Origin of the sequence: Rhodococcus sp. PML026, from assembly GCF_000963615.1 — a bacterium.
Classification (GTDB): Bacteria; Actinomycetota; Actinomycetes; order Mycobacteriales; family Mycobacteriaceae; genus Rhodococcoides; species Rhodococcoides fascians.
Genome location: NZ_KQ031376.1, coordinates 884,389 through 939,911, shown reverse-complemented (window position 1 = coordinate 939,911; position 55,523 = coordinate 884,389). Strand labels below are relative to the sequence as shown.

Below are 55,523 nucleotides of genomic sequence, written 5' to 3'. Positions count from 1 at the left end.
TGTTCGGATACGCGATTCCGCAAGAGTTCGGTGGTCTCGGCCTGGACTTGGTTCAGGATGTCGAGATTGCCATGGAGCTCGGCTACACCACACTGTCGTTGCGGTCGATGTTCGGCACCAACAACGGAATCGCGGGCCAGGTGCTCGTCGGGTTCGGCACCGACGAGCAGAAGGCAACGTGGTTGCCCGGCATGGCGGCCGGCGACGTCGTCGCGTCGTTCGCGTTGACCGAGGACGGTGCCGGCTCGAACCCGGCAGGGCTGAGAACGACGGCAGTAGTGGACGGTACTGGCTGGATCATCAGCGGAAGCAAGCGCTACATCACCAATGCGCCCATCGCGGACCTGTTCGTCGTGTTCGCGCGAGTGGACCCGAAGCCGAACAGCGGCAACGGGATCGCGGTGTTTCTGGTCCCCGCCGACGCTCCGGGTGTCGAGGTCGGTGACAAGGACGCGAAGATGGGTCAGCAGGGAGCAGGAACCGCGGATGTGACGTTCACCGACGTCGAGGTCGACGCCGACGCTCTGGTGGGCGGCAACGGTGACATCGGATACCGGGCGGCGATGACGTCGTTGGCGCGTGGCCGCGTCCACATCGCAGCGCTCGCCGTCGGTCAAGCGCAGCGTGCCCTGGACGAATCCGTCTCCTACGCTGCGTCTTCCACGCAGGGTGGCGAGCCCATCGGCAATCATCAACTCGTCCAGGCGATGATCGCCGACCAGCAGACGGGAGTCATGGCAGGCCGGGCCATGGTGCGTGAGGCTGCCCGAGCCTGGGTGGAGGACACCGATCGACGGATCGCGCCATCGGCGGTGAAGCTGTTCTGCACCGAGATGGTCGGCACAGTTGCCGACCTCGCGGTCCAAATCCACGGCGGCGCAGGGTACATGCGCGGCGTTCCCGTCGAGCGAATCTATCGAGATGTCCGTCTTCTCCGCCTGTACGAGGGCACGAGCGAAATTCAGCGGCTGATCGTCGGCGGCGGTTTGATCCGTGCCGAGCAGAAGCGGAATCGCTGACCACCCTCGTCCCGCGTGGCGGTGGCAGGTCAGGTGAGCGCGCGCTGCGCGGCGACCCGGTCTGCGACCGTGCTACCGATAGCGGAGATCTCGGTAGCGAGTTCCGCGCGACTCCTGGTGTCCGACCCGTATACGAAGTTCGTGGGTCCCACTGTGGCACCGCAGTATTCGATGATGCCGCGCTCGATCTGCGTTCGAATGGCCTCATGGACGCCATGGCGCTCGAAGCTGTCTGCATCGTCTCCCGCGACGACGACCAGATGGATGGTGAGTCGGTCCAGCTTCTTCACGAATACTCTGTCCCCGTATTCGTAGGCCCAGCCCTCGACGAACACGCGGTCGATCCAGCCTTTCAGTAGTGCGGGCATCGACCACCAGTACATCGGGAAGACGAGAATCAGGTGTTCGGCGCGGTCGATCCGTGTCTGCTCCTCGGCTACATCGGACGGTGTGCTCCCGTTTCCACGAAACAGGCTCAGATCTGCAGCCGAAAATCGTGGATCGAAGCTCTCTGCGGCGAGATCTGCGGTCTCCACGGTGGTGCCGGTGGATCGGATGGCCTCGACTACGGAGTGAGCGACCTGATGGGTCAGAGAGTGCGGGTCGGGATGGGAGACTACGACGAGCGTGTTCATGGCTGTTCCTTCGGCTGGGGAAGATCGGCTATGTACGAACAGTAGGTTACTATTAGTACATAAGCAAGGAGGTGGCGGAATGGCACGGACGAGGCTGTCGCGCTCCGATCGAAACGCCCAGTTGATCGAGGTGTCCTGGGCTCTCGTACGCGCCGAAGGAGCCGACGCGTTGACTCTCGGACGGCTCGCAGAGCATGCCGGTGTCGCGAAACCGGTGGTGTACAGCCACTTCGCTTCCCGCGCCGAACTTCTTGCCGCTCTGTTCACCGAATTCGATGCCAGGCAGGCGGCGATGCTGGAGGAATCTCTCGACTCGGCACCCATGACGGTCCGCGGTCGGGCGAAGGCCATCGCCGACTCCTACGTGGGGTGCGCATTGGCCCAGGGGAGGGAATTGACGGGTGTGCTTGCGGCACTCGAAGGTTCGCCCGAACTCGAACAGGTCAAGCGCACCGCCGAGCGCGCCTACTTCGAGCGGTGTCGGGAGATTCTGCGTCCGTTCACCGATGCCGACGGCATGTCCACGCCATCTCTGACCGCCGTCTTCGGTGCCGCAGACGCGTTGTCCCACGGTGCCGTATCCGGGTCACTCACACCGGCCGAAGCGATCGGGGAGTTGACCGATCTGATCGTCGCCGCGGTCGACAGGTCCTGAACTCGGCCCGCCGGATCTGTCAGACGGTGGCGGCCGCCGATGCGGGGGCACGACGGTGGAATGCCGTCTCGGCCTCGAAGGCATGCGCGACCCGGAGCAGCAGGTGATCGGCGCGGTCGGCGGTGACGATCTGCAATCCAACCGGAAGACCGGAGGAGCTGAAGCCGCCGGGCATCGACAGCGACGGTAGGCCTGTCGCCGAGATCAGCGAAGCGGCCCGCATCCAGTCGAGGTAATTGTTCATCGGCGTGCCGTCGACGACGGCGGGGTACTCCTCGTCCGCGGGGAACGGAAGTACCTGAACGGCAGGCGCGATCAACACGTCGTATCGCGAGAAGAACTGCCGCACTCCGGCATCGAGATTCTTGCGAGCGGTGTTGGCGGAGATCATGTCTCGTGTCGTGAGCGCCATTCCCTTGTCGACGTTCCACTGCACGGCGCTCTTCATGCGGTGCCGATGTTCGTCCAACAGGTGCCCGTAGGCGGTGGCGAAGTCGAACGCACGCGTCGTCTGGAACACCTCGTCCGCGCCGGACAGGTCCGGGCAATCGACGTCCACACTGGCACCGAGTTGCTCGAACACGTGCAGTCGGCGGCTCAGGACGTCGATCACCTCACGGTCGACGGGTACGCCGAGACCGAAATCCGTTGTCCACGCTACTTTCAGCCCACGCAGCGAGCCGGCCTCCTCCGAGCGGTACGAGTCGTCGAGCGGGAGACCACGAGGGCTGGACGAATCCGGACCGGCGAGTGCGCGCATCAGAAAGCGCACGTCCTCGATGTCGTGCGCGAGCACGCCCTGCCGAGCGATCCAGGCCCACGGGTTCTTTGCGGGAAGCATCGGAATTCGGCCCAACGACGGCCGGTATCCGACGAGGTTGCAGAACGATCCCGGAGTGCGCAGCGACCCGCCCATGTCCGACCCGTCGCCCGCCGGTTGTATCCCGGCGGCGATGGCGGCGGCGGCACCGCCACTGCTGCCGCCGGCACTGCGAGTCGGATCGTACGGATTGGTGGTGGTACCGAACAGCGGATTGAAAGTGTGTGAGCCTGCAGCGAATTCGGGAACGTTGGATTTGCCGGTGGTGTTGACACCTGCGCGCTTGAGGCGGGCGACGATGCCCGAGTCCTCGGTGGGGATGTTGTCGGCCAGAATCGGCGAGCCGAAAGTCGTGCGCAGACCGGCGGTCAGGTGATTGTCCTTGTGCGTCATCGGGACGCCGTGCAGAACGGGCAGTGCCTCGCCGGACACCGTTGCGCGGTCTGCTGCACTCGCACGTTCGGTCGCCCCATCGATGTCGAAGGTCACGATCGCGTTGACGACAGGGTTGACGTCGTCGATGCGAGCCAGATGCGACTCGAGCGCCTCGCGGGCCGAGATCTCGCGATCACGGATGTGTGCCGCGAGCGCGCGCAGGGACAGTGACTGAATGTCGCCGGTCATGAAACTCCTCGCTTCGATCCGGATCGGCCGGAGTTGTTGTCGGAAGCCTGTTTCAAGACTGCACCACCGCGCGGAGCCCACCGGGCTATCGTCGTCCATTGAGCGTTTTCGCCGTTGGATTGGCGGTTTCGCTCAGACGGCTGGAAATTTCACACATGCAACATATCGGCAACGTGAACCGACTTGAGTGAGCAGGACATCCGAGCCCGGGGCTCGGTCGCAATCCGACGGTATGCGAAAGAGAGTCAATCATGTCCAGTCAGATCGACGGTCCACCGGCAACTGCGGATGCGCCCGAAACACGAATGCCCTGGGGACTGAAGACACTGTTCCGTCTCGTGTCCAGCATCGAACGCGTCGGCAACAAACTGCCGCACCCCTTCCTGCTGTTCTGGCTTCTGGCCGCAGTGCTGGCAGTGGTCAGCGCGATCCTGGCCGCACTGGGCACCGGGGTGGTGCTACCCAGCACCGGTGAGGTGTCGATGGTCCGCAGCCTGCTCAGCAGTGACGGCGTAGCCATGATCTTCGGAACTGCACTGGACAACTTCGCGGGGTTCGCGCCGCTCCCCATCATCGTGACCGTCATCCTCGGTGTGTCCGTCGCCGAGCATTCCGGTGTGCTCACCACGCTGCTGCGCGCCACCATCGTGAAGCTGCCCGCCAAATGGGTGACGTTCTCGGTTGCCTTCGCTGGGACCATGTCTCACGTCATGTTCGACGCGGCATTCATCGTTGTCCTTCCGCTGGCGGCAATGGCGTTCAAAGCGGCGGGCCGAAGTCCTGTACTGGGCATGATGGTGGCGTTCGTCGCCATCGCCGGTGGCTACAACGCGTCACCGTTGATCACACCCAGCGATGCCATCATGTCGTCGTTGACGACCTCCGCCGCTCAGATCGTCGACGCCGACTACAGCGTGACCCCCGTGGACAACTACTTCTTCAGTCTCGCGTCGTCACTGGTGATTTCGATCTTCATCACCCTGGTGGTGGAGTTGGTGATGGCCAAGCACATGAATCTCGATGCCGACGAGGGCGTCGAGGACGGAGCGGAGAAGCTGGCACTCGATCTCGAGCCGATCGAGAAGAAGGGAATGCGCCGCGCCGGAGCAGCTTTCGCGGTGTACGTGGCCGTCGTCGTCGCGGCACTGCTTCCTCCCTCGTCGCCGCTGCGTGGTGAGGACGGCGGGTTCGTACAGTCGATCGTGCTGCAGAACATCGCGTTCTTCATCGCGATCGCCTTCGTCCTGGTCGGATGGGTGTACGGACGCACCACCGGCAGTCTTCGGCAGCTCCGTGAGATTCCGGAGTCGATGGCCGTCGGCATCAAGACCCTTGCTCCGATCCTGGTGCTGTTCTTCGCGATTTCGCAGTTCCTCGCCTACTTCAAGTGGACCGGCATCGGCAACGTCGTCGCAGTCGAGGGTGCGGAACTGTTGAAAGCCGGGGGATTACACCCCCTCGTGGTGTTCGCCATGATGCTGGTGCTGATCTCGGTGATGAACCTGCTCGTCACCAGTGGTTCGGCCATGTGGTCGATGTTGGCCCCGGTTCTCGTGCCGATGCTCATGTACATCGACGTCAACCCCGAAACCACCCAGGCCGTCTACCGAATCGCCGATTCCTGCACCAACGCGATGACCCCGATGTCGGCCTACTTCGTGCTCACCCTCGGACTCATCCAGCGCTACAAGAAGAACGCGGGCATCGGTACCCTCGCCTCGTTCACCATCCCCGTCGCGCTGGGCATGCTGATCGTGTGGGCGGCGTTGTTCGCAGTCTGGTACATGCTCGGCATCCCGCTCGGCCCCGGCGCACCGATCCGATGACCGCAGTGACTGCCGCGTCGTACCGGATCAATACAGGTACGACGCGGAGTCCGCGGCCAGCAGACGGTTGCCGCTGCGCTTGGTGGCCCGCAGAATCGACACCACCGAGATCGCGTCGGCCAGGGTGGCCCAGTCCGAGGCAGTTGTCATTCGATGCAACGCCATTCGGTCCGGGCACGCAAGATTGACGAGCAGACTGTCCGAGCCCGCGAGGGCCACCGCGTATCGAACCTCCGAATGTGCGAGCAATAGCTCGACCAGTGCTTCGTGGTGTCGAGGCGGAACCTTGACCCAGGCAAGGGCTTCCGCCGAATACCCCATCAACGCCGGTTCGACGACCACCCGCAGTCGGGATTTGTTGGTCTGTTCCAGAGTGTCCATGTGGCGTCGGACAGTGTTCTCGGTAGCGCCGACGACGCGCGCAATGTCCGAGGTGGGCGTCCGGGCATCCTCGGCCAGGACGCGCAGAAAGCTGCGGTGCAGGGTCGAGATCTCCGGTCCCACACGGCCGTCCGGTTGGTAGCCCTCGTGTACGGGAGGCGTCAGGGCCGCGATCTGGTGCGAATCGAGAATCGCCGGCCGCCACTCGCGGACCGAGCGATAGACCCGCGTGATGGGATCTACCCGAATGCGTCTGATCCCGGTGATGCCGGGTAGGTCGTCGAGCATCAGATCCGCCAGATGGGCATCGTCGACCAGGACTTCGGCGACGCATTCCTCGTGCCCCGACGTGGCGTACACGAACATCGTGTCGTCGCGGCGCGCCAACCCGACTGCCACGGCACGTGCCATACCGACGTGACATCGAGCTCGCAGAACGACCGCGCCAGTCGCGCCGATGACTCCGACGACGCGCACGTCGCCGGAATCGAGTAGTTCCTTGCCGCGTCGGGTGACGGTGCGTTCGGGTTCGCCGAGCGCATCGGCGATGCTGACCCAGGACGCCCGGGGATTGACCTGCAGCGCCGCCGTGATTCGGCAACTCAGCGAATCCAACTCGTCGGAGCGCTGCCTCATGCGCACACCTTCGCTCGTCGTGCCGAAGTGCTTCGGCCGGTGCAGAAACAGGTTCGGTGCCCGAGGACCACCTGTCGATCCTCGGGCACCGGTACCGCGAAGTCCAGCTCAGAAGATTCCGCTGTATGCGTTGAGGGCGGGCTGGCCACCCAGGTGTGCGTAGAGAACGTTGGAGTCCTTGCCGATATCGCCCTGCTGAACCAGGTCGATGAGTCCGGCCATGGATTTGCCCTCGTACACCGGGTCGATGATCACGCCTTCGAGACGGCCGGTGAGCTTGATCGCCTCGATCGTGGATTCGACGGGAATTCCGTAGTAGTCGCCGGCCCAGCCTTCGAGGACGGTGATCTCGTCGTCGCGAAGCTCGCGTCCCAGTTCGATGAGTTCTGCGGTGTTACGGGCGATTCGGGCCACCTGATCGCGGGTCTGGGCGATCTTGGCGGACGCATCGATGCCGATCACTCGACGTGGCCGTTCCTGTCCGGCGAACCCGGCGATCATGCCGGCATGCGTCGACCCGGTCACGCTGCACACGACGATCGTGTCGAAGAAGACGCCGAGCTCCTCTTCCTGCTTCTGTACTTCGTACGCCCAGTTGGCGAAGCCGAGTCCGCCGAGCTTGTGGTCGGAGCCGCCCGCGGGAATGGCGTAGGGCTTGCCGCCCGCTCGCTCGACGTCCTCGATGGCCTTCTGCCAGCTGTCCTTGAATTCGATTCCGAAGCCCGACGGATCGAGGCGGACATCTGCACCCATGATGCGGGAGAGCAGGATGTTGCCCACCTTGTCGTTGACCGAATCCGGCCAATCGACCCACTTCTCCTGCACGAGAACTGCTTTGAGTCCGAGCTTTGCCGCGACCGCCGCTACCTGCCGCGTGTGGTTGGACTGCACGCCACCGATCGAGACCAATGTGTCGGCACCCTGCGCGAGAGCGTCCGGGACGATGTACTCGAGCTTGCGAGTCTTGTTGCCGCCGTAGGCCAATCCTGCGTTGACGTCCTCCCGCTTGGCCCAGATCTTGGCCCCGCCGAGATGTGCGCTCAGGCGTTCCATCGGGTGAACCGGGCTCGGGCCGAAGGTGAGGGGGTAACGCTCGAAGTCCGCGATCGCCACGTGCTGCTCCTTTGATCGGTGTGTCGTGCAGGATGCAATATATCGCATACTGTACGTCGGGAGGTCCGACAGCGAAAGCGGTGGGCTACGATATTTTGCATGCCGGTCCCCGTCGAGCTCGGAAAACACAAGCGTTCGCTGCTACGTGACAACGCCTACGTCTCGATTCGCGACGCCATCGTCGACGGCACCTTCGCCCCCGGCGAGCGGCTGCGGGATGCCGAACTCGAGCAGTGGCTCGGGGTGTCGCGTACTCCTATCCGCGACGCCATGGCCAGGCTGGAACTTGCGGGCCTCGTGCACACCCAGCCCGGGCGTTCGACCATCGTCTCGACCATCGAGCGCAAGGCGGTGCTGGACGCGCAAGCGGTCGCGGCATCCATGCATGCCCTCGCCGTCCGGACCGCTGTACCGCTGATGAACAAGCGCGACATCACCGCTATGCGTCGCGCCAACAAGGATTTCGCCGCTGCATTCACCCGAGGCGATGTGGACCTCGCGTTGGCCGGCGACGACGCGTTCCACGCTGTTGCCGTCGAAGCGAGCCAGAATCAGGTCGTTGTCACGGTTCTCGAACAGGTGACACCGAGCCTGCGTCGACTCGAACGCCTACGATTCGCCTCGCTGGTGGGACGCGATTCGATTGCCCAACACGAACGGATCATCACCCTGTGCAGTGAGGGTGACGCGGACGGCGCGGCCGCTGCCGTGCAGGAGAATTGGGAGTCGTTGTCTTTGCTCGTCGATCACGAGGACGGCGTACCGGGAAACTGACACCGTCCAGCGCCGGCGAAAAGCGGAGTGGACGCGCCGCGTCGGCGGCATAATCTGCACATGGCCGACTTCAACGACATCATCATCGACGAGTTCCGCAGCAACAGTGGCCATGTGTCCACGGCCGGCTTCGGTGATTCGCTCGTCGTTCTGCACACGATCGGGGCCAAGAGCGGCGCGGTGCGGCTCAATCCGCTCATGGCGATTCCGGAGGGAAGCAGCTGGTTGGTGGTCGGCTCGGCTGCCGGGTCACCGAAAGATCCAGCGTGGGTGCACAATCTGCGCGCACATCCGGCCATCGACATCGAGGCACCCGGGGACGAAGGTATTCGAACGGTTGCCGTGAACGCCAACGAGATTTCGGAATCCGAATGGGACCGGCAATGGCAGAAGTTCCTCGATGCCTCGGACGGATTCGCGAAATACACGGAAACGGCCGAGGGCAGGCGGTTTCCGATCTTCCGCTTGACCCCGACCGCCGAGTGAATCAGTTCTGCGTGTCTTCTTCGGGCGGGTGTGGGACATTCTCCTCGTCGACGTGAGCGCCGACAGCGGCCTCGTCCGGAGATTCTTCGCGCGGTCCGTCGTTGCTGCCCTCGGATGGAATCTCTGCACCTGCGTCGGTCGGCATGGTCATCGAGCACTCCTGATCGTCGGTCGGTTGTTTGCTGCGCTCTGCATGCCCCGCTTCCGACGGACTCAACCGTCGAGCGGTCGATTCCTGTTGACTAGCATCGTCAGGTATGGGACCCGATCGATCGATGACAGCTCGCGACCTCACACAGGCGATTGCCGAAGCGACGAGGTCATTTTTCGCACCGTCCAGTCTCGACGAGACTCTGCGCGGCGTGACGGAGAGCGCCCGATCTCTGATACCCGCGGTCGATTGCGCCGACATTCTCGTGGTGGCGGGGCCGAAGAAGTACCAGTCGCACGCCGCGACCAGTGAGCTGCCGGTGCGCCTGGACGCAATGCAGGAACGCCTCGACGAGGGGCCGTGCATCGATGCCGCACGAAGCGAGCTGTTCGTGCGGTGCAACGACTTCCGCTCCGATTCCCGCTGGCCACGTTTCGGTCCGGAGGCGGTGGGAGCAGGGGTTCTCAGCAGCCTGTCCTTCCGCCTTTACACCAACGAGGACACCATCGGGGCGCTCAATCTGTTCGCACTGACCAGTGATGCGTTCAGCGACGAGGACGAGGAACTCGGTCGCGTGCTCGCAACCCACGCTGCGGTGGCGTTGTATGCAGCGAACAAGACCGAGCAATTCAAGTCCGGCTTGGCTTCACGGGACATCATCGGCCAAGCCAAGGGCATGTTGATGGAGCGGTACGGAATCGATGCGGTACAGGCGTTCGACTTGATTTCACGGCTGTCGCAAACCCAGAACGTCCCGGTGGCCACCTTGGCCGCAGAACTCGTCGACCTCGGTTCCGAATCGAACAAGGAACGCTCGTCCAGATAGGCTCGCCGGCTGTTCACACCGTGTGCCGACGAGAGGGTGCAGTCGGCGGCACCGGATGGTCGTGAGTCGAGCCGGCTTGCTGGGTCGACCCGGCGTTCACTGTCGACCCGGTCTGTGCGGTTGCCTCGTAGACGCGTGAAGTGTCCTCGGCGATGCGGTCCCACGAGAAGCGAGATTGCGCACGGTCGGAGCCGGACACTCCCAGCTCGAAACGCCTGGACTCGTTGCGTAGCAGCAGGGCCAGCTCTCGTGCCAAGCGACGACGGTCGCCCGGCCTGATCGAGCGGCCGGTGACCCCGTCGATCACCAACTCTCCGGCGTAGCCCACTCCGTATGCGACGACGGGAAGTCCGCACGCCATGGCTTCGAGGGTGGCGATCCCTGCCGATTCGGTCGGGGACAGGCAGACGAACACGTCGGCCGACCTCAACAGCGACGACATGTGGCGATGGCGGACCGGGCCGGTGAACACCGTGCGCCCGGCCATGCCGTGTGCTGCGGCGACGGTGCGTAGCTGCGCCACGCCGCTGGAGTCGCGTGGCTCGCCGCCGACAACGACCAATTCGGTGTCGTCGAGTTTTCCGAGCAGTTCGATGATCGTCGATACGTCGGCGTCCGACCCGACGGTCGCCACCCGGCACGCGGCACCGCTGCGTGGTGCGGTCGGTCCGGATGGATCGAAGTCACTCAGATCCACCCCGGTCGGGACGATGGACACCTTGGCTCTGGCGACGCCCATCCGCGTCAACATGTCGGCCTCGTCGGGGCACGACGCGATGATGCGGCTCGCCGATCGAGCGATCTTCTTCTCCATGGCCGCCCGGGGAACCACCGAATCGGTGCCTGCCGTCGGGGGCCCGGATCGGTCGGTCGCGGCGAGACCGTGGAACGACATCACCGTGGGGACGCCCGTCGCGCCGGCGGCCAGTACGGTTGCCAGCCCCGATACCCATGAATGTGCATGTGCTACATCGGGTTTCGTTCGGAGCAAGTGATCGCGGAGCGAGGAGGCGAACGCACTCGTGTGAGGTATCGATTCCTCTTCGGTCATCGGGACAGCAGGCCCCGCAGACAGGTTGACCACCCGGTAACCGTCGGGGGTGAGCAGCTCGTCCTCGTGATCCGGGTTCTGCTTCCTGGTGTACACATCGACTCGGGTGCCGGCGCGGGCAAGCGACGAGGCCAGCCGATCGAGCTGGGCAGCCGATTGTTCTGCCTCGATGCCGGCCGCATCATTTATCGGACTCACGTGTTCGGAGACAAGCGCAACGTGCATATCGATTCGATCCCTGATGGGTTCGCACGGCCCCTTTCGGGCGCATAGCCCGGCACCGGTGAAGGGTGTGGGATATGCCGACCCGATTTTGGAGTCAGCGTGCTCGAGACGCGGCCAGAACGGTCATCGCAACTGGGCGTCGAACAACACCCTATTACGTGCAGCCGCGTTGCGAAACCTCACACGAGGGAGTTGCCATCGCTGGAACGCTCACAACGGGCCGAACCGACGTGCCTTGCGGCCGAAGCGGGGAGCGTGTTCGGTACGGCTACCGGGCACTGGATTGCGGTCGGTTCAACCGTCAACCGCCGACAATCGCAGCAGCGTAGCGTGTTTCGCCAGGCGCATTTGTGTATACACTGTTTCCACGCGGTTGAGGAGAAGCCCCGTAGTCAGGAAGTAGCGACTGCGAGATGTGCCCGACCGCGCTCTTCGACACCTGATGGTCCGAGACTCGTATTCTCGAGAACTGGTGTCAGAGGCAGCCGACAGTCTCCGGTCGCGAGCCGGTGGAGGTGGGCAATGGTGTTTCTACGGTCGGTGCACAGTGATCCGGAATCGATTCGATTGTCGTTCTGTGGGCCGGACAATCCCGAGGACGGCGCATTCGCGCTGTCCGTGGACGAACTCGTCGGCGGACCGGTCGTCATCCGCATCGTCGGGTCGATCGACAGATCGGCAATTCCGGTCATAGGCGAATGCGTGTCGGAGGCCATCGTGTGCGGGCGGTCGCTGGTCGTGGATCTGCTCGATGTCGAATTCGTCGACCCCGCAGTGGTTCCCGTCCTCTCGGCAGCTGCCTCGCGGCTCGCTGCACACCGGTGTCGCGCGATCGTCGCCTGTACACCCGAGCTGCAGCGACAACTCGATCCGAGTGGCGCTCACCTCGGTACGGAGTGCGTCCGCAGCGTCGCGGACGCCGTTCGAAGTGCGGTGAAACCGGCGAGATCCGAACAGGTTTCGAATTCCTGCACAGGCGAGACGCCTGCGCGGTCGGCGTGACCGGCAGTTCCGCACCGTGCACGATCGTCGCCGCGGTGTATCTCGCGGTGGTCGTCGGCGATCACTCGGGCGACAGCGCCCGATGAGTGCATGGGCAGTTCCCACGGTTGGAGTGGAGGAGGAGTTCTTTCTCGCCGACATCGACATGCTGCGTCCGGTGGCGGTCGGCCCCGGTGTCGTCGCGCATGCCCGAGCTGCGGGAATCGATGCCGTCTCGGAGCTGACCGAGGTACAGGTGGAGGCCAATTCGCCTCCGCTGCAGTGTCTTCGCGAATTTCGGGAGAACGTGATCTCCACCCGCGCCACGCTGTCGGCGGTGGCCCTGGCGCAGGGTGCCCACTTACTGGCGGCAGGCGTGTCGCCGGTTGCGCCTGCTGATCGTGGCCGCCTGCCCATCTCGGACGGCTCCCGCTATCGGCGTCTGGCCGAGACCTACGGGGCACTGGCAGAGAGCGTTGCCACGTGTGGGGGTCACATTCATGTCGAGGTGCCGGACAAGGAGACGGCGATCGGGGTATGCAATGTCGTGCGACCCTGGCTCCCGACACTTCTGGCCTTGACGTGCAACAGCGCTATACACGACGGCGTCGACACTCGGCACTCGAGTTGGCGTTCGACGGTGTGGGGCAGGTGGCCGACGGCTGGTCCGCCCCCTCACCTGAGTTCGACGGCGGAGTACGACGACCTGGTCGGCTCGATGATCGAGACCGGGATGATTCTCGACGAAGCATCGCTCTACTGGGATGTACGGCCCAGCTCCCACCAGCCGACGGTCGAGGTGCGGGTCGGCGACGTACCTGCCGTCGCCGAGGAGGTGGTGTTGTCCGCTGCACTGGTCCGCGGTCTCGTCGTCACGGCCCTTCGGTCCATCGACCGCGGCGAGCCGGCACTCGTCGTGGCCGGCAATCACCTCGCAGCGGCATACCACCGTGCCCGTATGGATGGATTGACCGGCGTCGCAGTGGATCCGAGCACCGGGAGACCGGTGTCGGCATCGAGTCTGCTCCGATCGCTCGTCCGCTACGTGGAACCGGCGCTGACCAGCACAGGCGACCTCCGCTGCGTGCAGACTTCTCTCGAACGTTTGACGCACCTCGGGAACGGCGCGCAACGCCAACGCCGGATCTTCTCGCGCAATGCAGACGCTACCGCCGTCGCTGCTCACGCAGCCCGTTTCACTACTGCCGAGTGGAACTCGCCGGTGGCACAGGACGCGGGTTGATCGCGGTGGCCGGCCTCGTCTGCAGGCGGCCCTGCCCGCGCCGCGACAATCGACCGATTCCGGGAAACGATCGACGATGCGACCGAAGGTGGTTATCGTGAAAGCCATGGCAAGCACTTCCGCCAGCATGCTTCGTGACGCCGGACTGAGGGTGACGCGTCCCCGAGAGTTGGTTCTCGATATCGTTGATGCACAACCGCATTCCGATACCGACACCATCTTGCGACTGGCGCGCGCCACCCTGCCCACGGTGTCGAAGCAGGCCGTGTACGACGTGCTCGATGCGTTGACTGCATCGGGTTTGGTTCGTCGTATCCGCCTCGCGGGTCACTCGGCACGTTACGAAACCAGAGTGGCAGACAATCATCACCACATCGTCTGCCGTTCCTGTGGTTTCATCGTCGACGCCGACTGCGCCACCGGTGAGCCACCGTGTGCACGACCCGCCCGAGATCACGGTTTCGTCCTCGACGAGGCCGAGGTGACCTACTGGGGAACGTGCCCCAGTTGTGCATCCGACCGATCGATCGCAGCCCGCGATCGTCCATCCACAATGCCCATCGGAAAGGACAATTCGTGACCTCCGACGCACGCCCACCCCACTCCGCCACCGAGACCGCCAGCACCAGCGAGAGCGAGAATCCGGTCATCGAGTCGCCGAAGCCCAAGGCGCACGCACCGCTGACGAACAAGGACTGGTGGCCGGAGCAGATGGACCTGTCCATCCTGCATGCGCATACCTCCAAATCGAACCCGTTCGGCGAAAAGCTCGACTACAAAGCGGAATTCGAGAAGCTCGACGTGGACGAGCTCAAAGCCGACGTCATCTCGGTGATGACCACTTCGAAAGATTGGTGGCCGGCCGACTACGGCCACTACGGCGGACTCTTCATTCGTATGAGCTGGCACGCCGCCGGCACCTACCGCACGTTCGACGGACGAGGCGGTGGGGGTCAGGGCGCGCAACGCTTTGCGCCACTGAACAGTTGGCCGGACAACGCCAACCTGGACAAGGCGCGTCGGTTGCTGTGGCCGGTCAAGCAGAAGTACGGCAACAAGATTTCGTGGGCCGATCTGCTGGTGTTCGCCGGTAACGCGGCGCTCGAGTCCATGGGGTTCGAAACGTTCGGATTCGGCTTCGGTCGGGAGGACATCTGGGAACCGGAAGAGGTCTTCTGGGGCCCCGAGGATCAGTGGCTGGGCACCGACAAGCGATACTCCGGCGAACGGGAGCTCTCCAAGCCCCTCGGTGCCACCACCATGGGCTTGATCTACGTCAATCCCGAAGGCCCCGAGGGAGAGCCGGATCCGGTGGCCGCGGCCCACGACATCCGGGAAACCTTCGCGCGGATGGCGATGAACGACGAGGAGACGGCGGCACTCATCGTCGGTGGACACAGCTTCGGTAAGACACACGGAGCCGGACCGGCCGACAAGATCGGGCCGGAACCCGAGGGTGCCCCCATCGAACAGCAGGGCCTCGGCTGGAAGAACGGTTACGGCAAGGGCAAGGCCGAGGACCAGATCACCAGCGGGCTCGAGGTGGTCTGGACGGAGACTCCGACGCAGTGGGGTAACGGCTACCTGAAGAATCTCTACGGATACGAGTGGGAGCTCACGAAGAGCCCTGCCGGCGCGTGGCAGTTCACTGCCAAGGACGGTGCCGGTGCGGGCACGATTCCCGATCCGTTCGGCGGTCCGGGCCGTGCCCCCACGATGCTCGTCACCGACATCTCCATGCGGGCAGATCCGGCGTACGAGAGGATCACTCGGAGGTGGTTGGATCACCCCGAGGAGCTCTCGCTCGCGTTCGCCAAGGCGTGGTACAAGTTGCTGCACCGCGATATGGGACCGGTGTCCCGGTACCTCGGGCCGTGGGTTCCCGAACCTCAGCTGTGGCAGGACCCGGTTCCATCGCTGGACGGTGACCTGATCGACGAGGCGGACGCATCTGCGCTGAAGTCGGCGATCCTCGACTCGGGCTTGACGATCGCTCAGCTCATCGGTGTCGCGTGGTCGTCGGTCAGCAGCTTCCGAGTCACCGATTACCGCGGCGGTGCCAACGGCGCTCGGGTTCGGCTCGAGCCACAGAAGAGTTGGGAGGCAAACGAACCCGAGGTCCTCCGCGAGGTGCTCGCAATCTTGGACGGTATACGCGAAAAGTTCGAGGGCTTGGCGGCCGGTGACAAGAAGGTCTCGCTCGCCGACGTCATCGTGCTGGCCGGCAACGCGGCCGTCGAGAAGGCCGCACGCGACGCCGGTTACGAGGTGACCGTCCCGTTCCGGCCGGGTCGCACCGACGCGACGCAGGAGCAGACCGACGTCGAATCGTTCTCGGTACTCGAGCCACGAGCCGACGGGTTCCGCAACTACATGGCTGCAGGGGAGAGCACTCCCGAGCAGGTGTTGTTCCTCGATCGCGCCTACATGCTGAATCTGACTGCGCCCGAGATGACGGTTCTTCTCGGCGGTCTTCGAGCCTTGGGGGCCAACCACGGTGGTTCGAGCCATGGAGTGTTCACCGATCGCCCCGGAGTTCTGAGCAACGATTTCTTCGTCAATCTGCTCGACTCCGACACCGAGTGGACGACGAGTGAGGACGGCACCTACGTCGGCACGGATCGTGGCTCCGGTAGCCAGAAGTGGACAGCGACATCCATCGACCTGGTGTTCGGGTCCCATTCACAACTGCGAGCGCTGTCGGAGGTGTACGCCCAGGTCGACAACGGTGGCAAGTTCGTCGACGACTTCGTGGCCGCGTGGGCGAAGCTGGCAGGCAACGATCGATTCGACATCCGGTAGCGCGGAGCCGATCACCGGGTGAGCCAGATGCGCCTTCTGGCAATGGCTTTGATTCGCGTCACCATGACAGGGCTGAGGCCGAACTCGCCGAACACGCTGCCGGGATCGCGGTCGAGGATCTCCAGCACGGCGCGGTAGTAGTCCTGAGTCGACATCGCGAAGGCGGACCGGATTTCGTCGTCCGGTCCGCCTCCGTGATTGACCCATCTCAGGGCGAAGTCGATCATGGCGCGGTCTGTGTCGGAGTAGAACGCTACCGGTCGCTCTGCCCCCGCAGAAGTACGTCGATTCGGCATAACACACCTCCTGGAACTGACTGTCGATCCGAAATTAGCACTGCTCGCGAACACGTGCCAAGGGTCCGGTATCTGCGATAAGGACCCGAATATCGGTCGTAAGCCCCGTGTTTGGACTGCCGTCGTGCGTGGAAGTCGATACACAGCTCGGCGTACGCGCCCGGGCCGTGCGGTCGAGCCAGGGGCCGGAGGTTCAACCCCTGCAGCCTCCGGCCCCGCGCCCACAGAACCAGTCGCTGAAACAATCCGGCGAACACCTTCGACGAATCAGGTACGGAGAGTGTGTGATGGACACCGATGCAGAACAGCGTCTAGCGACCGAGGCCGACGCCTCCTCGGTATGTAGGAAGATTGCCGACCTGGCACAGACGTACGACATCGCGATCGGCACCGCCGAATCGCTGACCGCCGGAAATCTCGCGGCCATGCTCGGCAAGGCACCGTCCTCGGGGCAGTGGTACCGCGGCGGAATCGTCGCGTACCACGAGAGCGTGAAGCACACGCTGCTCGAGGTCCCCGACGGCCCGGTCGTCAGCGAACAGGCCGCGACGGCGATGGCTCGATCGACGGCGTCGCTGGTCGGCGCACATCTGACGATCGCCGTCACCGGCGAAGCCGGGCCGCAGAGCCAGGAAGACCAGCCACCGGGGACGGTGTGGGCAGCGGTGTACGACCGCGGCGACGTGAGCACCGAATGCAAGCACTTCGAGGGTGAACCGGAAGAAGTTCTGGCCCGGACCATGGCGTTTTCCCTCGATACCCTGCTGCGCCACGCGCGGAAACGGGCCCACGGGTAGCTGACGCCGGGGGAGTGCAAACAACTGTTCGTCAACGAGATCGGAGCGCAGTATGAGTACCGATTCCAGTGTCCGAAGCCGTATTCAGCACGAGCTGGGTGTTCGGCCGTCGATCGACCCCGACGCGGAAATCCGCCGCCGGGTCGGTTTCCTCGCCGATTATCTGAGGGTCAGTGGCACAGCGGGTTTCGTGCTCGGCATCAGCGGGGGACAGGACAGCACCCTGGCCGGAAAGCTCGCTCGGCTGGCCGTTCGCGAGGCCGCGGAACTCGGTAACCAGGCCACATTCGTCGCGGTGCGTCTGCCGTACGGAACTCAGGCGGACGAAGCCGACGCCGTCGTCGCACTCGACTTCATCGAGCCGGACCGGACGGTCACTGTCGATATCCGCGACGCCGTCGACGCCTCGGCGCGCTCGGCCGCCTCGGCGCTGGATACTCCGCGTATCGCGGACTTCGTACGGGGCAACATCAAGGCGCGCGAACGCATGATCGCGCAGTACACGATCGCCGGCCAGGAGAATCTTCTGGTGGTGGGTACCGATCACGCGGCCGAGGCGGTGACGGGCTTCTTCACCAAATACGGTGACGGAGGCGCGGACGTCACTCCGCTGAGCGGTCTCACCAAAAGCCAAGGTGCGCAGCTCTTGCGGCACCTGAACGCACCGGAATCGACGTGGCGCAAAGTGCCGACAGCCGACCTCGAGGACGACCGTCCCGCGCTCCCGGACGAACAAGCACTCGGCGTCACCTACGCACAGATCGACGCATACCTGCAGGGCGGACCCGTCGACGACGATGCGGTGGACACCATCGAGCGCTGGTTCGACAAGACCCGGCACAAGCGCGCCATGCCGGTGGGGCCGGACGATCGGTGGTGGCGCACGGCCGTCGACTGCCGGCCCTGAGGCACCGTCGACGAGACGTTATCGACGGCGGTGGATCCGGGGCAGTAGGAACCAGAACGCGACGGCCGTCGACGCCACGACAGCGGCCGCGGAGGCTGCGGCGCGCACACCGAGCACTATCTCGAACGTCAGGGCGGCAGCACCCACCAGTGTCACTCCCAACATGGCGAGACCGCTGATGGCGAGTATGTTGCCGACGCGCACTATGACCCCTATTGCACGCTGCCGGAACAGGAGTCGGTGCATGCTGACGGGAGCCACCAACAGGATCGTCGCAAGCATCGACGCCGACACCGTCATCAGATAGACTACGTGGCCGGCCGTGGACAGCCCGTCGAAGCGGGCCTGGAACGGCAGGGTCAACAAGAACCCGGTCAGAAGTTGTACACCGGTCTGTACGACACGGAGTTCCTGTAGCAACGACGACCAATTGCGATCCAACTGCTGAGTGGGAGTTTCGTTGCGCGCTTTGTCGTTCCACGCACGGTGGTCCTCGTCCTCGTCCTCGTCCTCGTCACCCGTCGTCATCGACCAAGACTAGTGCGATCTCGACGGGTAGGCGGTGGAAATCGGACCGGTTCACGCAGTGTGTACATCCGCGGTCGACGTGCCGGTCGCACACTCTGGACACCCGGCACCGGACTCGGACGAGCCCGATGCCCCGGTTACGGACTTCCTCAGCGACGAACCGACGGACTCGAGGGCCGAATCGATATCGGTGAAAATCGGAATCGCAGCATCGAGTCCAACCAGATGCATCGGCCGCCCCGTGGTCGGCCCGGATGCAACCACCACCAACGAGGTTGAGCAGCATGCCTTTCGGCGAGCTGCGATGAGCACGCTCATGCCGACGGAGGCCAGGAAGGACACCCCCGACAGATCGACGATCACGGCTGCCGGCGCTGCCGTGACCGCTTGTTCGATGTGGTGGGCGAGATCGGAGGCGGTCGCGAGATCCACTTCTCCGTTGACCCGCAGAACAATTGCGTTGTCATGGTGTTCGCTGGTAATGCCGAGCCCGAGCAATTCGTTGTGTTTCATGGGGGGTCACCGTCCTTACCCTGTTCAGTGGCATGTTCGTCGAACAGCGCACTGCGGCGTAACCGAGACCGGCAAGGATTGCAGAACCGAGGCGAACCCGGTGCGAGCGGCGCTGTCGACTGCGGGCAGGGGCTACACCACGCTGTCCGAATCATACCCACTGTTCGTTTCTTCGTGCAGGCCGGTTCGAGAGTTCGAATGTTCGGCAACCGACTCGATCATCGCCGACGCAATCTCGCTGACCTTGATGTTTCTGTTCTGCGACTGCTCGGACAGCAGGGCGAACGCGTCGTCGGCGGAGATTCCGCGCATCGCCATGATGATTCCTTTCGCCTGGTCGATGTCAGCTCTCGTTTTCATCGCTGTCCGCAGGCCGGTGATTTCTCGTTCGGCCGACCGGGCGCGCTCGGTGATCGCGATGACGGTCTCGATCGAGGTGGCGAGCAGGGCCACCGAGACCTCGTCGAGTGGGTCGAAGCCGTCGGCACCCGTCCCGTAGATGTTCAGCGACCCGTGGCGGTGCTCGTCGGGCGTCAGCGGGGCCGACAAATAGCTGTGGACGCCCAGATCGGCCACTGCGGCAGCGAAGCGAGGCCAGCGAGCTACTGCCTCGTGCGCCTGTGCGCGAACCATACGTCCGCTGCGGATGGCGTGCAGGCAGGGGCCTTGACCAGCGCGATACTGGTCGGAATCGATGTCGTGCACAGCGGGGTCGGTGGACGCCACGGTTCGCGGTCGGCCGGTGTCGTCGAGCATGGTGATGCCGACGAGATCCGCGTCGGGAACCACGGCTGCGACCTCGGAGCACACGGCTTGAAGAACGGCATCGACGTCGGCACCGGTCAGGATCTTCCCCTTGATTCGGCGCAACGCTTGGATGTATTGCCCGATCCGGGCGAACGCCGAACCCGAGGCGTCCGGTGCGTCGTGAAGACGGTCGTCTTCGATGGAAAAGTCACTCATCTGGTGGGCTCGTTTCGGTCGGGCCCCCGCATGGACAGCAGGCAGCCACTCGTCAACTCCCGGCCCCGACTCGACCGAACGGGGTCATAATATACAGAGCCTCGCGGGTGCATTCGCACCTGTCCCGAGCGCACGCCCGCGGCCCCGCCGAACGCAGGGGTGGTCGCATCCAGGCCCGAGTCGGGGTATCCTACACAGTGATTGGGTGGAGACCACGCCCGCAGAATCGACTGCGGTACGAACCACGATCTTCCCCTGCCACAGTCTTCGATCTGTGGAGGTCAATGCCCATGATTCCCGAATCCTCGTCGTTTTCGATGTCCGTCGACCGCGGAGACGACGGCCCCATCGTCGTCTCGGTGCAGGGCGCACTCGAGATCCCCGGCAATACCCGCCTGTTGGCAGACTGCCTGGCGGGGTCCGTGCTCGCCTACCGACCGATGGTGGTCGACCTGGTCGGTGTCACCGAGATCGGTGATGCCGCAACCACGTACATCGTCGACGCGGCCCATCGGCTGTTGTGCCGTGGGTTTCGCCTCACCGTCGTCCTGGCCTCCTCCGCTGCCGACCGTAATGTGCGACGGCTCAGCGAACGTGTGCACGTCGAGCGTGCCGGCTCGCTCGGTCGGGTCGTCGGCGCGGCGACGACGCCTTCGCGACCTCGAGTCGCTGCAGTGGACGCACTGCAGGGGACTTACCTGTAGGTCGATAGCACCGCGGCCCTCGTGCGGACGGTGCTGCGGAAAGCCGTGTGTACCCGGATGTTCCGCCGGTGTCCGTCGTCGAGGCGTGAAGAAGTCGCGGTCCCGGCCTGTGTATCGAGTTCTAAACCCTTGCAGTGCAATGTGTTTGCTGCGAATTTCGGCGGGTAGCCGGATCGAGTCACCTGCTCGAACTTCGACCCGAACTGGAGTCCCTATGTTCCGACACACCGACTACCTACAATTCGATGCCAAGCCCGAGAAGCCGGATCCTGTGTACGCACACAAGCTTCAGGAGCTCATCGGTGGTGCATTCGGCGAGATGACCGTGACCATGCAGTATCTGTTCCAAGGCTGGAACTGTCGCATGGAGGGCAAGTACAAGGACCTGATCATGGACATCGCGACCGAAGAAATGGGTCACGTGGAGATGCTGGCCACCATGGTCGCTCGTCTGCTCGAAGGTGCACCGGCCACCGAGTCGACCAAAGCCGCTGCTACCGATCCCGTGGTAGCGGCAGTGATGGGCGGCATGGACCCGCAGCAGGCGATCGTGTCCGGCGGCGGTGCGCTCCCGGCGGATTCCAACGGCTATCCGTGGAACGGTCGGTACATCATCGCCAGTGGCAACCTGCTCGCAGATTTTCGTGCGAACGTTGCCGCCGAGGCGCAAGGGCGGCTGCAGACCGCGCGTCTGTACAACATGACCGACGACCCGGGCGTCAAGGCCATGCTGCAGTTCAATCTCGCTCGCGATACGCACCATCAGAACCTGTGGCTCGCTGCCATCGAAGAGCTGCAAGCCGACGGACTCGAGGACGTCGTAGCACCGAGTGCACTTCTCGACGAGGAGGCATCCGAGCACGCAACCGATCTGTGGCACCTCTCGGACGGTGAGTTCTCCTCGACCGGTGGCTGGGCGAATCGGCTTGCGCCCGACGGCAAACGGCAGATGGGGTTCCTCGCCGATCCGCAGCCTCTGGGCGGGAAGGCATCCGCGCCTGCACCCGATCCGAAGTTGTACGCGACGTACGACGGGGCCAAGGGAGATCCCGCGTCGGCCGCACTGGGTACCGAGAAGGGCGTCATGGGGAAGATCAAGGACGCCCTGGATCCCGACGAGAAGTAGGCCCGAACTCCCTGTGCCGCACAGCAGTTGCGACGCGAATATCGCGTCGCAACTGCTGCGGTCAGCTGACTACGTCCCGCAGAACGTTCGGAACCCTGCGCTGAAGTCGACGGGCGCGGGTCCGGCGTACTGCGACAGCTCGTCCCGACCGTCGAACGGATTCGTCACGACCGACAACAAGCGGTCGAAGGGCGCGAGGTCGCCCTCGGTCGCTGCTGCCAGCGCCGCGTCGACCATGTGGTTTCGAGGAATGTAGGCGGGGTTCACTCGGTCCATGGCGTCCGAGACGGACCGGAGGTCGTGGCCCCGCTCGAGCACCGCTGCGCGCCATCGTTCGAGCCACGGTGCAGCTGCCTCGTGCGGTACGAGTGACGCAAAATCTGCGTCGTTGCCCCGCAAATTTTCCGCCAACGCGCGGAAGGTCAGGGTCCAGTCGGCACGATGATCCCGCAGAAGCACGTGCAGTTCGTCGAGGAGACTGCCGTCCGGTTCGATCGCATCGAGGCCGAGCTTGGCGGCCATCAGGTTCTCGTAGTGCTGTCGGTAGCGATCACCGTAGGAGTCCAACACCGTCGTCAGCGCGCTGATGGCGCGGTCCGGAACCGAATCGACCAGCGGCAGTAGTGTTTCGCCGAATCGTGCCAGGTTCCAACCCAGGACGGCGGGTTGGTTGCCGTACGCGTAGCGGCCGCCGTGATCGATCGAGCTGAAGACCGTTGCAGGATCGTAGGCGTCGATGAACGCGCACGGCCCGTAGTCGATCGTCTCACCGGAGATCGTCGTGTTGTCGGTGTTCATGACGCCGTGCACGAAGCCGACGGACATCCACTGCGCCACCAACTGTGCTTGCCTGTCGACGACGGCCTCGAAGAATGCGAGGTATCGACTCTCCGCGCCCTCTGCCGGGAGTTCGGCAAGCTCGGAATAATGACGTGCGATGACATAGTCGGCGAGGTTCTGCGCGAGACCCTCGCGACGGGCCGCGAACTCGAAGGTACCTACGCGCAGGTGGCTCGAGGCAACCCGAGCCAGCACTGCGCCGGGCTGCGGACCTGCCTCTCGAACCACCTGCTCACCCGTCGTGACGACGGCCAACGACCGAGTGGTCGGGATGTGCAGAGCGTGCATGGCCTCACTGATCAGGTACTCGCGCAGCATCGCACTCACCACCGCGCGCCCGTCTCCGCCGCGGGAGAACGGCGTGGCACCGGAGCCCTTGAGATGCAGATCGACTCGTCGGCCGTGTTCGTCGTGCAGCTCGCCCACAAGTAGTGCTCGACCGTCGCCCAGCAACGGCACGAATCCGCCGAACTGATGACCGGCGTACGCCATCGCCGAGGGGGTCGAATCGGCCGGTGAGACAGCCCCGGACAACACGCCTGCGCCCTGCTCGGAGCGCAGCATCGACGGGTCGAGCCCCAGTGACCTGGCGAGGTTCTCGTTGAGGATCAGCACCCGCGGATTCGGTGCAGGTGCGCCCTGCCACGGCACCGTGAAGCCGGGAACGTCGTCCACCAACGTTGACTCCAGTCCCCATGACGGCGGGACCGATGAAGGCGGATTGTCGGACGCAGCTACCGGTCCCGTCGCGAATTCACTCATACTCCAGGGGTACCACGAGATCGGGTAATCACACCGATCTGCGTGGAATCACGACTCGGCACCTGCCCCGCGTCCACTCAGTCCGTCTGAGCCTGTGGCTGGTTCTGTGTGATGCAGTGAATTCCGCCCCCGCGGGCGAAGAGTGGCCGAGCGTCGACGGTGACGACGGTGCGGCCCGGGTATGCCGCCGACAGAATGGCAGCAGCCTCTTCGTCCGCGGGATCGCCGTAGCTGCAGGCGATCACACCGTCGTTGACGACGTAGTGGTTGATGTAGCTGTAATCGACGAAGCCCTCCTCGTCACGGAGAATCTCCGGTGCCGGAACTTTCACGATGGTCCATTTCTCACCGCGTGCGTCTGTGCTGTTCTCGAAGATCTCGAACACGGCCTTGCTGATGTCGTGATCGGGGTGTTCGGGATTGCGTTGGTCGTGCACCAGAACGACGCCGGGCGAGGGGATGGCAGCGACGATGTCGACGTGGCCTCGGGTTCCGAACTCGTCCGCGTCACGGGTGAGTCCACGAGGAAGCCAGATCACCGTGGTGGCGCCGATCGTGCGGGCAAGTTCGGCCTCGACATCGGCCTTCGACAGCGTGGGATTGCGACCGGGATCGAGTTGTACCGTCTCGGTGACGAGAACCGTTCCCAGTCCGTCCACCTGAATACCGCCGCCCTCGTTGACGATCGGTGAATCGATCATCTCGGCACCGGACTTCTCGACGACGAGCGCGCCGATCTTCGAGTCCTTGTCCCAGCGCGCCCAGTCCTGCGCGCCCCAGCCGTTGAACACCCAGTCGACGCCGCCGACACGGCCGTCCTCGGACAGCACGAACGTGGGCCCGATGTCGCGCATCCAGGCGTCGTTCAACGGTGCCTCGAGGATGTCGATGGGGAAAGCGCTCTCGAAAGTCAGATACGTGCGTGCGACGGCACTTTCGGCGGGGTCGACGACGACGGTGACCGGCTCGAATCGTGCGACGGCTCGCGCGACCTCGGCCCACGTGGTGCGAGCCTCGTGGTGCTCCTCGGGCGTGTCACCGAGCGAATACCCCTCGCACGGATAGGCCATCCACGTCCGTTCGTGCCGAGCGCCTTCCGCTGGCATCCGCCACTGCATCACTGCCTCCCACGCGCAGCGGCGGGCATGTCGTGGCCGATTGTCGACACGATGTCCGCGGCGGTGCGGTGACCCATGCGGATTGCGCCGTCGACGTGTTGGTAGCCCTCCGCGGCGATGTCGGAGCAGGAGAAGTGAATCGGGCCGACGGGGGTGCGGCTGTCCTTGCCGTAGCGGTGCAGACCCCCCAGATCGAAGCTGGCCGCGTACGCACCACGGGTCCATTCTTCCGAACCCCAGTCCGACTCGTAGTAGACGACCGGCTCGGTTGCCTTGGGCCCCAGGTAATGTGCGATCGATTCGAGGATCTTCGCGCGGCGCTCCTGCTCGTCGAGCTCGAACATCGCGTCTGCCTTGGCGTCGGACACGAAGCCGACCAGTGTTCCGCGGCTGTCCTGATGGTTGGTGTTGTCGTACACCTCCTGCACGATCTCGGAGGCACCGAAGCCGGTCCCCGACAGCCCGTCCTCGCGCCAGAACGGGGTGTCGTAGACGGCATGGACTTTGATCACCAGTCCGAGGGACTGATGCTGGTGCATCTGATGCTGGCGACGCGGGAGTGGCGGGTCGTAGGAGATACGCAAGTACAGGTTCGGCGGAACGGCGAGAACGACCCGCTTGGCGTGTACCTCGATGTCGCCGTCGGCGAATACTGTTGCGCCGTCGGAGTTCCACCGCACCGTTCGCACCGGCGCGGCGAGGATGACGTCGTCGCCGAGGGCGGCCGCCATGCGGATCGACACCTGCTGCATGCCACCGACGACGCGCTTGTCGAGGATGAAGTTCTCGTCTACCAAGTGCGAGAACGATCCCGCCGATGCGGCCATCAAGACTGCTTGCAGTGCCGAGAACGCGTGCGCAGGTTTGGTGAGCATGCCACCGGCGATGAACATGCCGATGTTTCCTCGTGCCTCGGCATCGTCGGACTCACGAATCAGCCACTGCTCGAACGAGATCGTGTCCAGTTCACGCGCCAGCGGGTGCGCCCACGGCTCCTCGGGGCCGACCTGGGCGGCCAAGTCGTCGAGCAGTGCGACGAGTCGGTCCATCTCTTTCTCGGTCGTCTCGTCGACGGGGAACGAGTCACCCGAGTAACGGGTGCGCTCGCCCGCGGCGGAGATGTAGACGGACTCGCCCTCGCGGTATCGGTCGAACGTCTCGAGGCCGAGCTCACCGATCAGCGCGATGAGAGATTCCTGATCGGGTGAGACCCACTGACCGCCGATTTCGAGGCTCGCACCGTCGATGGTGTTCGTCCAGGTACGTCCTCCGACGCGGTCACGCGCTTCCAGCACGGCGACGGACAATCCTGCTTTGCGGAGCTCGGTTGCTGCGGCCAGGCCGGAAGGGCCGGCCCCGACGATAGCGACGTCGCGTTCCAGAGTGGGCACTGTCGGGCTCCTTTGGTTGCATTACTGCTGATTCGGCCGTGCGATCTCGATTCTGTCCGGGATCGGCCCGAAAGCACACGCGACGAATTGGCTACTCCCGCGAGATCGCACGCTACATTTCGGCCAACAGGTCCTGTGCTCTCCGTCGTCGCGACGGCACCCCGGTGACCCGGCCTAGGACTGGGCTTTGCTGAATTCTTCGGACCCGGCTTTTTCCGCGCGTGACCGTTCTGCGCTGTGCTGGCGCCGGAGCATTTCTCGGTGGCCGTACGTAGCGTTGAGGATGTCGCTGCGATCGGACACCGACGAGCCCACTGCTCCAGCGACCGTGCCCAACGACGCCGCCAACCAGGCCAGTGACAGGTAGTCCGCCGTATTTGCTTCTCGCCCGATCTGAGCGGTGAGGAACTCGGGCGAGATCACCACGGCAGCAGAGAGCAACACGACCGCGAACAGAACGGCATACATACACAGCACGCCGGCCACGACGGTGCCGAGAGTGGCAGAGTTGTATATCCAGCGATCGGTGGTCGAGGAGCGGAACCGTCGGTGCTCCCAGAGGCCGTGCGGAAAGATCAGCCACACCGTGATGGCCACGATGGCGGCGACGCCGATCAGTGTGAGCCGGGCAGGTGTCATCGAGGCCGCCATCTGCCAGATGCTCGCGTAGAACACACCGAACGCCGACGCGGCGCTCGCGGCCGCGAGCACGCTCGACAGTGCGGGGACGAGACGCCACGGCCGATTGCAGCGAATCATGCCCATGATCATGCGTGTTCGGCCGAACATGCCGGGAGTGAGCAGGATTCGCTCGCCGCCACCGTCAGGGTCGGGGCCCGGAGCCCACTTGGACATCGACCGTCGCAGGTGTGGCCGCGAGGCAGTATCGCTGCGGAGGAGATCGTGCACGATGGCGATGGCCACCGCCACAGCGCGACGCCGTACTCCTATGGTGCCGAACGAGGGTACGTACAAAGCACCGGTCGAACCGTCACGCAATTCGGCGACGACGGGGCTGGCCCCGACGCGTCGCGGAACCTCGGAGATGCAGAGCACCAGGTCGAATGTGTTGGTGGCCTGAATGGCCTCCAGCCACTGACCCAACGGCGCAGAACCTGCCTCGGTGGGAGGCAGCGTGACTGCGGGCCGGGCCGTGTCCAGTCGGGCATCGGTTCCGTCGATCGTGATGGTGGGCGGAAGTTCCTGTTCGATGGCGGCCGCTATCGTCGACGCGAATCCCTCGTCGGCCACCAACCCGATCGTGATCGTTCGTTGTCCTTCGCTTTCGGCCCCCGAGCCGTTGTCTGTCTTGTCGAAAACCATCTTGTCGCGGTACCCCGGACCAGGCGCCCTCACACACCGAGCCGACGTCAGCACACGGGTTCGGGTTCACCATTCGAGATCTGGAAGCGGCTGTGCAGTGCGTCCAGTTGGCGGTGCAATTCGTACAGCGCCTGCTTCTGAGCGCGGGCCTCGTCGGTGTGCCACTTCGCGCTGCGGGGGTCGCCCACCCGGAAGGCCTTGTGGGCGTAGTTCTCGGAGACCTCGATTCGGCTCGATGTCGACGCAATTTCGGCCGCGAGCATGTTGGCGAACACACGGGCCTGAGCCACATCCGAACTGTCCGGCACGGCAATCCTCTCTGAACGTGGCGTGATACTCGCGATCACCATAACGGACCTGAAAAAGACCGCTGGATCGGTTTTCGCGCACAAACCATGCGACATAGACGAGACGCCAGTGCCTCTGCCGAAACGGGTAGTAGTCTGCTGTTCGTGCCCGCGACCCCGGACGGATCCGCAGCCCTGCGCGGGTCTGCCGTCGGCGCTCTGACGGCAACGATCACCGCCACCGCGCACGCATTCGGCGGAGGTATGTTCCCCTCCGACGCCGCGATCGTCCTGTTGGCACTGGTGTGCGCGGGACTCGGTTACGCCGCAGGCGCAGTGCCGATCGTCATCGCGCCTCGCCTGCAGCTGATGGCGACGCTGGCCGCTGCGCAGACGATCGGACACGTGCTGCTGACGATCGTCGACGGCGATCACCACGGTTCGGTGCTGACGCAGCAGATGCTTGCGGCCCACGCGATCGCGATCGTCGTCGGCGCGGTGATCGTGCACGGGGCCGAGCGTGGGATCTCGCACGCAGCCACCGTTGTTCGTCGAATACTCCCGATCCTGGCAATTCTCGTCGTCGACGACTCGCAGAGTGCCGCCCCGCTTCCGCTGTATCGCACACCCGGCGTCCACCGGCTCCTCGATCTCTCGGGCTCCGGGAACCGCGGACCGCCTGCCGCGTCGTACTGACCGCAGCCTCCCACCTACCGCTCCTGCACCGCGGGGGCGAGCAGAGCTGCGGCAATTTCTTCACGCGCACAGCACGATTCGCTCGACATCGAGTCGACCCGTGCCCACGGCGCGCGCCCACCCCTGCCTTCACGAAACGAGCTCTCATGTCCACACCGGAAAAGGAACGCGTCGCCGATCCTTCCCCGCCCACCCGTCCGTCCGGCCCGCGCAGCTGGCGTCCGCTGATTCTTCGTCTGCACTTCTACGCGGGCATACTCATCGCACCGTTCATCCTGATCGCCACCGTCAGCGGCGGCCTCTACGCCGTCGCCCCGACCATCGAACGACTCGTCTACCGCGACTATCTGCACGTCGACTCCACCGGACCGGCTGTCCCGGTCGCTCAACAGATCCGAGCCGCTCAGGCCGAGAGGCCGGATTTGACCGTGTCGGCCGTGCGACCCGCTGCCGAAGTCGGCGACACCACCCGAGTGCTGTTCACCGACCCGACCCTCGGCGAATCGCGACGACTGGCCGTCTTCGTCGATCCCGCCACGGCGTCACCGGTGGGTGAACTTGCCGTCTACGGCTCCTCGAGCGCCTTGCCGGTCAGAACGTGGATCTCGGAATTGCACCGACACCTGCACCTCGGTGAACCGGGCCGGATCTACAGCGAACTGGCCGCATCGTGGTTGTGGGTGATCGCGCTCGGCGGCCTGTACCTGTGGATCGATCGCTACCGACGCAACCGAGACCGGGCGACACTGCTCACCTTCGATCGTGAATCGAAGGGCCGCAACCGGTCCTTGAACTGGCATGGCGTAGCCGGTATCTGGATCGCCGTAGGTCTGATCTTCCTCTCCGCCACCGGACTCACGTGGTCCACCTACGCGGGTGCGAACGTCACCGACCTCCGTGCGGCGCTGAGCTGGACGACCCCCGCCGTCGCCACGACCATCGGTTCTTCCGACGCGGCGACCATGGGGGATCACTCGGGGGATCACTCCGGACACGGCGACAGTTCCATGGACATGTCGGCCGGTGCGTCGGCGACAGACAACAACGTCGGCCGCATCGATTCGGTGCTCGATACTGCCGCAGCGAACGGCATCGACGGTGCGGTGGAGGCATCGATCCCGGCGTCGGACGACGTGGCGTTCGTCGTCGCCGAAACCCGTCAGCCCTGGGTGATGTCGAACAACTCGATCTCGATCGACGGCAGCACCGGCGCGGTGATCGACACCCAGTACTTCGCCGACTGGCCGGTGGCAGCCAAGCTGGCGGCCTGGGGAATTCAGTTGCACATGGGCACGCTGTTAGGTGTGGCCAATCAGATTGCCCTGGTTGGGCTTTCACTCGCCTTGGCATCGGTCATCATGCGCGGCTACATAATGTGGTGGAAGCGTCGACCCACGAAGAGCGCTGGACTCACCGCAGGCCGGCCGCCTCTGCGTGGGGGACTGCGCCGCATCTCGCCGATCTTTGCGGTGCTCCTCGCCACGGCTGCCGTGGCCGTCGGCTGGTTCCTGCCCATGTTGGGGCTCAGCCTGGTCGCCTTCCTGGCGGTCGACTTCATGGTCGGATACGTCAGGCGGCCCGCGCACTGACGCGAGGAGGACGACGCGCTCTCGCCGGTCGGTCCGATTGTTTCTGCCGCCCTCGGGATACTCGGAGACCATGCCCGAAGGTGACACCGTCCATGCGCTCGCCGCGCGATTGCGGCGAGCGCTGGACGGCGTCACGCTACGGGCAGGGCGACTGAACGTGCCCGCACACGCCGTCGAGAATCTCGCCGGGCGAACCGTCGTCGCGCACCGGACGCACGGCAAGCATCTGTTCACCGATTTCGACGACGACACCACGCTGCACACCCACCTCCGCATGACGGGATCGTGGACGGTGGTGCGAGCCGGCCGCTCGATACCGCGGCGGGTGCAGCCCGATGTCCGCGTGCGGCTGGCCGCGGTGGACGGGCCGACCGCATACGGAATCCTGTTGCCGGTCGTCGACTACGGGTACACGGCCTCGATGAATGCGCTGGTCGCGCATCTGGGACCGGACCCATTGCATGCCGAGTTCGACACCGATCGTGCGGCATCGAACATCCTCGCGCAGGGTTCTCGGCCGATCGTCTCGACCCTCCTGGATCAGCGGGTCATCGCGGGGCCCGGAAATCTATGGGCGAACGAGCTGTGTTTTCTGCGTGGACTGTGGCCCTGGGCTCCGTCGGCAGGCGTCGACGCGGAGAAATTGGTGACTCTGCTCGAGCGGGCGATGCGGCATTCGGCGAGCACCCCCGGGGCCATGCAGGTCACCACCGGCGACACTCGTCGCGGCCGGACCCACTGGGTTGCCGGTCGGGCCGGTAAACCGTGTCTGCGGTGCGCGACCGTCATTCGTGTCGAGGCCGACGTGCCGAACGACCCCGATCGACGTCGAACATGGTGGTGTCCGCACTGCCAACCGGAGCCAGGGCGTTGACCGCGGGCAGGGTCAGAACGTCGAGTTCGTCGGGTGGTCGGCGTCGACGAGATCGCGAGCGACGGTGTGCAGGGGAAGGTTCTGTTGCTGCGATAGTTTCGCCAGTAGGTCGAACGCCTGTACTGCGTCGAGGTCGTAGCGTTCCATGATCATGCCTTTTGCCTGGCCGATGATGTCCCGGCTGGCCAAGCCGGTCCGGAATTGCTCGGTGTCGCGGGCACTGAGCATTGCGATGGCAGCATGCGCAGACAAGGCCTCCCCGATCGCTACCGCATCGGCGTCGAACGCTCCGGTGACGTCGCTGTACAACACCAGGGCCCCGAGGTCATCGGCGTTGCTGTAGAGCTGAAAGGCCGAGAGCGACTTGAAACCGGCCTCGATGGCCATCGCAGCGAACTGCGGCCATCGCGGTTCGGTTGCCAGATCGTAGGACACTACGACGTCGAGGTGACGGACCTCGGTGGGAATCGGACCTTCGTCGAGTTCGTACTGCAACCGACACAGCTTCTCGGCGATCGGGTCCGTCGATGCGACGACAGTGCGCTCACCCTTGTTCACCGTGGTGATGCATCCGGTGGTTGCGCCCGGAATGAGCCGAATCGCCATTCGGAGAATCTCACTCAACGTCTGCGGCATCGACCGATGCGTGTCGCGCAGCGATCGAGCGAACTGCGCGAGCGACAGTGCTTCGGACGTTCGAGACGTGTCTTGCTCGGCCGGTGAATCAGTCATTCACACGATCCTCTCGCGCGGTGGACCGTCGACGTCGTCGCGTCGGCGAGATCCTCGATCGTGCGCCTGCTTCTGGACGCCCTGTCCCGACCTCGAGGCCGGATCAATGGATTTTATACGGTTCGCGATGCGGTGGTCCGGTGAGTATCGCGGCGCATCATCGCGGGATGCACGAAGGGCCGCCGATCATTCGATCGACGACCCTTCCGGGGCTGCTGGTTACTTGAAGGTGTCCTTGATGTTCTCGCCGACCTTTTTGACGCCGGCCGAACCCTGATCCTTCTTGCCCTCGGCCTCGAGGTCCTTGTTGTTGGTTGCGTCGCCGACAACTTCCTTCGCCTTGCCGATGGCGTCCTCTGCTGCGTTCTTGGCCTTGTCGATGAAGCTCATGGCGAGTTCCTTTCTCGGTTCGGGTTGTTCTCGAAGGGTTGGTCGGAGCTCGACCGACGAAGCGCACGTCCAGATCGTGAGAGCTGGGTCACACCGAAAGCCGGAGCGTCGACGTTTCCGCAGGCTCGTCGCTGGCTACATTCGACCGATGATGGTCGCGAAGGTGGACAACTTCCAGCGCAGGCACCCCTCGGCAGGTTTCCCGCTGGCGGTGCTCTACAAATTCATGGACGACCGGGGCGGCTACCTCGCGGCATTGATCGCCTACTACTCGTTCCTGTCGCTGTTTCCCCTTCTGCTGCTGTTCACCACGCTGCTGGGAATCGTGCTGGCCGGAGACCCGGAGCTGCAGACCCGCATCATCGACTCGGCGATGAGTCAGATCCCGGTCATCGGTGACCAGCTCGGTCAACCGGACCGCCTCAGTGGCGGAACCACGGCCATCGTCATCGGCGTCGTCGGGTCGCTGTACGGCGGACTCGGAGTGTCGCTGGCCGTGCAGTACGCGATGAACACCGCGTGGTCGGTGCCGCGCAACGAGCAACCGGACCCCATCAAGGGTCGGCTGCGCGGATTGTTGCTGCTCAGCACTGTCGGCACCGCGATCATCGGACTGACGGTGCTGAACGGCGTCGCATCCTCGGGCGTGTTCGGGTTCGCCGGTGGTGCGCTCGCACTTGTCGGAGCGGTGGTGGTCAACGCCGCCGTCTTCACCGCGGCCTTCCGAATCGGCACCGCGCGGGACCTGAGCGTGCGAGACGTGCTCCCCGGCGCAGCGATCGCGGCGGTCGTCTGGCAGGCGCTGCAGTCGTTCGGCGGCATCTACATCCGCTACGTCGTGGGCAACGCGAGTGCAAGCAACGGCATCTTCGCCATCGTCCTCGGTCTGCTCGGTTTCCTGTACGTCGCGTCGGTACTGATCGTGCTGTGCATCGAGATCAACGCCGTGCGCGTAGACCACCTGCATCCCCGGGCTCTGCTGACGCCGTTCACCGACAACGTCGAACTCACCGAGGGTGACAAGAACTCCTACACCGGTCAAGCAGAAGCGCAGCGTAACAAGGGATTCCAAGACATCACCGTCACGTACGACGAGCCGAATTCGGTGGTGGACGAGGACTCGTCGAGCACGCGAGGCGACTGATCGGCTCCGCAAACGCGCGCGCGTTTGCGAGAACGGGAGCGGCGGGGCCGGGGCGGGGACTGATCGTGGCTCCGCAAACGCGCGCGCATTCGCTGGATGCGCGCGGAATAGCTGGGCGATCGGGCACTATTCCGCGCGCGGATGGCAAACGCGCGCGCGTTTGCGAGGACCGGGGCGGCGAGGACCGGGGCGGCGGGGCCGGAGCGGGGACTGATCGGGAACTGGGGCTGATCGGGCTGAATCGAGTCGTCGCCGGCCGGTCGGAAAAGTTTTCGGAATTATTTCGCGAAAGCGCATGCGCAAGCGCTTGTATTGGTCGTACGCTCCTGCAATCGAGCGACGCGACCTGCGTAGCGAGGACAAGGGAGTCCAGATGTTCAATCACCGTCGGAAGACCACGCTGACGATCGGAACCGCGTTGATGGCCGGTTCCCTCGTACTCGGACTGACTGCATGCAGTGGTTCGGATTCGGACAGCGTCAAGGTCGGACTCATCACCAAGACGGATTCCAATCCGTACTTCGTGAAGCTTCGTGAGGCAGCTCAGGCCAAGGCCGACTCCAGTGGAGCCGAATTGGTCGCTCTCGCAGGTGCATTCGACGGTGACAACGAGGGTCAGGTCGCGGCGATCGAGAACCTGGTCGGCCAGGGTGTCAAAGGCATTCTGATCACCCCGAACTCCTCCACCGGAGTCCTCGACGCGATCAAGAAGGCACGCGACGCAGGCGTCGTCGTCATCGCCCTCGACACGGCCACCGATCCCGAGGACGCGGTGGACGCGACGTTCGCCACCGACAACAAGGCGGCAGGCGTCAGCCAGGGCGAATGGGTCAAGGGCACGTTGGGAACCACTGCGCCCCAGGTCATCATGCTCGACGGCACCGCGGGCGGCACCGTCGACACGTTCCGTCACGACGGCTTCCTCGAAGGAATGGGCTTGACCGACAGCTCTCCCGAGATCGTCGGCCAGGAAAACACCAACGGCGACCAGACCAAGGCGCAGACGGCCATGGAGAACCTGCTGCAGCGCGCTCCGGGCGTCAATGCGCTCTACACGATCAACGAGCCCGCCGCGGCGGGTGCGTACCAGGCAATCCAGTCCGCAGGCCGCGCCGATCAGATCACCATCGGCTCGATCGACGGTAGCTGCACCGGTATCGCGAACGTCAAGTCCGGCATCATCGGTGCGACGGTGCTGCAGTTCCCGGCGAAGATGGCCGAGCAGGGCGTCGACGCTGTGGTCAAGTTCGCCCAGGACGGCACCAAGCCCAGTGGCTTCAACGACACCGGTTCTCAGCTGGTCACCGACAAGCCTGTTGCCGGAATCGAATCCCAGGACACCGCATGGGGCGAAGCGAATTGCTGGGGCTGATCGCAGAAATCCGTCGAGGACCAGGAACTGATTCGTGAGCACCGATACCGCCGCGCCTCCCAAGGCTCCGAGCCGGTTCAACGTGGGAACCATCCTGCGTGAACCGCTGCTCGGGCCCATGGCCGCGCTCGTCATCGCCATCATCGTGTTCAGCTCGATTTCGAGCTCGTTTCTCAACCCGCAGAACGTTTCTCTGATTCTGCAGCAGTCCGTGGTGGTCGGCATTCTGGCCGTCGGCCAGACGCTCATCATCCTCACCTCCGGTATCGATCTGTCGATCGGCGCGGTGGCCGTGATGGGCACCATCGTCATGGCGCAGACCGCTGGTGCCAACGGCCCGGTGGTGGCGCTCGGTTCGACGCTTGCCGTCTGTGTCGCATTCGGCGCGATCAACGGCGGGTTGGTGACGATGCTGCGACTGCCGCCGTTCATCGTCACACTCGGCACGTTCACCGCGATCCAGGCAGCCACCAGGTTGCTGGCCGGCTCCGAGACCTACCAGGTGCCGAGCGGGCCGCTGACACTGCTGGGGACGTCGTTCAAGATCGGTAGCTTCTCCACCACGTATGGCGTGGTGGTGATGCTGCTGGTGTACGCCGTGATGTGGTACGCACTGTCCCAAACATCCTGGGGCAGGCACATATACGCGGTGGGTGGTAGCCCGCAGGCCTCGGACCGCTCCGGCATCAAGTCCGGTCGCGTGCTGTTCTCGGTCTACATCGTCACCGGTGTCATCGCCGCGATCGCGGCATGGGCAGCGCTCGGACGAATCCCCAATGCCGACCCGAACGCCTATCAGAACGCCAACCTCGAAACGATCACCGCGGTCGTCATCGGTGGAACCAGCCTGTTCGGTGGCCGCGGCACCGTCATCGGGACTCTCATCGGAACTCTGATCGTCGGGGTGCTGCGCAACGGGCTCACCCAGGCCGGCGTCGACAGCCTGTACCAGAACGTCGCGACCGGCATTCTCGTCATCGTCGCGGTGGCCGTCGATCAATTCGCACGCAGGAGGTCACAGTGACTGCCCCCCTCGCTCTGGAAGCACGTGGTCTGGTCAAGACCTACGGCAGCGTGACGGCCATCAACGGCGCGGATTTCGAGCTGCGGGCCGGTGAGGTACTGGCAGTGATCGGCGACAACGGTGCCGGAAAGTCAAGTCTCATCAAGGCTTTGGCCGGAGCTGTCATTCCGGATTCGGGAGAGATCCTGATGAACGGCTCGCCGGTGTCGTTCAAGAACACCCGCGATGCCCGGGCGGCCGGGATCGAGACGGTCTATCAGGACCTGGCCGTCATTCCTGCGCTCGACATCGCCTCGAATGTCTACCTCGGACGCGAGATCAAGCGCAAAGGCATCAGCGGCAGCATCTTTCGGCGATTGGACATGCCGAGAATGCGCGACGAGTCGTCGAAGCATCTGCAGGACCTCAAGATCGGGATCAAGTCGGTCAACCAGGCCGTCGAGACGTTGTCCGGTGGGCAGCGTCAGGGCGTCGCAGTGGCTCGAGCAGCGGCATTCGGCCGCGGGGTGATCATCATGGACGAGCCGACCGCAGCTCTGGGCGTGCGGGAATCGGGCATGGTGATCGACCTGATCCGAACGATTCGTGACCGTGGGATACCCGTGGTGCTCATCAGTCACGACATGCCGCACGTGTTCGAGGTCGCCGACCGCATCCACATCCACCGCCTCGGCAAACGCGCAGGCGTCGTGGATCCGAAGAAGCGCACCATGTCCGAGGTCGTCGCGCTCATGACCGGCGCGGAGGAGCCGACCGATGAGGAACGCGCCGGCCTCTGATGTGTCTCGCCCGGTCGGCGTTTTCGTCGGGCTGGCGACACTCGATGTGATTCATCGAGTGTCGTCGCCGCCGGCGTCGAACCAGAAGATCACCTCGAACGCGCAGTTCGTTGCGGCCGGCGGTCCTGCCGCCAACGCCGCCGTCACGTTCGCCGCACTGGGTGGTACGGCCGTTCTCGTCACTGCGCTCGGGGACGATCCGGTGGCTGCCTTGATCAAGGCAGAACTTGCGGAATGCGATGTGCGCGTGATCGACTCGATCGCGGGCACCGTGAGAGCAGTACCCGTCTCGGCCGTGACGGTGATCGAGTCGACGGGAGACCGGTCGGTCGTCTCGGCCGACGCCGTGCACTCCGACGCCGCGCCGCCGAACGATCTCGATGCCGTGCTCGCCGGTGCCGACGTCGTACTCGTCGACGGCCACCACCCCCTGATCGCCCGCGCCGCCGTGGAACATGCGGCGGCGCGGGATACCACGTCGGTCGTCGACGCCGGACGCTGGAAACCCGTGATGAGCGAGCTGATTCCGTTCGTCACGGACATGGTGTGCTCAGCGGACTTTCGCACGCCCGGAGCGTCGGACACAGCTGCCACTGCAGCGACGTTGGTGCGCTCGGGCGTACGCACGGTTGTCACCACCCACGGCGGAGAGCCCGTCGAATTCTGGTCCGAGGGCAACTCCGGCTCCGTGGCCGTCGAGGCGGTCACCGTGGTCGATACACTGGGAGCCGGCGACGTCTTCCACGGTGCGTACGCGTACTACTCGACGCAGTTCGGCTCCGTGCAGGAACGTATCCGACGGTCGGCTCGCGTTGCGGCGCTGCGCTGTTCGGTCATCGGCCCCAGGGCGTGGCTACGCGAACTTCCCACCCACGTACTCGAAAGCGACAACAGTGAGCAATGACCGACAGGTGCAGGAAGCATCCCTCGACGAACTCGTGGAGCTGGCCGGACGGCTCGCCGTGCCGGGAGAGCGGCACATACTCGGCCTGACCGGTGCACCGGGTGCCGGAAAGTCCACCGTGGCACAGCAGTTGGTGGATGCACTGGGCCCCGAGCTTTCGGTGCTGGTTCCGATGGACGGATTCCACCTGGCCAACGAGGTGTTGATCGAACTGGGCCGGCTCGATCGCAAGGGCGCACACGATACCTTCGACGACGGCGGCTATGCGCGTCTCGTCGCCGCGATTCACGATCAACGCCCCGGCGATCCGCTGGTGTACGCACCGAAGTTCAGGCGAGAGATCGAGGAATCGATCGGGTCCGCCGTACCGGTCCCGTCGGACGTTCCGTTGGTGATCACCGAGGGCAACTACCTGCTGATGCAATCCGACGCATGGCCTGCTGCACGGGCGATGATCGACGAGGTGTGGTTCCTGGCTCCGCACACGGCCGTTCGGCACGAGCGTCTCGTCGCACGGCACGAGGCGTACGGGAAATCGCCCGAGGAAGCGCAGTTCTGGGCATTGGGTTCGGACGAACGCAACGCCGAGCTCATCGGTTCGACCGCGCAGCGCGCCGATCGAATCCTGCGATTGACATGAGACCGCCGGCGTCCGATACCCACGGAGACGACTGACATGCCCACCATGGACGACGTCGCACGGATCGCCGGAGTGTCGGTGTCGACGGTCTCGCACGTGCTCAACGGAACTCGTAAGGTCAACCCGGCGACCCGGCAACGCGTCGACGCTGCCATCGTCGAGATCGGATACCGGCGCAACGTCGTGGCGCGTTCTCTCGCGGCCGGTAGAACCCACACGGTCGGGCTGTCGATCGCGGCGCTGACAAATCCGTATTTCGGCAGCCTCGTCTATGCCGTCGAGCAGCGGTTGTCGGAGGCCGGTTACGTGTTGATTCTCGGTGACTCGCACGACGAGCCGACGTCGGAGCGGCGCGTCACCGATTCTCTGCTGGACCGTCAGGTCGACGGCATGATCCTTGCGCCTGCGGCCGGCTCGGAGGAGTCGACGATTCCCGAGATCATGCGCAGCGGAACACCTCTGGTGCTGATCGACCGTATGCTGGATATCCCGTGCGATCAGGTGGGCCCGGAGAACGAGCAATCCGCGTACGAGCTGACGGCCCATCTGCTCGACTCCGGACACGACCGAATTGCGATCGTCCGCGGCATCGAGGGAATCTCGTCCACCACAGAGCGTTTCGCAGGTTATGCCAGGGCGCTCGCCGACCGGGGAATCGATGTCGACCCTCGGTTGATTCTCGAGGGAAGGTCCAATGTCGAGGTGGCCGAGACGGAGGTACGTCGACTGCTGACGGGTTCGGACCGGCCTTCGGCTCTGGTGTCGATGAACAACTCGATGACCATCGGTTCCCTCAAAGCAGTTCGCGGCCTTGGTTTGTCGATTCCCGACGACCTGGCGTTCGTGTGCTACGACGATTTCGAGTGGTCCGATCTGTTCGAGCCGCGCCTGACGGCCGCCGCGCAGGACGTGCAGACCATCGGCAGAACCGCTGCCGACCTGTTGATCGGTCGAATCGAAGGCCGTGACGACGCGCCGCGATCCATTTCGGTACCGACTACGTTCACCCACCGCAATTCGTGCGGCTGCGCTGCAGCAACACGCTGAAGACCAGCCGCACCCGAAAGAGAGAACAGCCCATGCCGATTGCCAGTCCGGAACAGTACGTCGCCATGTTGGACCGCGCGAAGGAGGGCGGGTTCGCGTACCCGTCGATCAACGTCACCAGCTCACAGACCCTCAACGCGGCGCTGCAGGGATTCGCCGAAGCCGAGAGCGACGGCATCATCCAGGTGTCGGTCGGTACCGCGCTGTACCTGTCCGGCAATGCCGTGCAGAACCGCTTCGCCGGCTCGAAGGCGCTCGCGCAGTACGCCCACGAAGTGGCGCAACACTATTCGATCTCGGTGGCCCTGCACACCGATCACTGCCCCGCAGAGAACCTCGACGATTGGGTGCGCCCACTGCTGTCCGACGCGATCGAACGACGCTCGCGCGGCCTGGCACCGCTGTACCAATCACACATGTGGGACGGCTCCGCCGTGCCGCTCGACGAGAACTTGCGTATCGCACGCGAACTGCTCGATCTGTCGGTGCAGGCCGACACCATTCTCGAGATCGAGGTGGGAGTGATCGGCGGGGAAGAAGACGGGGTGTCTCACGAGATCAACGAGCAGCTGTACTCCACCGTCGACGACGCCCGCGCCACGATCGCCGCGCTCGGTGCAGGCGAGCGTGGTCGATACATGACGGCACTGACTTTCGGCAACGTCCACGGTGTCTACAACCCGGACTCGGTACATCTACGTCCCGAGATTCTCGACGAGATCCAGTCGGTCGTCGGTGCCGAAACCGGAAAGGACAAGCCGTTCGATCTGGTCTTCCACGGTGGATCGGGCTCGAGTGCCGCCGACATCGCGTCGGCAGTGGCGAGCGGGGTGATCAAGATGAACATCGACACCGACACCCAGTACGCGTTCACCAGGTCCATCGCGGGCCACATGATCGGCAAGTACGACCAGGTTCTCAAGATCGACGGCGAGTACGGCAACAAGAAGGCCTACGACCCCCGATCGTGGGGCAAGCCGGCCGAGTCGGCCATGGCAGCCCGCGTGGTCGAGGCAACCCAGATGCTCGGCTCGGTCGGACGCACGATGCGGTGAAGTTTTTCGGCCGAGTATGTAGATATCGGCCGACCGGCTCCGTCCCAGGGGCGAATGCAGAAAGAATGACTGCATCCGACGCTAGGAGACATCATGGCCAAGTACCTCATGCTCAAGCATTACCGCGGGGCCCCCGAGCCTGCCGGCTGGATTCCGATGGACCGGTGGACCCCGGCCGAAGTGCACGACCATATCCAGTTCATGCAAGACTTCGCCGCCGAGCTCGAGAAGACGGGCGAGTTCGTCGACGCGCAGGCCCTGGCCCCCGAGGGAACGTGGGTGCGGTCGGACGGGGCCGGAAAGCCCCCGGTCACCGACGGTCCGTTCGCGGAGACCAAGGACTTGATCGCAGGTTGGATGGTCATCGACGTCGAGTCCTACGACCGCGCACTCGAACTCGCGGGGCAGCTCTCGGCAGCACCCGGTGCCGGTGGTGAGCCGATCGGCGAATGGCTCGAGCTACGTCCGTTCATGGAGGCCCCCGCCACGATCGACGAGTGACGGCACTCGTGGATCCTCACGCGCTGCGGATGCTGACTCCGTCCGTGATCGGCGTCCTCGTCCACCGTGGAGCAGATTTCGCGGCGGCCGAGGACGCCGTCCAGGAGGCGTTGGTGCAGGCGGCCTCGGTGTGGGGAGCGTCGGCAGGGGCGGGTGACGCGCCGTCCGACCCGAAGGGGTGGCTCGTCACCGTGGCGTGGCGCAAATTTCTCGACTCCCAGCGATCGGAGAAGGCTCGACGGGATCGAGAGAACCGGGTTGCGGCCGAGCCGGAACCGGGCAGTATCCACGGCGTCGACGACACACTGCAGTTGTTCTTCCTCTGCGCGCACCCGGTGCTGACACCCGCAGCAGCGGTAGCGCTGACGTTGCGTGCCGTCGGGGGTCTGACGACGCGGCAGATTGCGCAGGCGTATCTGCTGCCGGAGAAAACCATGGCCCAGCGCATCAGCCGAGCCAAACGGGCGGTGCGTGACGTCCGTTTCGACGCTCCGGGTGACCTCTCGACGGTTCGGCGGGTGCTGTACCTGGTGTTCAACGAGGGGTATACCGGCGACGTCGATCTCGCGGCCGAGGCGATCAGGTTGACGAGGCAGCTCGCGACCCTGTCCGACGACGCGGAGACCGCTGGACTGTTGGCGTTGATGGTGTTGCACCACGCCCGGCGCGCTGCGAGAACCGGATCCGACGGCCGGCTGATTCCCTTGGCCGAGCAGGATCGGTCGAGCTGGGACACCGTCTCGATAGCCGAGGGAGTTCGGATTCTGCAGGCGGCGCTCGCTCGGGATCGGCTGGGCGAGTTCCAGATACAAGCCGCCGTTGCCGCCCTGCATGCCGATGCGCAACGGGTCGAGGACACGGACTGGGTACAGATCGTCGAGTGGTACGACGAGTTGCTCGCGATCACCGACAGTCCGGTAGTACGGCTCAACAGAGCTGTCGCGGTGGGGGAAGCGGACGGCCCGGCCGCCGGACTCGCGGCGCTCGCCGCCGTCGATTCCGCCGTACCGCGGTACCACGCGGTGGCTGCGCACCTGCACGAGAAGGCCGGCGATCTCCGGTTGGCGGCCGAGCTGTTCGTGCGGGCGGCCGAGTCGGCGTCCTCGGTGGCCGAGCGGCATCATCTGACGCTGCGCGCCACGCGAATTCGTACCGCAGGTCCGTAGAGATACCTGAAAACAGCGAACGGACCGGGCGGTTTTGTAATCGGATCGTTAGCGGTCGAAAGCGGAATTCGTGCAACCCTCGTATGGTGCTGATGTTGCCTGTGGGACAGATGAGAAGGAAGCTGACTCGATCCACCGCGGTGGTGACGGCGGCCGTACTGGCGTCGATAGTGTTGGCCGGAAATCCGGCGCAGGCGCTGCCGGGCACTACCGGATCGGCCGACGCGGCAGTCGGGGCCGTCGGAATCCACCAGGTGTCGGCAACGCGCGCGGTGCTGAACGTGTTCTCTCCGTCCATGAATCGGGTCATCTCCAACGAGGTGCTGCACTCGCCCGGAGGTGGTCCCGCGCCCACGCTGGTTCTGCTCAACGGTGCCCTCGGCAACGAGGACGGGGTCGGCTGGCTCAACAACTCCGGCGTCGAACAGTTCTTTCTCGACAAGAACGTCACCGTCGTCGCACCGATCGGCGGTCGGTTCAGCTTCTACACCGATTGGCAGACAACCGACCCGGTGCTGGGGACCAACCTCTGGCAGACCTATCTGAGCCGTGAACTACCCGCGGCCGTGGACGCCGCCTACGGCTCGACGGGCAAGCGCGGCGTCGCGGGCCTGTCGATGAGCGGTGGCCCGGCGTTGGATCTGGCGATCCAGGCTCCCGACGTGTTCGACGCGGCCGCGTCGTTCAGCGGATGCCCGGCACCGTCCAATCCGCTTGCCACCGCAGGCATCTCGGCCATGATCGCCGGCGGACTCAACAACCCGTTCAACATGTGGGGGTTGCCGGGAAGTCAGGGATGGCGAGACCACGACCCGTCGCTCAATGTCGAACGACTTCGTGGAACGGCGGTGTACGTGAGCTCGTCACGCGGTGCGCCCGGCGCCGTGGATCGCATTCCCGACGGTGCCGTTCCGCCGTTCGGCGGCATGGCGGTCGAAGCGATGGTCAACTACTGCACATCCATCTTCGTCGACGCCCTGCGTCGGGCCGACGTTCCGGCGACGGTATCCATGCGCGACGAAGGTGCGCATACCTGGCCGCTGTTCGAGGACCAGTTGCGAGAGGCCTGGTTCACCACACTGGCTCCGGCTCTGGGAACCAGCTGATTGCGCCGACGCGCTCGTGGGTAAGTGTCGATGGACAGACCACCGACGAAGGGATCACCGGAACATGTCGAAGGACGATTTGCACAAGGGCGACAAGGTCGAATGGCAGACCCACGGAACTACCACCGAGGGAACGGTGCAGGAGAAGATCACCTCCGAGACCGAAGCCGCCGGCCGCAAGGTCAAGGCCTCGAAAGACGACCCGCAGTACCGCGTCGAAAGTGACAAGTCCGGAAAGGACGCAGTGCACAAGCCCGAATCGCTCGACAAGAAGGACTGATCTCGCTCCGTAAGCTGCTCGAAAGTTGCTCCTGCTGACGATCTGTACCCTCGGCTGGGACGGATCGTCACTTTGGAGGCAACGATGGGGACGACCCCGATGCGGATTGTTCGTGCACGTTCGCGTCTCGGTCGGTGGGGTAGCGGTTGCCGCACGGGGAGGGCTCTTGTCGCTACGGGGACGCTGGCGACCGTGTCCGTACTCGTCGTGGGCTGCGGCGTGTTCTCCGGGGACTCGACCACGGACGCGGACACACCGTCTGCAGTGACCTTCACCGGGCAGATCGAGTCTCCCGACACGCTCTGCCTCGATGGAAGTGACACCGACACCGTCCGTCTCGCGACGTGCAACGGAACGCCGGCGCAGCAAGTAGTCGCCGAGGCCGACGGCACGGTTCGGTCGCAATCGCAGTGTCTGGTGCCGAAGAACAGCGAGACCGCAGCCGGTGTACCTGTTGTCCTCGGAAGTTGCGACGACAGTGCGGTCGCCAGTTGGACAGCGGGCGAATCCGGTGCGATCGGGCTGACGGGCACCGGCCTCTGTCTCGCGGACGACGCACGGCAGACCTCTCGGCGTGTGGCCGTGCTGGCCGAATGCGACGGCTCGTCGGTGCAGACGTGGACACCGGTAGCGGCCGCAGAACCGACCGCCGACAACCCCGGAGGAATTGCTGCACCCACCGGGGATCTGCCCGGCTGGAAGCAGATATTCGTCGACGAATTCACCGCCCCGTCCGCCACCGGCAGTTGGTCCAATCAGTGCGACCCCTCGAAGGTCGTCTACACCGGAGCCGAGGGCCAGCGGTGGCGCACGTATCCGTCGTGCTATTCCGACACCTACGACAAACGGCCGTATCGGCCCGATGCAGTGCTGTCCACTGCCGACGGCGCTCTGCAGTACCACCTCGGTCAGGTCGACGGCGTTCCGGCCGGAGCGAGTATCTCCCCACTGATCGGTGCCGACCAGTATCAGACGTACGGACGATATTCGGCGCGTCTGAAAGTCGATTCACCGGATCTGTCCGAGTACTACGCGGCATGGTTGCTCTGGCCGCAATCCGAGAATTGGCCGTACGACGGCGAGTTCGATTTCCCGGAAGGTGCGCTGTCGGGCAACGTCGGTGGGTTCCATCATTTCTCGGGCGAAGGCTCGTGCGCCGACGGGTGCAAAACGCCTGCCCTCGACATCGGCGCGCAGTTCACCGACTGGCACACCTACACCATGGAATGGTCACCGGGAAGGATCCGGTACCTCCTCGACGACACGGTCGTGTTGGACTCGACCGACTTCGTGCCGTCCACGCCGATGCGATGGGAGCTGCAGACCGAAACCAAGGGAGACGGAAACAGCGAGGGCAATCTGATCCTGGACTGGGTCTCGGTCTACTCCTGGAACGGCTGATACGCGGCCCGCGCCGAGCGCTCGGCACCCCAACTGCGTTCGATGTAACCGACGATCGTGTCGATGTCCGCGTTCGGAATCTTCTCCGGCTCACCCTTTTCCAACGGATCCGTGTGGAAGATGTACAGGCGAGACGCGAATTGCTCGAACGGTAGCGAGCCTTCGCCCGCGCGTTCGCCGTTCCCTGCCGTTCCGACGACGACTCCGTCACCCCAATCCTGCCCACTGTCGTTGTTGGGATTGAAGAAGTAGACCCGCATGACGCCGTCGGGATCGGGGGCAACACGCAGAATGGCGATGGCGTGCCACCCCACATACCGTGCAGCGCTGTCGGTTACGGCCACCCCGGCGGGTTGCGGGTGGATCAGCGGCTGATGGCCGTTGTACTCGGGGTGATAAGCGGCATGGAACTGCCGCAGGAAACCATCGAGATCGACCAGATTTCCGGTCGCGACGTCCACGTCGATATGGAACTCGCGGGCCGACCACCACCCGTGGAACTCGGGATTGACCCAGCGATGCGGATCGCCCGGTCTGTCGGCGCAGCGTCGGACCATCTCGGCGTAGATCCGGTCCAGGTGCGGAACCAGAATCAGCGATGCCGGGTCCAGATCGACCGGATCCGAGGTCGCGACACCACTTTCGCTGTCGACGGACGAGATCGACTGGCCCTCGAAGTGCATGACGATCTCTTCGTCTCGTGCCGCCCACACCACCATCTGCAGCAGGTAGTCGGGATCGTTGTACGCCCACATCGACAGCGCGCGCGCCGACTGGCACGTGGGATTGTCGCCCTGGCCGACACCGAGCGGTTGACCGAGCATGGAGAGCAACCCACCGAGCAATCGCGACTCCGGTGCCGGAACCGGACCGAAAGTGGTGATCAAGCGTTCTCGCACTGCGGGCGCGAGGGTGAGCGATAGCTGACGCCACAGGGACGGCACGATCGGCGGCTGATGCAGGATTCCGCGGTCGAGGAGCAGTGCCAATCCGTAGAGACTTTGCGCCGTCTCGGGATACACGGTTTCTTCGATCAGACGGTGGACCAATTCCGGGTAGCGAGTGAGGCACGTACGACCGGTGTCGGACAGCCCCAAGGCCTCGGGCAGGACATACGAGTAGTGGTCGACGAGATATTGCGTGAGTGTGGCGTGGTACGGCGAAACGAGACCGGTGTCGTGCATCGCCCGGGCGAAACCGCGGGCCTCGAACTGCAGTGCCTCGACGTCCATGGCCTCGAGCCGGTTCCGGTAGACCTCCACGCCCGGGTCCTCGCGGCACGCGTCCGTGGTGCCGAACAACGCCGTGGTCAACCGATCGAGTCCCTGACCGGACGTGCCGAGATCGACGGTCGGGTCGTCGCGATAGATCGCAATGCGCGTGACCATGGACTTGATGGTGTCGACCTGGATCGGACGCTGACGCAGAATCCGCCAGATCTCTTCGAGCAATTCGTCCAGCACACTGTCGTAGCCGATTTCCCCGGCAACGTAGCCGAAGAGATCGCGGATCAGATGTGCTGTCCGACCCGAACGGACTCGTTCCGATTCCGAGGGCGGGGTGAACAACACCTCGAGGTTCAGGGCGAGTACCTGGGAGAGGAAGCGTCGCGCATCGTCAGCTGTCACTGCGGGATGCTCGTACTCACCGGCGACGATCGCGACCATCCGCAACTCGCTGGCTGCTTCGAGAACCACGGTGTCGTCGTTGCCGCTGCGCAGGCTCGGACCCACGAACGCGGGAACGAGAATGTCCGGCTGCGCCCAGTCCGTACCGGCAAACAGCCCGGCGTTCTCCAGCACCGCGGCGCGTTCGCGTACCGCGCCACATCCGCCGGGCTGCAACAACACTCGGTGCACAGAATCCAGAACCCGTCGCACCTTGGTGCTCTTGCTGAACTCCGGTGCGGCGGCCAGCGCGTCGACGGCGTGATCGAGTTGCGCCAGCCGCGACACCAGAGCCTTGTCGATCGGTGCAGCGTCGTTCATCGTCTGCGTCGTGGGCTCTTGGTCGTTGCCGAGTTGCTGCTTCACACGTAGAAGTCCAGTTCTTCCTGTTGCTTGAGCAGGTCGCGCATCCGGTACGGATCATCGCCGAAGAAGTACAGCAAGCCCCAGTGGGTGCCGAAAGCCGTTCTCTTGGTGACGGTTTCCTCGACCGGTGCCGACAGGTCGTTGGTCTCGTAGTAGTCGTCGTCGGCGGTCACGTCGGGGATGACGAGATCGCTCACGACGCGTCGCCGTGGGTACACCCCGAAGCATCCCGCGTGACCGGTGGCATCGACCACCTCGCGCGGGAAGAAGGCGTCGATCTCTTCCTCGGTGGTCTTCGGGTCGAAGGCGAGAGCCAGGCCCTGGTACGCGTTGAAGCCGTACGCCCGCTCGAGGAGCTCGAACACCTTGAAACCTGGTGGACGATAGGCGACTTCGCCGAAGTACATCTCTCCGTCGCTGGTGACGAAGTACTCGGGATGGATGAACCCGAACTCGATGTCGAACGCCTTGATGAGCTTCTCGATCTGCACCGTGATCTGCTCGCGGTACTTCTCGAGTTCCGGCGTCGCGGGAACGAAGACGGAGTATCCGAGCGTGACGTACTCGGAGATGTTGAGGAACTTGATCTTTCCGTTGTGGATCCACGCCTCGACGGCGAACTCCCAGCCGTCGAGATGCGACTCCATCAGTACCGGGAACTCCTCGTCCGGGATGGAGTCGACTTCGTCGGGGGTCCGAATGACGCGGTGGCCCAGGCATCCTGCCTTGTCGAAGGCCTTGAGGTGGATGGGGTCGTTCGGGTCACCGTCGAGTTTGAGCAGCGTCTGGTTCACCCGACGCAGAAAGCGGATGACGTCCTCACGATCGTGTGCTTCCTCGAAGATGCCGACACGAATGCCACCGAGCTGTGCGCGGCGCTTCATCAGTGCCTTGTCTCGGAGCAGCATCGCCTGGCCGAACAACCTCGGATTGCCCAGCAGCACGGAATTGATGGCACCGGCCCACTCGACTGTCTCCTCGTACAGCGGTATCGCTACATCGACGCCTTTGTCTCGGAGAGTCTCCGCGATCTCGAGCGACCTGTCGTTGAGTCGCTCGAAGTTCCACGGTAGGTACGGAATGTCATGCTCGGTGCAGTACGCCTCGGCCCACTCGGGCGCGACGACGACGTAACGTCGATCGAACGCGTCCAGGGCTTCCACTGCGGCCAAACTCCAGCCCAGCAGCGCTACGAAGCCTTTGTTCGGGTCTTTCTCCAGCCTCTGTGGCCGATCCATGAAGTTCCTTTCCCTTGTGATGCGCGGTCGAGGTCCTTCGCTCCACCGTACAGAGGGTGTTCGGTGCCGCTTTCCGGACCCGGTGCTCGGGAAGCCGGGACGCGATGTGCACCGTCCCTCGAACTGTCGGGCCGGATCCTGCACGGGGCTGGCAATGCGCTCGTTTGCCAGCGAGATGATCGATACAAGATCATAAAAAGTCCAGATGCACGATTTGCTCGACAATTCGATTCGTGTGAATAGATTTTCGATCCGGAGCAACTAGTTTAATATTTAATCTCCAATTCGTACCGGTCGTATTTCTTTCAATTACGCCTCTGACCAGGCGTTTCAGGGTGAATGCGAATTCACTGCGCAATGTCTGAATCATCCCTATGATTCGAGATGCCGGCAATCAATTGTATTTATCCGCCGTGTTATCCAATGCGATGTTCGGTCTCTCGAAGGATGAAACCATGACTGTTTCGGGCCGTGCTGTTCTGAAGCGTTCCTTGGTAACGCTCGGAACCACCGTATTACTTTCGGCTTTCGTAGTTCACGCGCCACAGGCCGCGGCCGCCACCTCGGGACAGATCAAGACGCCCGCCGGGTTCTGCCTGGACAACAAGGGCGGTCTCACCGGACAGAACAATCCCGTCCAGATCTGGGATTGCAACGGTACCGGCGCGCAGACGTGGACCGGTACCGAGGACGCCACGATTCGAGTGCAGGGCCGATGCTTGTCACCGGCATCGGGCTATGCGGCGGCCGGCGTCGCGTTGACGACGTGGGCGTGCAACGGCAAGCCCGCGCAGCAATGGTCGATCCGGGGGGACGGCTCGATCTCGTTGCTGCAGAAGACCGGCCTGTGCATTCAGAATTCGCGTGAGGTCAACGGAAACCGACCGGTGTTGGCGAAATGCAACGGCTCTGCTGCTCAGAAGTGGATCACCGCGACCACGCCGTTTCCGACGACACCGCCCACGACGCCACCCCCCACGACGCCACCGACCACTCCGTCCACCACTCCCAGCGGGGTGGCAGCGCCGGTGGGCGACCTACCCGGTTGGAAGCAGATCTTCGTCGACGACTTCGCGAAGCCTTCCGCCGTCGGCAGTTGGGCCAACGACTGCGATCCCACCAAGATCGTCTACGGCGGTGCTCAGAATCAGCAGTGGCGTACGTACCCCAAGTGCTACAAGGACACCTATCAGAAGCGCCCGTACCGAGCGGACGCCGTGCTGTCCACGCACGACGGCCTGCTCGATTACGGATTGCACAATGTCGACGGTGTCCCGGCCGGTGCCAGCGTCTCGCCGGTGATCAACGCGGCAGGGCAGAACCAGACATACGGACGATACACAGCGCGATTCAAGGTCGACTCGGCAACTCTGGCCGAGTACTACGTTGCATGGCTGCTGTGGCCGCAGTCCGAAAGATGGCCTGCGGACGGCGAAATGGACTTTCCCGAAGGAAGTCTCGCGGGGCAGGTCGGCGGATTCCATCACTACTCGGGTGCCGGTTCGTGCGTCGGCGGCTGCCAGGACGTCGCTCGGAACATCGGCGCGAACTTCACCGATTGGCACACGTACACCATCGAATGGTCCCCGGGTCGCGTTCGCTACATCCTCGACGACACCGTGGTTCTGGACAGCACCAAGTGGGTTCCCTCGGGTCCGATGCGCTGGGAACTGCAGACCGAGACCAACGGCACCGGAAACAGCAACGGGCATCTGTTGCTGGACTGGGTTTCGGTATACAGCTGGGTAGGCTGACCCGGCCGCGTACCCAACCGACTGGGGCGTGCCATCGAGAGAAGGGGAGCGTCGATGACGGTCGACAAAACCGGTGCCGAGGTCGAGATCGCCCAGCAGGCGGACAGGTTCACGATTTCGGTCGAGGGCACGCAGGTCGGCTTCACCGAGTTCGCCGACGACGAGCAGGGCAGGCGCGTCTTCTTCCACACCGAAGTGGATGCGGCCTACGGCGGACGTGGTCTGGCCACGATCGTCGTTCGACACGCGCTCGACGCGACGCGTTCCGAGAACAAGCACGCCGTCCCGATCTGTCCGTTGGTGGCCGCGTTCGTCGGCGAACATCACGAGTACGACGACATGGTCGAGCCCGTCACGGACGATATTCGGCAGTGGTTGGCCGACCAGCAGGGATGATTCGTCGACCGATCGCCGGCGACGTGCGACGATCTGCACCATGACCGATCCCGGACACCGCCCCGGTGGCACCCATCTCTACCGTCGGTTGGTCACCCGGTCCGACGGCCCCTTGACGCCCGTTCGGGCGGCCAGGAGGCTCTCGGCGTACATCTACGGCAACATCCTGGTCCTCGCCGCGGTTGCCGCCTCCACGCCGAGTTCCATCGGGCACGGGACGGCGGCTGTTCTCGTAGCGGCCACTGCGGCAACGACTTTTCTCGCGCATGTATTCGCCGATTTCGTCGCCGGGAGCCAGATACCGGAGGCGCACGGTGATGCGACGGACGAACAGCGCACGTTCGAGGCCATCGAGGAATTCCGGGATGCCGTCCCCATTCTGAGCTCCGGGACGTTTCCGGCGGCGATGCTGGCGCTCGGGTGGCTGTCGGTGCTTCCGGCACAATGGGCCGAACTGCTGGCCGGTGCGGTGATCGTCGTACGAATCGCCACCATACCGATTGTCACGGAACGAGTTCGCGGGAACCGTCCGACGTTTCGGGCCCTGGTGATCGGGCTTGCCACTGCCGTCGTCGCGGCGCTCATCGTGCTGGCGAAAGTCTTCTTGGGTCACTAGCTGCCCCTCGTGGACGGATCAACCGCCGAACTCTGCGTGCAGCTCCGGCAGAAACCCTGCGAGGTGGTTCATCTCCTGTCCGCAGTGCAGCAGCAGATCTCGGGCGAGGTCGAGTCCGAGAACGAGGTCGCTCGGATCCACGGACGTACCCCGGCGAACTGCGCACACGGCCTGCTTCGGATCGGGAACGTGCAATCCTCGTAGGTTCAGATAGAAGCGGCTGCGCATCTCGGCACCGCCCTGTACCGGCCGAACCTGATGGGCGAGCCAGCCCAGATCCACCGGTGCGATGGAACTTCCCACTCGGCCGAAGACGACCGTCTGGTCTGCGGGAACGTCGAAACCGTGTGCAACAGGGTCACGGAAGCCGATACCCAGCTGCTGAAGCTTCGGGCCGACGTACTCGTCCACGAACGATGTGTTGCCGATGTACTTCGCCCTGTCCTGAATCGCGTGGACCGTGCGGTCCTCGGCGAGCGCGGCGTGGAGGTGGGCATCGGGGTGCCACAGTTTGTAGCGGGCCGCCTCGGCGGAATGCCAACCGAACCACCAATCCCACATCGCTGCCGTGACCCGGGGCATCGCGGTGCGCACCGCCACGAACGTCATGCCGTCGGCGCGTCGTCCGTAGCCGGTTTCGATCGCCGAATATCCCGTCGGCGCGAGATCGGTTGTGATGGAATCGAAGTGCGGGACCCACTCGGGCGCTATCGGCGGCCCCCCGACTGCGTCGGTCACGACGGCCGGTGCCGGTGTCGTCCGTGCGGCGAAGAAATGGGCATAGGGCCGTCCTCGGTCGATGTCGCGGTAGCCCTGGTACCGCTCGCCGCAGTCTTCACTCGAACCGGTGCCGGGAGTTGCGGCCGCTCGTGCCGCGGGGCCGAACACAGCCGTGGCTGCAGCCGCGGCGGCACCCACCATCATTTGTCGTCGCGACGGGCCGCGGCTCATCGGGCGGGGTTCCTCAACATCGGTTGAGACTATGACGTGACTTCGGCAACTGTCAATGGTGGGGCACTAGACTCCGTGGTATGAGTCCTGCCCGTCCCAAGGACGACGAGTCGAGAGTGCGTCGGCGCGACGAAATCGCCGCGGCAGCAATCGAAGTGTTGGCAACGCAAGGTTTTCGCGGCTTGACGCACCGGGCGGTCGACGCTGCAGCAGGATTGAGCCCCGGGTCGGTCAACTACCACGCGCCCACTCGCGGACGACTGTTGCACCTGGCGCTCGAGCTGTTGTTCGCCCGCGACTACGACACTGCCGGCGCGACCTTCGGTGGTCTGGTCGACGTCAAACCACTCACCGTGGACATCGTCGTGAACCGCATCATCGACTTCATCGAGGCGATGACCACCGGAGAAGCAACGAAAAGAGTGATCGCGCGCAGCATCCTGCTCGGTGAAGCGCAACATGATCGGGAAATCCGCGATCTGTTCGACTCTCAGCGGGCCGCGTTCGTCGCGTACACCCAGTGGATAGTCGCGTCGTTGGAATCCGAAGACCCCCAGGGGGATGCGGAGATGCTCGTCGTCATGATCGAGGGTCTCGTGGGGAGGCAGGTGCTGATCGGATCGCGGCTGCCACGTCCCGTCGTCGACCGAATGCTGCGCACGATCGTCGGCGCATCCCCGATGGTCACCGATTAGCCGATCAGCCACCGATCAGCCGAGCAACGAGTTCCGTTCGGTGTGGGTGAACGTGAAGATCGTTGCACCGAAGCTGATGAGCGCAGTGAGCAGTAGCACCTGCGGCCCGGTGATCACGACGCCGATGAACGCACCGACAGCACCTCCCGCTGCGAAGGAGCCCAGAAGCGTTGCGTAGCAGAGCCAGTCGTAGTGTGTTCCGCCGCCGAAGAGGTGACGCTCGATTCCCTGGCCGAGCTTGACCACCGTTCCGGTGACGTAACTGAGCGGGATGTACGTCTCCTCCTTCTTCGTGAACGCGGTGTTCAACGCGCCCAGCGCGAAGGCGACGAGGAGGATCGGGTAGAAGTTCACATTTGCCGACGACCACCCGGAGACGGCGATGTCGATCAGACCCGCCGCTCCCAGCGCAACGGTGGTCAACACCGTCGCTCCATGGGGGTGGTTGGACCAGTAGCGGCGCCGACAGATCGACGAGACGATCACGCCGCCGAGAAACGCGGCCATGAGGGCCAGTGCGGCCCAGGGTGACGCCCCCGGTGCCACCTCCTTGCCCTCCGGATGGCCGAAGTGTCCGACGACGGCTCGTTCGGTGTTGCCGGTCATGAAGGTCACGAAGTAGCCGGCGGAATGCAGGAACGCGACCGCACCCACCATGCCTGCCAGTCCGGACAGGATCCAGGACAGACGAGCTTCGGCGCCGACGGCTGTTTCGCGGCTGATCGCCAAGGGGGAAGTCATGACTCGATTCTCCGGGCGTGAGCCGCGGCGGCAAATCTTTGAGTCATCGGTCACACAGAGACAGTCGGGTGGGTGCTCGCCACCATCCCGCGGTGCATCACCCGGTTGCCGACCACCCCGCTGTGATCCGCGCGGTGCATCACACACCTGTTGTCCCACATCACCATGTCGTCGGGGGACCAGTTGTGCCGCAGCAGGTTGTCCTCCCTCGTCGAATGCCCCACGAGGTAGCGAACGGTGTCTCGTGCTTCGTCTTCGGTCAGTCCGCTGACCGCGACACAGCGAGCGGGCGCGGACAGCGACAGCGCGGTGCGTCCCGATATCGGGTGAACGGCGAAGAGGGGATGGTCGGCGGAAGAATCGGAATCCGACGCCACGCCGGTCACTCTGTGCGTCACCGTGCGCCCGGCCAAATGCTCCTTCATTTCCGCTGGAAGCGTCTCGTATGCGGCGTATTGGTCGCTGAACAACGTACTGCCGCCGGCCGCGGGAACTTCGACCGCGCGTAACGCGGTGTAGGCGGGTGGATTCGGAATGTAGGTGGTGTCGACGTGGAACGTGGACTTCGGCGGCGTGGAGCGGCCGACGTTGCTGATGACGTTCAGATCCGGACAGTCGGGAACAGGCGTCTCGCCTTCGGTGAACATCAACTCTCCGAACCGGCGCAGGAACGCCAGGAAGCGCTGATCGTCGACGGGCTGGTTCGGCAGGATCAACACCCCGTGTTCGGCGAGGAGCTCTCGAAGTTGCTCTATTGAAACCGATTCCAAGTTCAGATCGGCCATCTCGATTCCCAACGTCATGACGACGACTCCTTCACCGGCAGTTCTTCGAGCGCGAATGCGAACAAATCTTCGACGGTGATGCCCGCGGCTGCGGCCATCACCGCCAACACGCTGGACGGCGAATAGGAGCAGTAGAGGCTGGCTTCGAGAAACCACGGCTCGCCGTCCGGGTCGATGCGAAAGTCGAACAGGCCGTAGTGCCGACATCCCAGTGCGATGTGACTCGATCGTGCTGCTGCCCAGACTTTTTCGGTGATCGGATCCGTGACGTCGACCGTCCAGGCTCTGGTCTGCTCTTTCGCCACCAGGTAGAGATCGCCGTCGGATGTGCGATTCAGCTTGTCCGCACTACTGCGGACGGAGTCGACGGCGTACTCCTCGAGGGGCAAGCACACGAGTTCGCCATCTCGGACGATGATCCCGCACCGAACTTCACGACCCAGTGGAACGTACGTCTCCACCAGTGCAGCAGGCGAATACGTCAGAGCCTCTCGAATCGCGGGTGCCAGCCCGTCGGACCCGTGGACCAGCGAGACACCCATCGAGTTGTCCGAATCCACGGGCTTGACCACGACCGGCAGGGCGAGGTCCATCACGTCGTCGGCGGATCGGACGACCACGCCGTCGGGAACACGCACGCCGGCTGCCGCGACGACGGCGCGGGCGCGGGCCTTGTTCGCCGTCAACGCCATGAGGTCCGGACCGTTGCCAGGGTAGGGCACGCCCAGTAGGTCGAACAGGCTGCGGTACGTCGTCATACCCGGCATGCAGAACATCTGCGGAACCATGACGTCGAAGTCGCGCGCCGCGATGAGCTCCACCGCCTGTGCCAACGGCATCTGCTGCGCCGCAGCGATACTCGAATCCTCGAGACCGGTGGGAAAACTCCAGAGGCCGCCCGGGGAGACGAATGCGATCTCGAAGCTGTACGCGGGGTTCGTGCCGAGCGCGTCAAGGAAGCCGCCGGCGTAGACGCGAGAGAGGTCACTGTGAAAGCGGTCCACCGAGGACCCGACGAGCACCACGACCGACAACGTCATCAGTCGCCTCCGTTTTCCACGAGTTTTCCGATGTTGAAATCGATTCGGGACCAGCCACGCCGCTCGCGGAGGTTCCGGATCAGCAACGACGGAATCTGAAGATGATGTACCAACAGATACGGCAGGGGATCCCAACCGGTGAGGATGGCGTCCTTGCCTCGAAAGATGGTGCGGAGCCGAGATACTCGATCACCCTCGGTGATCAGACGCCACAGCTCGTGGTAGATCCAGTACGTCGGCCGGGCCGTCGCACGCGGCACGATCTCGGCATGTCCGTCGTCGAGGTACGCGGCAGCCAGGTCGGGGTGGTCGTAGAACATCGTGATGGCCGAGTGGGTGCGCGGGTTGCATTCGATGGCGTAGATCCGGCCGTCGGCGGCGGACTCGATGAAGTCGAACGACAGTTGCCCGGTGGTGTCGAGCGAAGAGACGAATGTCTCTACCCAGCGCAGGATTTCGGGCTTGTCCACCATCTCGTAGTTGACCTGGAAGGCGGACGACACGCAGCAGCCGTACACCTGCAGGCGACCCTCGCGCACCGTGCCGTGCGTGCAGTACTCCTGTCCGGCGATGAATTCCTGCAGGATCCACGGGTCGTCCTCGGTGATGTGCAGGCTCCGGGCGAACGAGGAGTTGCGTTCCGGCGTGTGCGCCGTCAACCGCGTCAGATCCATTCGGCCGACCGGGTTGTACGTGATCCGTTTGAGGATGTACTCACGGCCCGGCTCGAAGTCGAATTCGTCGATCTGGGCTGGGTCGGTGATGCGCTTG

58 protein-coding genes (2 of these 58 only partly in view) are annotated in these 55,523 nt (G+C 64.3%); 34 read left to right on the top strand and 24 right to left on the bottom strand.

The features are described from left to right. On the top strand, positions 1 to 1,019 hold the 3' portion of the coding sequence (locus VF34_RS23975) for an acyl-CoA dehydrogenase family protein (RefSeq protein ID WP_032374874.1). The gene continues 160 nt to the left of window position 1, outside the view; 1,019 of the gene's 1,179 nt are visible here — the last part of the coding sequence; its start codon lies beyond the left edge, outside the window; the stop codon is at positions 1,017 to 1,019. Positions 1,020 to 1,048: 29 nt separating this feature from the next. On the opposite strand, the gene VF34_RS23970 is transcribed toward VF34_RS23975, so the two are convergent. Beyond that, the gene (locus tag VF34_RS23970; RefSeq protein WP_032374873.1) at positions 1,049 to 1,654 is read right to left on the bottom strand and encodes an NAD(P)H-dependent oxidoreductase; all 606 of its coding nucleotides are present in this window, start codon (positions 1,652 to 1,654) and stop codon (positions 1,049 to 1,051) included. Positions 1,655 to 1,733: 79 nt separating this feature from the next. On the opposite strand from VF34_RS23970, the gene VF34_RS23965 reads away from it, so the two are divergent. Then, complete coding sequence (locus VF34_RS23965; RefSeq protein WP_032374872.1) at positions 1,734 to 2,309, top strand: TetR/AcrR family transcriptional regulator; 576 nt, start codon at positions 1,734 to 1,736, stop codon at positions 2,307 to 2,309. Between the two features lie 19 nt (positions 2,310 to 2,328). Here VF34_RS23965 and VF34_RS23960 read toward each other — a convergent pair whose 3' ends face one another. Beyond that, a complete protein-coding gene (locus VF34_RS23960; protein WP_032374871.1) occupies positions 2,329 to 3,753 on the bottom strand; it encodes an amidase in 1,425 nt (474 codons plus the stop codon). A gap of 251 nt (positions 3,754 to 4,004) precedes the next feature. Here VF34_RS23960 and VF34_RS23955 point away from each other — a divergent pair, with 251 nt between their 5' ends. Then, positions 4,005 to 5,579 (top strand): AbgT family transporter, encoded by a 1,575-nt coding sequence (locus VF34_RS23955; protein WP_080733369.1) that lies wholly within the window; start codon positions 4,005 to 4,007, stop codon positions 5,577 to 5,579. 27 nt (positions 5,580 to 5,606) lie between these two features. Here VF34_RS23955 and VF34_RS23950 read toward each other — a convergent pair whose 3' ends face one another. Next, entirely contained in the window at positions 5,607 to 6,596 is a 990-nt protein-coding gene (locus tag VF34_RS23950; protein ID WP_045842085.1) for an Lrp/AsnC family transcriptional regulator, read from the bottom strand. 108 nt (positions 6,597 to 6,704) lie between these two features. Continuing rightward, positions 6,705 to 7,709 carry a 1-aminocyclopropane-1-carboxylate deaminase gene (locus VF34_RS23945; RefSeq protein WP_032374869.1) on the bottom strand — a complete coding sequence of 335 codons (1,005 nt, stop codon included), beginning with the start codon at positions 7,707 to 7,709 and terminating at the stop codon, positions 6,705 to 6,707. 99 nt (positions 7,710 to 7,808) lie between these two features. Between VF34_RS23945 and VF34_RS23940 the strand changes: the two genes are divergently transcribed. Together VF34_RS23940 and VF34_RS23935 are read left to right on the top strand one after the other, a co-directional pair. Further along, positions 7,809 to 8,483 (top strand): GntR family transcriptional regulator, encoded by a 675-nt coding sequence (locus tag VF34_RS23940; RefSeq protein WP_032374868.1) that lies wholly within the window; start codon positions 7,809 to 7,811, stop codon positions 8,481 to 8,483. A gap of 60 nt (positions 8,484 to 8,543) precedes the next feature. Then, positions 8,544 to 8,969 (top strand): nitroreductase/quinone reductase family protein, encoded by a 426-nt coding sequence (locus VF34_RS23935; RefSeq protein ID WP_032374867.1) that lies wholly within the window; start codon positions 8,544 to 8,546, stop codon positions 8,967 to 8,969. Position 8,970: 1 nt separating this feature from the next. Here VF34_RS23935 and VF34_RS25395 read toward each other — a convergent pair whose 3' ends face one another. Continuing rightward, positions 8,971 to 9,120 carry a hypothetical protein gene (locus tag VF34_RS25395; RefSeq protein ID WP_196249584.1) on the bottom strand — a complete coding sequence of 50 codons (150 nt, stop codon included), beginning with the start codon at positions 9,118 to 9,120 and terminating at the stop codon, positions 8,971 to 8,973. A gap of 124 nt (positions 9,121 to 9,244) precedes the next feature. Between VF34_RS25395 and VF34_RS23925 the strand changes: the two genes are divergently transcribed. After that, on the top strand, positions 9,245 to 9,946 hold the full coding sequence (locus VF34_RS23925) for a GAF and ANTAR domain-containing protein (RefSeq protein ID WP_228139349.1): 702 nt from the start codon (positions 9,245 to 9,247) through the stop codon (positions 9,944 to 9,946). A gap of 13 nt (positions 9,947 to 9,959) precedes the next feature. On the opposite strand, the gene VF34_RS23920 is transcribed toward VF34_RS23925, so the two are convergent. Further along, the gene (locus tag VF34_RS23920) at positions 9,960 to 11,195 is read right to left on the bottom strand and encodes a glycosyltransferase (RefSeq protein ID WP_176457815.1); all 1,236 of its coding nucleotides are present in this window, start codon (positions 11,193 to 11,195) and stop codon (positions 9,960 to 9,962) included. Between the two features lie 549 nt (positions 11,196 to 11,744). Here VF34_RS23920 and VF34_RS23915 point away from each other — a divergent pair. From VF34_RS23915 to katG, 4 genes are all read left to right on the top strand, one after another. Next, positions 11,745 to 12,224, top strand: a complete 480-nt coding sequence (locus VF34_RS23915; protein WP_052063090.1) for an STAS domain-containing protein — start codon at positions 11,745 to 11,747, stop codon at positions 12,222 to 12,224. Between the two features lie 82 nt (positions 12,225 to 12,306). Further along, positions 12,307 to 13,446 carry a carboxylate-amine ligase gene (locus VF34_RS23910; RefSeq protein WP_045842084.1) on the top strand — a complete coding sequence of 380 codons (1,140 nt, stop codon included), beginning with the start codon at positions 12,307 to 12,309 and terminating at the stop codon, positions 13,444 to 13,446. A 106-nt stretch (positions 13,447 to 13,552) separates the two neighbouring features. Continuing rightward, positions 13,553 to 14,026: a Fur family transcriptional regulator gene (locus VF34_RS23905; protein WP_045842162.1), complete on the top strand. Its 474-nt coding sequence runs from the start codon at positions 13,553 to 13,555 to the stop codon at positions 14,024 to 14,026. Next, positions 14,023 to 16,248 (top strand): catalase/peroxidase HPI, encoded by a 2,226-nt coding sequence (katG, locus tag VF34_RS23900; RefSeq protein WP_032374865.1) that lies wholly within the window; start codon positions 14,023 to 14,025, stop codon positions 16,246 to 16,248. Before VF34_RS23905 ends, katG begins: the two co-directional genes overlap by 4 nt. Positions 16,249 to 16,259: 11 nt before the next feature. Here the strand turns inward: katG and VF34_RS23895 are convergent, their stop codons facing one another. Continuing rightward, the gene (locus tag VF34_RS23895) at positions 16,260 to 16,544 is read right to left on the bottom strand and encodes a DUF3263 domain-containing protein (protein ID WP_045842083.1); all 285 of its coding nucleotides are present in this window, start codon (positions 16,542 to 16,544) and stop codon (positions 16,260 to 16,262) included. 287 nt (positions 16,545 to 16,831) lie between these two features. Between VF34_RS23895 and VF34_RS23890 the strand changes: the two genes are divergently transcribed. Then, the gene (locus tag VF34_RS23890; protein ID WP_032374864.1) at positions 16,832 to 17,341 is read left to right on the top strand and encodes a CinA family protein; all 510 of its coding nucleotides are present in this window, start codon (positions 16,832 to 16,834) and stop codon (positions 17,339 to 17,341) included. Between the two features lie 52 nt (positions 17,342 to 17,393). Further along, positions 17,394 to 18,248, top strand: coding sequence for an ammonia-dependent NAD(+) synthetase (nadE, locus tag VF34_RS23885; RefSeq protein ID WP_032374863.1), 855 nt, complete (start codon positions 17,394 to 17,396; stop codon positions 18,246 to 18,248). Positions 18,249 to 18,266: 18 nt separating this feature from the next. Here nadE and VF34_RS23880 read toward each other — a convergent pair whose 3' ends face one another. From VF34_RS23880 to VF34_RS23870, 3 genes are all read right to left on the bottom strand, one after another. Then, positions 18,267 to 18,776, bottom strand: coding sequence for a DUF6328 family protein (locus VF34_RS23880; RefSeq protein ID WP_032374862.1), 510 nt, complete (start codon positions 18,774 to 18,776; stop codon positions 18,267 to 18,269). Positions 18,777 to 18,827: 51 nt separating this feature from the next. Beyond that, on the bottom strand, positions 18,828 to 19,289 hold the full coding sequence (locus VF34_RS23875; protein WP_052057047.1) for an STAS domain-containing protein: 462 nt from the start codon (positions 19,287 to 19,289) through the stop codon (positions 18,828 to 18,830). A gap of 132 nt (positions 19,290 to 19,421) precedes the next feature. After that, the gene (locus VF34_RS23870; RefSeq protein WP_052061267.1) at positions 19,422 to 20,252 is read right to left on the bottom strand and encodes a GAF and ANTAR domain-containing protein; all 831 of its coding nucleotides are present in this window, start codon (positions 20,250 to 20,252) and stop codon (positions 19,422 to 19,424) included. A gap of 290 nt (positions 20,253 to 20,542) precedes the next feature. Between VF34_RS23870 and VF34_RS23865 the strand changes: the two genes are divergently transcribed. Further along, positions 20,543 to 20,956 carry a hypothetical protein gene (locus VF34_RS23865; RefSeq protein WP_032399250.1) on the top strand — a complete coding sequence of 138 codons (414 nt, stop codon included), beginning with the start codon at positions 20,543 to 20,545 and terminating at the stop codon, positions 20,954 to 20,956. A gap of 214 nt (positions 20,957 to 21,170) precedes the next feature. Further along, positions 21,171 to 22,082, top strand: coding sequence for a manganese catalase (locus VF34_RS23860; protein ID WP_032369153.1), 912 nt, complete (start codon positions 21,171 to 21,173; stop codon positions 22,080 to 22,082). A gap of 69 nt (positions 22,083 to 22,151) precedes the next feature. Here VF34_RS23860 and VF34_RS23855 read toward each other — a convergent pair whose 3' ends face one another. The 5 genes from VF34_RS23855 to VF34_RS23835 all read right to left on the bottom strand — a co-directional run bounded on the left by VF34_RS23855 (position 22,152) and on the right by VF34_RS23835 (position 27,806). Further along, on the bottom strand, positions 22,152 to 23,684 hold the full coding sequence (locus VF34_RS23855; protein WP_032374860.1) for a protein adenylyltransferase SelO: 1,533 nt from the start codon (positions 23,682 to 23,684) through the stop codon (positions 22,152 to 22,154). Between the two features lie 77 nt (positions 23,685 to 23,761). After that, positions 23,762 to 24,802 (bottom strand): agmatine deiminase family protein, encoded by a 1,041-nt coding sequence (locus VF34_RS23850; RefSeq protein WP_032374859.1) that lies wholly within the window; start codon positions 24,800 to 24,802, stop codon positions 23,762 to 23,764. Next, a complete protein-coding gene (locus tag VF34_RS23845) occupies positions 24,802 to 26,193 on the bottom strand; it encodes a flavin monoamine oxidase family protein (protein ID WP_045842082.1) in 1,392 nt (463 codons plus the stop codon). Before VF34_RS23845 ends, VF34_RS23850 begins: the two co-directional genes overlap by 1 nt. A 174-nt stretch (positions 26,194 to 26,367) precedes the next feature. Beyond that, on the bottom strand, positions 26,368 to 27,516 hold the full coding sequence (locus tag VF34_RS23840; protein ID WP_052063088.1) for a hypothetical protein: 1,149 nt from the start codon (positions 27,514 to 27,516) through the stop codon (positions 26,368 to 26,370). Between the two features lie 47 nt (positions 27,517 to 27,563). After that, the gene (locus VF34_RS23835) at positions 27,564 to 27,806 is read right to left on the bottom strand and encodes a hypothetical protein (RefSeq protein WP_156158554.1); all 243 of its coding nucleotides are present in this window, start codon (positions 27,804 to 27,806) and stop codon (positions 27,564 to 27,566) included. A gap of 162 nt (positions 27,807 to 27,968) precedes the next feature. Here VF34_RS23835 and VF34_RS23830 point away from each other — a divergent pair, with 162 nt between their 5' ends. The 3 genes from VF34_RS23830 (at position 27,969) to VF34_RS23820 (ending at position 30,962) form a co-directional block, all read left to right on the top strand. Continuing rightward, the gene (locus VF34_RS23830; RefSeq protein WP_045842081.1) at positions 27,969 to 28,499 is read left to right on the top strand and encodes a hypothetical protein; all 531 of its coding nucleotides are present in this window, start codon (positions 27,969 to 27,971) and stop codon (positions 28,497 to 28,499) included. 146 nt (positions 28,500 to 28,645) lie between these two features. Next, on the top strand, positions 28,646 to 30,088 hold the full coding sequence (locus VF34_RS23825; RefSeq protein WP_032374857.1) for a PepSY-associated TM helix domain-containing protein: 1,443 nt from the start codon (positions 28,646 to 28,648) through the stop codon (positions 30,086 to 30,088). 70 nt (positions 30,089 to 30,158) lie between these two features. Continuing rightward, complete coding sequence (locus tag VF34_RS23820) at positions 30,159 to 30,962, top strand: DNA-formamidopyrimidine glycosylase family protein (protein WP_032374856.1); 804 nt, start codon at positions 30,159 to 30,161, stop codon at positions 30,960 to 30,962. Positions 30,963 to 30,974: 12 nt separating this feature from the next. Here the strand turns inward: VF34_RS23820 and VF34_RS23815 are convergent, their stop codons facing one another. Together VF34_RS23815 and VF34_RS23810 are read right to left on the bottom strand one after the other, a co-directional pair. After that, the gene (locus VF34_RS23815) at positions 30,975 to 31,694 is read right to left on the bottom strand and encodes a GAF and ANTAR domain-containing protein (protein ID WP_032374855.1); all 720 of its coding nucleotides are present in this window, start codon (positions 31,692 to 31,694) and stop codon (positions 30,975 to 30,977) included. Positions 31,695 to 31,913: 219 nt separating this feature from the next. Next, complete coding sequence (locus VF34_RS23810; RefSeq protein WP_027495724.1) at positions 31,914 to 32,084, bottom strand: CsbD family protein; 171 nt, start codon at positions 32,082 to 32,084, stop codon at positions 31,914 to 31,916. A 151-nt stretch (positions 32,085 to 32,235) separates the two neighbouring features. On the opposite strand from VF34_RS23810, the gene VF34_RS23805 reads away from it, so the two are divergent. From VF34_RS23805 to VF34_RS23745, 13 genes are all read left to right on the top strand, one after another. After that, a complete protein-coding gene (locus VF34_RS23805; protein ID WP_027495725.1) occupies positions 32,236 to 33,228 on the top strand; it encodes a YihY/virulence factor BrkB family protein in 993 nt (330 codons plus the stop codon). A gap of 373 nt (positions 33,229 to 33,601) precedes the next feature. After that, on the top strand, positions 33,602 to 34,600 hold the full coding sequence (locus VF34_RS23800; protein WP_027495727.1) for a substrate-binding domain-containing protein: 999 nt from the start codon (positions 33,602 to 33,604) through the stop codon (positions 34,598 to 34,600). Between the two features lie 34 nt (positions 34,601 to 34,634). Next, entirely contained in the window at positions 34,635 to 35,624 is a 990-nt protein-coding gene (locus tag VF34_RS23795) for an ABC transporter permease (protein ID WP_027495728.1), read from the top strand. Beyond that, on the top strand, positions 35,621 to 36,403 hold the full coding sequence (locus VF34_RS23790; RefSeq protein WP_027495729.1) for an ATP-binding cassette domain-containing protein: 783 nt from the start codon (positions 35,621 to 35,623) through the stop codon (positions 36,401 to 36,403). The genes VF34_RS23795 and VF34_RS23790 overlap by 4 nt, the downstream gene beginning before the upstream one ends. Then, complete coding sequence (locus VF34_RS23785) at positions 36,381 to 37,307, top strand: PfkB family carbohydrate kinase (RefSeq protein ID WP_032374854.1); 927 nt, start codon at positions 36,381 to 36,383, stop codon at positions 37,305 to 37,307. The genes VF34_RS23790 and VF34_RS23785 overlap by 23 nt, the downstream gene beginning before the upstream one ends. Further along, complete coding sequence (locus tag VF34_RS23780) at positions 37,297 to 37,947, top strand: nucleoside/nucleotide kinase family protein (protein ID WP_027495731.1); 651 nt, start codon at positions 37,297 to 37,299, stop codon at positions 37,945 to 37,947. The genes VF34_RS23785 and VF34_RS23780 overlap by 11 nt, the downstream gene beginning before the upstream one ends. 36 nt (positions 37,948 to 37,983) lie before the next feature. Continuing rightward, positions 37,984 to 38,994 carry a LacI family DNA-binding transcriptional regulator gene (locus VF34_RS23775; protein WP_032374853.1) on the top strand — a complete coding sequence of 337 codons (1,011 nt, stop codon included), beginning with the start codon at positions 37,984 to 37,986 and terminating at the stop codon, positions 38,992 to 38,994. A 32-nt stretch (positions 38,995 to 39,026) separates the two neighbouring features. Next, entirely contained in the window at positions 39,027 to 40,049 is a 1,023-nt protein-coding gene (gene fbaA / locus VF34_RS23770; protein WP_032367298.1) for a class II fructose-bisphosphate aldolase, read from the top strand. A 93-nt stretch (positions 40,050 to 40,142) separates the two neighbouring features. Then, positions 40,143 to 40,550 carry a YciI family protein gene (locus VF34_RS23765; RefSeq protein WP_032366806.1) on the top strand — a complete coding sequence of 136 codons (408 nt, stop codon included), beginning with the start codon at positions 40,143 to 40,145 and terminating at the stop codon, positions 40,548 to 40,550. 8 nt (positions 40,551 to 40,558) lie between these two features. Beyond that, positions 40,559 to 41,716 carry an RNA polymerase sigma factor gene (locus VF34_RS23760; RefSeq protein WP_032375089.1) on the top strand — a complete coding sequence of 386 codons (1,158 nt, stop codon included), beginning with the start codon at positions 40,559 to 40,561 and terminating at the stop codon, positions 41,714 to 41,716. A 110-nt stretch (positions 41,717 to 41,826) separates the two neighbouring features. Beyond that, entirely contained in the window at positions 41,827 to 42,822 is a 996-nt protein-coding gene (locus VF34_RS23755; RefSeq protein ID WP_045842157.1) for an alpha/beta hydrolase, read from the top strand. A gap of 64 nt (positions 42,823 to 42,886) precedes the next feature. Beyond that, on the top strand, positions 42,887 to 43,102 hold the full coding sequence (locus VF34_RS23750) for a hypervirulence associated TUDOR domain-containing protein (protein ID WP_027495736.1): 216 nt from the start codon (positions 42,887 to 42,889) through the stop codon (positions 43,100 to 43,102). Between the two features lie 192 nt (positions 43,103 to 43,294). After that, positions 43,295 to 44,503: a ricin-type beta-trefoil lectin domain protein gene (locus VF34_RS23745; protein ID WP_230595365.1), complete on the top strand. Its 1,209-nt coding sequence runs from the start codon at positions 43,295 to 43,297 to the stop codon at positions 44,501 to 44,503. Here the strand turns inward: VF34_RS23745 and VF34_RS23740 are convergent. Together VF34_RS23740 and VF34_RS23735 are read right to left on the bottom strand one after the other, a co-directional pair. After that, a complete protein-coding gene (locus VF34_RS23740) occupies positions 44,485 to 46,491 on the bottom strand; it encodes a hypothetical protein (protein WP_032367296.1) in 2,007 nt (668 codons plus the stop codon). The genes VF34_RS23745 and VF34_RS23740 overlap by 19 nt on opposite strands. A 41-nt stretch (positions 46,492 to 46,532) precedes the next feature. Then, positions 46,533 to 47,774: an ATP-grasp domain-containing protein gene (locus tag VF34_RS23735; protein ID WP_027495739.1), complete on the bottom strand. Its 1,242-nt coding sequence runs from the start codon at positions 47,772 to 47,774 to the stop codon at positions 46,533 to 46,535. A 455-nt stretch (positions 47,775 to 48,229) separates the two neighbouring features. Here VF34_RS23735 and VF34_RS23730 point away from each other — a divergent pair, with 455 nt between their 5' ends. The 3 genes from VF34_RS23730 to VF34_RS23720 are packed head-to-tail and all read left to right on the top strand — an operon-like array spanning position 48,230 to position 50,540. Then, on the top strand, positions 48,230 to 49,528 hold the full coding sequence (locus VF34_RS23730) for a glycoside hydrolase family 16 protein (protein ID WP_032375088.1): 1,299 nt from the start codon (positions 48,230 to 48,232) through the stop codon (positions 49,526 to 49,528). A gap of 54 nt (positions 49,529 to 49,582) precedes the next feature. Continuing rightward, positions 49,583 to 49,924, top strand: a complete 342-nt coding sequence (locus tag VF34_RS23725; protein ID WP_032366803.1) for a GNAT family N-acetyltransferase — start codon at positions 49,583 to 49,585, stop codon at positions 49,922 to 49,924. Positions 49,925 to 49,964: 40 nt separating this feature from the next. After that, positions 49,965 to 50,540, top strand: a complete 576-nt coding sequence (locus VF34_RS23720; RefSeq protein ID WP_045842080.1) for a hypothetical protein — start codon at positions 49,965 to 49,967, stop codon at positions 50,538 to 50,540. An 18-nt stretch (positions 50,541 to 50,558) separates the two neighbouring features. On the opposite strand, the gene VF34_RS23715 is transcribed toward VF34_RS23720, so the two are convergent. Then, the gene (locus tag VF34_RS23715; protein WP_230595363.1) at positions 50,559 to 51,491 is read right to left on the bottom strand and encodes a DAPG hydrolase family protein; all 933 of its coding nucleotides are present in this window, start codon (positions 51,489 to 51,491) and stop codon (positions 50,559 to 50,561) included. An 80-nt stretch (positions 51,492 to 51,571) separates the two neighbouring features. On the opposite strand from VF34_RS23715, the gene VF34_RS24440 reads away from it, so the two are divergent. Further along, positions 51,572 to 52,186, top strand: coding sequence for a TetR/AcrR family transcriptional regulator (locus VF34_RS24440; RefSeq protein ID WP_051365040.1), 615 nt, complete (start codon positions 51,572 to 51,574; stop codon positions 52,184 to 52,186). A gap of 15 nt (positions 52,187 to 52,201) precedes the next feature. On the opposite strand, the gene VF34_RS23705 is transcribed toward VF34_RS24440, so the two are convergent. The 4 genes in view from VF34_RS23705 to VF34_RS23690 are tightly spaced (at most 50 nt apart) and all read right to left on the bottom strand, a layout consistent with a single transcriptional unit that may run on beyond the window. Beyond that, complete coding sequence (locus VF34_RS23705) at positions 52,202 to 52,927, bottom strand: YoaK family protein (protein ID WP_045842079.1); 726 nt, start codon at positions 52,925 to 52,927, stop codon at positions 52,202 to 52,204. 50 nt (positions 52,928 to 52,977) lie between these two features. Continuing rightward, complete coding sequence (locus VF34_RS23700; protein WP_032374851.1) at positions 52,978 to 53,730, bottom strand: TauD/TfdA dioxygenase family protein; 753 nt, start codon at positions 53,728 to 53,730, stop codon at positions 52,978 to 52,980. Then, complete coding sequence (locus tag VF34_RS23695) at positions 53,727 to 54,752, bottom strand: D-alanine--D-alanine ligase family protein (protein WP_032374850.1); 1,026 nt, start codon at positions 54,750 to 54,752, stop codon at positions 53,727 to 53,729. The genes VF34_RS23700 and VF34_RS23695 overlap by 4 nt, the downstream gene beginning before the upstream one ends. Then, positions 54,752 to 55,523, bottom strand: partial view of an ATP-grasp domain-containing protein gene (locus VF34_RS23690; protein ID WP_032374849.1) — the 3' portion only. It continues 515 nt past the right edge of the window; the window shows 772 of its 1,287 coding nt (coding positions 516–1,287); the start codon falls outside the window, past its right edge — the gene reads right to left on this strand; its stop codon occupies positions 54,752 to 54,754. Before VF34_RS23690 ends, VF34_RS23695 begins: the two co-directional genes overlap by 1 nt.

What these genes read in the sequence shown, in the direction of transcription:
- VF34_RS23755 (WP_045842157.1), top strand. Translation starts at nt 41,827, where the DNA reads ATGAGAAGGAAGCTGACTCGATCCACCGCGGTGGTGACGGCGGCCGTA.
- VF34_RS23820 (WP_032374856.1), top strand. Translation starts at nt 30,159, where the DNA reads ATGCCCGAAGGTGACACCGTCCATGCGCTCGCCGCGCGATTGCGGCGA.
- VF34_RS23840 (WP_052063088.1), bottom strand. Translation starts at nt 27,516, where the DNA reads ATGGTTTTCGACAAGACAGACAACGGCTCGGGGGCCGAAAGCGAAGGA.
- VF34_RS25395 (WP_196249584.1), bottom strand. Translation starts at nt 9,120, where the DNA reads ATGACCATGCCGACCGACGCAGGTGCAGAGATTCCATCCGAGGGCAGC.
- VF34_RS23970 (WP_032374873.1), bottom strand. Translation starts at nt 1,654, where the DNA reads ATGAACACGCTCGTCGTAGTCTCCCATCCCGACCCGCACTCTCTGACC.
- VF34_RS23935 (WP_032374867.1), top strand. Translation starts at nt 8,544, where the DNA reads ATGGCCGACTTCAACGACATCATCATCGACGAGTTCCGCAGCAACAGT.
- VF34_RS23825 (WP_032374857.1), top strand. Translation starts at nt 28,646, where the DNA reads ATGTCCACACCGGAAAAGGAACGCGTCGCCGATCCTTCCCCGCCCACC.
- VF34_RS23860 (WP_032369153.1), top strand. Translation starts at nt 21,171, where the DNA reads ATGTTCCGACACACCGACTACCTACAATTCGATGCCAAGCCCGAGAAG.
- VF34_RS23765 (WP_032366806.1), top strand. Translation starts at nt 40,143, where the DNA reads ATGGCCAAGTACCTCATGCTCAAGCATTACCGCGGGGCCCCCGAGCCT.
- VF34_RS23940 (WP_032374868.1), top strand. Translation starts at nt 7,809, where the DNA reads ATGCCGGTCCCCGTCGAGCTCGGAAAACACAAGCGTTCGCTGCTACGT.
- VF34_RS23850 (WP_032374859.1), bottom strand. Translation starts at nt 24,802, where the DNA reads ATGCAGTGGCGGATGCCAGCGGAAGGCGCTCGGCACGAACGGACGTGG.
- VF34_RS23805 (WP_027495725.1), top strand. Translation starts at nt 32,236, where the DNA reads ATGGTCGCGAAGGTGGACAACTTCCAGCGCAGGCACCCCTCGGCAGGT.
- VF34_RS23875 (WP_052057047.1), bottom strand. Translation starts at nt 19,289, where the DNA reads ATGAAACACAACGAATTGCTCGGGCTCGGCATTACCAGCGAACACCAT.
- VF34_RS23700 (WP_032374851.1), bottom strand. Translation starts at nt 53,730, where the DNA reads ATGACGTTGGGAATCGAGATGGCCGATCTGAACTTGGAATCGGTTTCA.
- VF34_RS23750 (WP_027495736.1), top strand. Translation starts at nt 42,887, where the DNA reads ATGTCGAAGGACGATTTGCACAAGGGCGACAAGGTCGAATGGCAGACC.
- VF34_RS23715 (WP_230595363.1), bottom strand. Translation starts at nt 51,491, where the DNA reads ATGAGCCGCGGCCCGTCGCGACGACAAATGATGGTGGGTGCCGCCGCG.
- VF34_RS23695 (WP_032374850.1), bottom strand. Translation starts at nt 54,752, where the DNA reads ATGACGTTGTCGGTCGTGGTGCTCGTCGGGTCCTCGGTGGACCGCTTT.
- VF34_RS23905 (WP_045842162.1), top strand. Translation starts at nt 13,553, where the DNA reads ATGGCAAGCACTTCCGCCAGCATGCTTCGTGACGCCGGACTGAGGGTG.
- VF34_RS23890 (WP_032374864.1), top strand. Translation starts at nt 16,832, where the DNA reads ATGGACACCGATGCAGAACAGCGTCTAGCGACCGAGGCCGACGCCTCC.
- VF34_RS23720 (WP_045842080.1), top strand. Translation starts at nt 49,965, where the DNA reads ATGACCGATCCCGGACACCGCCCCGGTGGCACCCATCTCTACCGTCGG.
- VF34_RS23735 (WP_027495739.1), bottom strand. Translation starts at nt 47,774, where the DNA reads ATGGATCGGCCACAGAGGCTGGAGAAAGACCCGAACAAAGGCTTCGTA.
- VF34_RS23855 (WP_032374860.1), bottom strand. Translation starts at nt 23,684, where the DNA reads ATGAGTGAATTCGCGACGGGACCGGTAGCTGCGTCCGACAATCCGCCT.
- VF34_RS23965 (WP_032374872.1), top strand. Translation starts at nt 1,734, where the DNA reads ATGGCACGGACGAGGCTGTCGCGCTCCGATCGAAACGCCCAGTTGATC.
- VF34_RS23955 (WP_080733369.1), top strand. Translation starts at nt 4,005, where the DNA reads ATGTCCAGTCAGATCGACGGTCCACCGGCAACTGCGGATGCGCCCGAA.
- VF34_RS23910 (WP_045842084.1), top strand. Translation starts at nt 12,307, where the DNA reads ATGAGTGCATGGGCAGTTCCCACGGTTGGAGTGGAGGAGGAGTTCTTT.
- VF34_RS23915 (WP_052063090.1), top strand. Translation starts at nt 11,745, where the DNA reads ATGGTGTTTCTACGGTCGGTGCACAGTGATCCGGAATCGATTCGATTG.
- VF34_RS23815 (WP_032374855.1), bottom strand. Translation starts at nt 31,694, where the DNA reads ATGACTGATTCACCGGCCGAGCAAGACACGTCTCGAACGTCCGAAGCA.
- VF34_RS23810 (WP_027495724.1), bottom strand. Translation starts at nt 32,084, where the DNA reads ATGAGCTTCATCGACAAGGCCAAGAACGCAGCAGAGGACGCCATCGGC.
- VF34_RS23950 (WP_045842085.1), bottom strand. Translation starts at nt 6,596, where the DNA reads ATGAGGCAGCGCTCCGACGAGTTGGATTCGCTGAGTTGCCGAATCACG.
- VF34_RS23895 (WP_045842083.1), bottom strand. Translation starts at nt 16,544, where the DNA reads ATGCCGAATCGACGTACTTCTGCGGGGGCAGAGCGACCGGTAGCGTTC.
- VF34_RS23800 (WP_027495727.1), top strand. Translation starts at nt 33,602, where the DNA reads ATGTTCAATCACCGTCGGAAGACCACGCTGACGATCGGAACCGCGTTG.
- VF34_RS23960 (WP_032374871.1), bottom strand. Translation starts at nt 3,753, where the DNA reads ATGACCGGCGACATTCAGTCACTGTCCCTGCGCGCGCTCGCGGCACAC.
- VF34_RS23740 (WP_032367296.1), bottom strand. Translation starts at nt 46,491, where the DNA reads ATGAACGACGCTGCACCGATCGACAAGGCTCTGGTGTCGCGGCTGGCG.
- fbaA (WP_032367298.1), top strand. Translation starts at nt 39,027, where the DNA reads ATGCCGATTGCCAGTCCGGAACAGTACGTCGCCATGTTGGACCGCGCG.
- VF34_RS23705 (WP_045842079.1), bottom strand. Translation starts at nt 52,927, where the DNA reads ATGACTTCCCCCTTGGCGATCAGCCGCGAAACAGCCGTCGGCGCCGAA.
- VF34_RS23785 (WP_032374854.1), top strand. Translation starts at nt 36,381, where the DNA reads ATGAGGAACGCGCCGGCCTCTGATGTGTCTCGCCCGGTCGGCGTTTTC.
- VF34_RS23870 (WP_052061267.1), bottom strand. Translation starts at nt 20,252, where the DNA reads ATGAGTGACTTTTCCATCGAAGACGACCGTCTTCACGACGCACCGGAC.
- VF34_RS23880 (WP_032374862.1), bottom strand. Translation starts at nt 18,776, where the DNA reads ATGACGACGGGTGACGAGGACGAGGACGAGGACGAGGACCACCGTGCG.
- VF34_RS23730 (WP_032375088.1), top strand. Translation starts at nt 48,230, where the DNA reads ATGACTGTTTCGGGCCGTGCTGTTCTGAAGCGTTCCTTGGTAACGCTC.
- VF34_RS23775 (WP_032374853.1), top strand. Translation starts at nt 37,984, where the DNA reads ATGCCCACCATGGACGACGTCGCACGGATCGCCGGAGTGTCGGTGTCG.
- VF34_RS23925 (WP_228139349.1), top strand. Translation starts at nt 9,245, where the DNA reads ATGACAGCTCGCGACCTCACACAGGCGATTGCCGAAGCGACGAGGTCA.
- VF34_RS24440 (WP_051365040.1), top strand. Translation starts at nt 51,572, where the DNA reads ATGAGTCCTGCCCGTCCCAAGGACGACGAGTCGAGAGTGCGTCGGCGC.
- VF34_RS23725 (WP_032366803.1), top strand. Translation starts at nt 49,583, where the DNA reads ATGACGGTCGACAAAACCGGTGCCGAGGTCGAGATCGCCCAGCAGGCG.
- VF34_RS23865 (WP_032399250.1), top strand. Translation starts at nt 20,543, where the DNA reads ATGATTCCCGAATCCTCGTCGTTTTCGATGTCCGTCGACCGCGGAGAC.
- nadE (WP_032374863.1), top strand. Translation starts at nt 17,394, where the DNA reads ATGAGTACCGATTCCAGTGTCCGAAGCCGTATTCAGCACGAGCTGGGT.